Below are 57,671 nucleotides of genomic sequence, written 5' to 3' on the forward strand. Positions count from 1 at the left end.
CGCCCGCCGGCTCAAGACCCTGCGCGGCCTCACCCCCTACGAGTACATCTGCAAGATCTTTACAAGCGAGCCGCAACGCTTCAGGCTCGACCCGCTCCACCAAATGCCGGGACTAAACATCTAGCGCATCGTGCGGAAAAGCGGATTCGGTTTTCCGCACGATGCGCTCTTCAAAAAGTGGACCCACTCTTGGGCCCGATGCTCTAGAGATAAGCAATCGACAGGGCCGGGATCATGGCGATGACGAGAAGACCGATGAAAAGCGCTCCGATATAGGGCCAGATGGCGCCCATGGCCTCGTCCGGCGAGACATTGCCGATCTTACAGGCGATATAGAAGCCGATGCCGATGGGCGGCGCCATCAGGCCCACATTCATCGCGGTTACGACCACCATGGAATAATGGATGTCGTTGATGCCGAGATTCTTCGCGATCGGGAACATGATCGGCGCCATCAGCACGATGGCTGGGAGGCCTTCGAGCACGCAGCCGAGCACCATGAAGACGGCAATCGTCACCAGCATATAGGTGATCCAGCCGCCCGGCAGATCGGTGACCAACGCGGCCATCTTGAAGGCGAAGCCGGTCTGCGTCAGCGCCCAGGCCATGGCCGAGGCGGTGCCGAGGATGACCAGAATCGCACCCGAGAGGGCCGCCGTCTCGACCAGCATATCGTAGATCTTGCCGGGCCGGATGCCGCCATAGAGCACCATGCCGATGATCATGGCATAAAGCACAGCGATGGTGGACACCTCGGTTGCCGTCGCCACGCCGCCGCCGACCGCGCTGCGGATCAGGAAGGGCAGCACGAGAGCAGGAGCCGCAACCGCCAGCGCCTTGCCAACCGCGCTCAACGGAGCCCGCCGGATGCCGTCCATCACCTCGCCGCGGGCCTTCCAGCGCGCGAGGATGGCAAGGCCGACGAGCAACACCATGGCGATGACGAAGCCCGAGGTGAACAGGCCGGCAATGGAGACGCCGGCGACGGAGCCGAGCACGATCAGCACGATGGAGGGCGGCACCGTATCGGCCATGGCAGCACCGGTCGCAAGCAATGCGATCATCTCCTTCGGCTTATGGCCGCGCCGCTTCATTTCCGGGAAGAGGGCCGGAGCGACGGTGGCCATATCCGACACCTTCGAGCCGGAAATGCCGGAGACAAGGAAGAGCGAGCCGAGCAGCACATAGGACATGCCGGCCTTCACGTGCCCGAGCAGCGATGCAAGGAACTCGACGATCGCCCTGCCCATGCCGGTGGCATCGAGAATGCAGCCTAAGAGCACGAAGATCGGAACCGACAGGAGGATGAGGCTCGACATGCCCTCGTCGATGCGCCCGATCATCACCATGGTCGGCACGGAGCTGGTAAAGGTGAGGAAGGTGAGCGCGCCGAGCCCGAAGCAGAAGGTGATCGGCACGCCGATGGCGAGGAAGAAGGCAACGAAGCCGACGAGGAAGATGAGAATATTGATGTGGCCGAGGGAGGGCAAGGATGGGGAGACGAGCCACAGCAGCGCGCCCGCAACAGCAATCGTCGCCGCTGCCGCGATGATCTCGGACATCCTGGCGGCGCGCAAGGTTTCCCGGAGCGCCAGCAGCGCCATCAAGCCGATGCCGACCGGGAGAGCGGCGACGCGCCAGCTCATGGGAATGTTGAGGGCGGCCGACGTGATGAAGGATTCCTCGATCACGTAGTCGATGGCAGGCCACAGCATGCCGAGGAGAAAGACCGCAACGAGCAGCGGTCCCAATGCGCCGAAAAAGCCGCGCAGCTTCTCCGGAAACATATGCAGGAACAGGGTCAGGCGAAGGTGCTCGTTGCGGTCGATGGCGATGACGGCGCCGAGCATGGCAAGCCAGAGGAAGCAGAAGGCGGCCGCCTCATCGATCCACACGATAGGGAGCGAAAGCACATAGCGCGAGGTTACGCCCATCAGGAGCAGACCGATGATCGCCACAAGGATGGCAGAAGCGATCATCTCGATAGGCTTGAGGAGCGCTGAACCGCTTTTCAGGCCGGTCGGCATGTCCTCGATTTCGCCGATGGCGATGCTCTCTGTTGCCATGGTCATTGTCTCCTCCGTCGTCTTGGGCTGTGTCTGCTGCTTTTGTTCTTCGTTGGTGTAGATGGTCGCTGTCAGGGAAGATTTTCCCTGAAGACGACCTCGACCCTCATGGGATCGGGCGGGCTGAGTTTTTGCCCCTCCCGCAGGTCGCGGAACAGGGCGGCGCATTTTGCGATGGTGTCTTCGGCGCTCTGGGTGATGACGGCATCCATCGTGCCGTCGAGAAGGAACTCGCGGGTGTCGCTCGTCAGCCCGTGACCGACGAAGACCACGCTCTTCTCGCGCCGCGCATCCTTGAGCGCACGGCCGATGCCGGAAGCGCCACCGCCGATATTGTAGATGCCATCGAGATCGGGATGGTGGGAGAGGAGCGCCCGCATCTGACGGTAGTTGAGCGCCTCGTCGTCATGTCGCTCGCGCAGGCCGACGACCTCGATGTCGGGGTAGAGTTCCTGTAGGATGTCGAGGAAGCCCATCTCGCGCTCGCCATGGGCGCGGTAGCTCAGGCTTCCTGCGATCATGGCGACCTTGGCGGGACGCTTGCTGATGAAACGCGCCAGAAGATAGCCCGCCATGCGCCCGGCGGCCCGGTTGTCGAGGCCGAAATAGGCAGTGCGGGCTGGGCTCGCCACATCGGAGATCAGCGTCACCACCGGCGTGCCGGCGGCCGTGATGCGGTTGACGGCCTCGCGCACCATTGGATGCTCGATGGCCATGAAGGCGATGCCGTCGGCGTGCTTGGCATGACGATGCAGCGCCTTCGCGAGCAGGTCGGGATTGAAGCTGTCGATGTACTCGACCGTGGGCTTGAGCGAAAAGCGTTCGAACTGCGGCACCATCTCGTTGATCATGCGGCCGAGCATCGTGATGTAGCGGTTGGTACCCTGGGGCAGGATGAAGGAGATCTGAGCCAGCGGACGCACATCCCGGATCCGCTCGTCGCTCTCGTCCACGTAGCCGAGCTCCGCCGCGGCCTTCATGACCCGCTTGACCGTCGCCGCCTTCACGCCCTGCCGGCCGTTGAGAACCCGGTCGACGGTGGCCGTCGAGACATCGGCAAGCCGCGCGATGTCCACGATTGTGGCGCGTCGGGTGAGGGAAGAAGTATCGACCAGAATGCTCATGGAGTTACATCAAAATACATCAAAATTTTGATTTGACCGCATCATTAATATGACTGATTTTTCTTTTCGCAAAGAGCAAAACCATCTTTTCGGGAGGAATCTCGCCATGCCCATCAGCCGCAGGACGCTTCTCAAAGGCATTGGGGCAGCTCCGGCCACCGTCAGCCTGTTCTCGATCCCGCGCTACGCTCACGCCGCCGAGATTACGCTGCGCTACGGCAACAACCTGCCGCTCAGCCATCCGCTCAATATCCGCGCCAAGGAAGCCGCCGACCGGATTGCGAAAGAGACGAACGGTCGCGTCGAGATGCTGATCTTCCCGGCCAACCAGCTCGGCGGCGATACGGACATGCTCTCCCAGGTGCGCAACGGCGCTCTGACGTTCTTCACGCCTTCCGCGCTGGTGATCGCGACCCTCGTGCCGGTGGCTGCGATCAACGCCGTCGGTTTCGCGTTCAAGGATTACAATCAGGTTTGGGCCGCCATGGACGGTCCTGTCGGTGCCTTCGTCCGCAAGGCGATCGCCGATTCCCGGCTGCATGCGCTCGAGACCATGTGGGACAACGGCTTCCGCCAGATGACGACGAGCGGCGCACCGATCAAAAGCGCGGACTCGATGAAGGGCCTGAAGATCCGCGTTCCGGTGAGCCCGATCAGCATCTCCATGTTCTCCGGCCTCGGTGCTGCGCCGGCGAGCCTGCAGTTCAGCGAGGTCTACACCGCGCTGCAGACCAAGGTGGTCGACGCGCAGGAAAACCCGCTGCCGATCATCCAGGTGGCGAAGCTCTACGAGGTGCAGGCGTCCTGCGCGCTCACGAACCATATCTGGGACGGCTACTGGTTCATCGCCAACGGCCGCCAATGGTCCGGCATGCCGGCCGATGTGCAGGAGATCGTCTCGCGCGCCATCAACGAGGTGGGCCTGAAGCAGCGCCAGGATATCAAGACTCTCAACGAATCCGTGCAGGCCGATCTTCAGAGCAAGGGACTGGCCTTCAACCAATGCGACACGGACAGCTTCCGTGCGAAGCTGCGCGAGGCCGGCTTCTACAAGGAATGGAAGCAGAAGTTCGGTCCCGAGGCCTGGGGCCATCTCGAGAGCGTGGTCGGCACGCTCGCCTGACGGACGTCGCGGGATTCGATGCAAACCATTGGATCCCTTCTTTCCTCGGGCGCGGTTCAGGACGCCGCGCCTCCATCAAAACTGCAGGTAGGATATGAGCCGATTTCTCGGAGAGATCAGGCAGGCAGGCTACGTTGTCGACGACATCGAGGCCGCCATGGATTATTGGTCGCGCGTTCTCGGCGTCGGCCCGTTCTTCTACAAGGAGCAGGTGCCGATCGTGAACTACACCTATCGGGGTGAGAGCTACCGGCCGCACAATTCGGTGGCGCTCGCCAATTCCGGTCCGCTCCAGATCGAACTCATCCAGACCCGCAACGACGCGCCCTCCATGTATCGCGACTTCAAGCAGTCCGGCCATCGCGGCCTGCAGCATGTTGCCTACTGGACCGAGACCTACGATACCGATCTCGAGCGACTGATGAAGCAGGGCTTCGTTCCCGTGATGAGCGGTGAGGTCGGCGAGCGCGGGCGCTTCGTCTATTTCGACACCGAGTACCACCCGGGCACCGTGATCGAGCTGTCGGAAGTGGCGGGGCCGAAAGGCAAGATGTTCCAGCTGATCAGGGAGGCCTCGGAAGGCTGGGACGGGCGCAATCCCGTCCGGCCGTTCCCTGATCTCTCGCAGCTTTGAGACTCGCCATGTCGGACGAACATTACGAGGCGACCTATCTCGTCGAAACGCCGCTGCCGCTCGAGAGGGTGGCCGAGGTCATTGCTGGCGAGCAATCCTGCGGCACCTTCACCCGCGTCGAAGGTGAAACCGACGAGTTGCGCGAGCGGGCCCGCGCCAATGTCGTCGCGATCAGGGATCTGGGTGAGGTTGCGCAGCCCTCCGTCCACAGTGCCTGGCTCGACCACAAAGATGTGTCGGCGCCCTCCCGCCGCGGCGAGGTGGTCGTACGCTTCCCGGTTGCGAATGTCGGCGTCAACCTCTCGACGCTCGCCGCGACCGTGGCCGGCAATCTCTTCGATCTCGGCGAGGTGACCGGCCTGCGGCTCGAATCCCTCAAGCTGCCCGGCACCTACCGGAAGGCTTATGCGCTGCCCCGCCAGGGCATCGCAGGAACGCGCCGGCTGACCGGCGTCGCGCAGGGCGCGCTCATCGGCTCGATCATCAAGCCAAATGTCGGACTGCGGGCAGAAGAAATCGCGTCGCTGGTGGAACGCCTGTGCGCGGCCGGACTCGATTTCATCAAGGACGACGAGATCGCTGCCAACCCGATCCACGCGCCTCTGTCCGCCCGTATCCCGGCCGTCATGGCTGCCGTGCGCCGGCATCAGGACAGAACCGGCAAGCATGTCATGGTCGCCTTCAACATCACCGACGAGATGGACGCCATGCGCCGGCATGCGGATCTGGTGGCAAGCGAGGGCGGAACCTGCGTCATGGCGAGCCTGAATTGGTGCGGCTTCTCCAGCATCGAGACCCTGCGACGCAGCACGGATCTCGTGATCCACGGTCACCGTAACGGCTACGGCGCGTTCTCCCGTCATCCCGCGCTCGGCATCGGCTTCCAGGCCTATCAGACGCTCTGGCGCCTGTCCGGCGTCGATCACATGCACGTGCATGGCCTGGGCGGGAAATTCGCGCAGGCCGACGAAGAGGTGGTGGACAGCGCAAAGGACTGCCTGACACAGCTCTGCGACTCGGACGATCGGGTGATGCCCGCATTTTCCTCCGGGCAATGGGCCGGAACGGTGGAGCAGACCTATCGTGCCGTGAACACCTCCGACCTTCTCTTCATGGCAGGCGGTGGGATCATGGCTCATCCAGGCGGTCCGGCGGAGGGTGTCGCCAGCATCCGCGAAGCCTGGCGGCTCGTGGAATCCGGCGAGAGCGTGAGCAGCGCCCGCACGCAGTATCGTGCGCTCGCCGATGCATTCGGCTTCTTCGCGAAGCATTAAAGGGACGGAGGCTGCCGTGATGCCGTCCTATGGATGGTACGGAGATGATTTCACGGGCGCGACGGATACGCTCGCGACGCTGGCGCGGCGCGGCCGCCGCGCTTTTCTTTTCCTGCGCGTGCCGCAGGCACAGCAACTGGCGCAGGTCGGAGATCTCGACGCCGTCGGCATTGCGGGTGCGGCACGTGCGATGTCGCCGGAGGAGATGCGGAATGAGCTCGCGCCAGTAGGCGCGTTCTTCCGCGATCTCGGCATCCGCATCCTGCATTACAAATGCTGCTCGACCTTCGACAGCGCACCGGAGCTCGGAAACATCGCGGTGGCCGCTGCGATCCTACGTGAATATGTGACGCACGAAACTGTTGCCATCGTCGGCGGCCAACCGTCGCTCGGACGATACTGCGCCTTCTCCAACCTATTCGCGTCCTTCGGTGCCGACGGCGACGTCTTCCGCCTCGACCGTCATCCGACCATGAGCAGGCATCCGGCAACGCCGATGAAAGAGGCCGACCTGTGGCACCATCTCGCGGCTCTCGGTATGACAGATATCGGAGCCATTCACTGGCCTCTGCTGATCGGTGATCCAGACGCCCTTGCCATGGAATGGCAGCGTCTGTCCCGGACGGCCGCTACTGTGCTGCTCGATGCGCTCGACGGGCGGCATGTGGAAGCTATCGGCCGTTTGCTCCGAACCGAGAGCGGACAACGGTCACTGCTGGCTCTCGGACCCAGCAGTGTCGCGGAAGCCTTCTTCGAGACGAGAGAACCGACGGTGAGTCCGGTGCCAGTTTCCACGGATGGGCCTGTACTTGCCTTCGTGGGAAGCCTCTCGCCGACGACCAGGGCGCAGGTGGCGGCCGCACAATCTTACAGGCGCCTCGCCATCGATCCTGCCAGCATCCTGTCCAGCGCCGACGTGCGTGAGCGGATCGTTGCGAAGGCCGTGGCCATGCTAGCCCAGGGCGAGCATGTCATGCTCTCAACGGCTCCCGAGGCAGGCGATGCTCCTCACGCTGCGGCTGCCAGTCTCGCTGAAGTCAGCGCTTCACTCGTCGACGCGATCCTGCGGCGTCATCCCGTCCGTCGATTGGCGGTCGCCGGCGGCGACACGTCGAGCCGGATCGTCGGTCGTCTCGGCTATTGGGGGCTTGGCTATCACAGCCAGATCAGCAACGGCGTCGCCATCAGCCTGGCACGTAGCGACGATGCCTCGAGAGATGGCATGCTCGTGATGCTCAAAGGCGGCCAGATGGGCCACGACCGGTTGTTCGAGTCGTTCCTGGAGAGAAACTCGGGCCGGTGAGCAGAAACGCTCGCTTATGCTCCTCTGCATATCATTCGGAGCAAAGGTGCGGCAGGAATTCTCGACCAGTCCTGCAGTAAGTGCCGGCAGCCTTGTCCACGCAGTTAAATGGCATCAGGCGCTCTGGTATTGCCATCGAGACGCTCCTGCACCTGTTGCTGGATATTCTCGATCGCCTCTGTGCAACTTTCTGCGAAGGTGTTGAGGGAACGGGGGCTACTCGTGTTCTGGTTCTTATGCAGACGTACCGTATAGGGAATTGAGAACGACAGACGGCGCATCTCCACACCCTGATTGAGGCAATGCATTGCGCTGATCGGGTTGATGATCGACACCCCGACGCCTAACGACACCAGAGAACAGACCGATGCCGCCGTGGACACTTCCATTCTCAGCCGACGGGTCACGCCATGCTCGCGAAAGACATTGTCCAGCTTGCGCCGATACATATCCTCGGCCGAGAAGTAGATGAAATCGACGCCTTCGAAGTCGGCAGGAGCCAGAACCTCCTTTTGGGTGAGCGGGTGCCCTTTGGGCGCAATGCAAACCTGCTCACCGGCGACGACGCTGGTTGAGACCCATCCATCAAAGCCAAGATCAGCCTCGACGATGCAGAAGTCGTAATGCTGAGCGGAGATGCCGGTGGCCGGGACCGTGTTGCCAAGCGCATAGATGCTCAGGCGGATGGATTCGTTATCCTGGACGAAGTCCCGACATAGGGGAGGGAGGAGGGTTGTGCTGTAGGCGGGCATGCACACGATCTTGATATGGGAGGAGGCATTGGCACGAATGGCCTCGGCGGTCCGCCCGATCTCCTCTAGCCCGACAAAGGACCGGCGTACCTCGCGGTGCAGTGAAATCGCCGCCTCGGTCGGAACAAGAGATCTGCCTTTACGGACGAAGAGCTGAAAGCCAAGGGAATGCTCGAACTCTTTGAGCTCCCGGCTCACGGTCGGCTGTGAGGTGCGCAGAGTGATGGCGGCCTGCGTCACGCTTCCGGCCAGCATGACGGCATGGAAGATCTCTATGTGTCTAGGAGATATCGTCACACTTATTGTGCCTTATATCAAAAATGAATGAATTGAGCAGAAGTTGATATTTGAAGAAAATTTTCGCCTTTGTCACCATCTATCGAAATTGGTCGCGCTAAGCACCCGAGAGAGGTGGGCGATAATGGCCGGTGAGGGGCTAGGGCTATGGGGAGTGGAGCGATATGACTAACCGCGTTCTTGTGGCGGAGTTCATGCACGAGACGAACACGTTCAGTGTTCAAGTAACCGACGAGAACGCATTCAGAAACAGCTGCTACTATCTCGACAACGATATTCCTGGCGCGTTCGCAGGCACACGCACCTCGATGGGAGCCGCGTTCGAGGCGGCCGAGAGATACGGCTGGAGGGTAGTCCACCCCATAGTGACCTCGGCCAACCCGTCCGGCCGCGTGACGGATGCTTTCTTCGACGCCATATCGGAGCGGATTCTCAGCGCCTGCGACGGAGTAGACGGGGTTCTGCTGCATCTGCACGGCGCGATGTCGACGCAGTCGCACGATGACGGCGAAGGAGAACTGCTTGCCCGCATCCGCTCCCGGGTTGGCGCGGAAACGCCGATCATGGCTGTGCTGGACCTACACGCGACACTGACGCAGAAAATGGCTGACAATGCCAATGCGCTCATTTCCTATCGGACCTATCCGCATGTCGATCAGTACGAGCGGACTTGGCAGGCCGCAGAGCTTCTCGAAAAGGCTATGGCGGGAGAGGTGACGCCGAAGGTCGCAGTGTCTCGCCGGCCGATCCTGTATGCGCTGGACGGTGGGCGCACCACCTCGCCACCCATGGTGGAACTTCTGCGCCGCGGTGACCGGATCGAGGCTGCTGGACAAGCCCTCGCGGTGAGCATCCAAGCCGGCTTCTCGTCGGCCGACGTCCACGACATTGGCCCGTCGGTTGCGGTGACAGCTAATGATCTGGCAGCTGCGCAGTCCATCGCTGACGAGCTGATGGATTATGTGTGGGATCAGCGGGCGTTTTCGTCCATCCAGTTCACGCCGCTGGACGTTGCCATCGCGAAGGCCAAGGCCGGCGAGAAGGGCGCCGACAGACCTCTCATCATCGCTGATTACTCGGACAATCCCGGCTCCGGCGCCTATGGCGATGCGACCCACCTTCTCAAGGCTGTGCTCGACGCGGATCTGCAGAATGTCGGCTTCCATGCCATCTGCGATCCCGAAGCCGCCCTGCAGGCTCAGGCAGCGGGTGTCGGCAACAGCGTCACTCTCAAGCTCGGAGGCAAGGTCGATCCTTCCATGGGCGGTGGTCCCATTGAGATAACGGCCTACGTGGCGGCTCTGACAGACGGCAGCTTTATCGCCTATGGGCCGATGGGCGGCGGTGCACGACGCAACTACGGCCTGAGCGCCCTATTGCGCGTCGGTGGTGTCGAGATCATCGTGATCAGCTATAACGGGCAGGCAACGGACCTTGGGCAGTTCACGTCGCTCGGGGTCGATCCGACCCGCAAATCGACGGTCATCGTCAAATCGATGCAGCATTTCCGCGCCGCATTCGAACCGATCGCCCGGGAGGTGATCGAGGTCGATACCGGGGCATTGTCCACGCGAAACTTCATGGACCGGCCATACAAGAATATCCGCAGGCCCATCTGGCCTCTCGATGCACTATGACCGATCCGCTCTGCTCGTCCGGACGGAGCTCTGCTGCGGGCGGATGAGCACCCAGGAATGCACTTAAGGAGAAAGCCGCCGTGTCGCCAAAAGCAGATGTTGTTTTGCAGAACGGTCCGATCTGGTGCGGACGAGAGGAAGGAGTGGCCGAGGCCATCGCAATCTGGCAGGGGCGGGTCCTGGCTGTTGGACGGCAGAGCGAAATTGCGCCGCTTATCGGTCCGAAGACGCGTGTGATCGACCTGAATGGCCGCCTGGCCACGCCAGGACTCAACGATTCGCATCTGCATCTCGTTTCCCTTGGTTTCATGATGAGCTGGGTTGATGCGACGCCTGCGGCGGCACCGAGCCTGGATGCGCTTCTCTCCGGAATTCGGACGCGCGCTGCCAAGACCCGTCCAGGCGAATGGATCCTTGCTCGCGGCTACGATCAGACCAAGCTCGACGTGAAGCGTCATCCATACCGCACCGAGCTTGATGAGGCCGCACCTGACAATCCCGTCATGCTCGTGCGTGCATGCGGTCATATATCGATCTGCAATTCGCGTGCGCTGGAACTCGCAGGGATCAACGAGAATTCTTCTGCCCCGCCCGGAGGTCTGATCGAGCAGCGCAACGGCAGTCTCACCGGTCTCCTGGCCGAGAATGCCCGTGGGCCTGTCTGGGCCGTCATTCCGTCGCCGGCGGAAGACGACCTGGTTGCTGCCATTGAGCGCGGCGGCCGCTATCTCCTGTCCTACGGCATCACGAGTTGCATGGATGCCGCGGTCGGCCAGCGAGGGGGCTTTGCGGAAATCGCCGCCTATCACCGAGCCAAGCGGGAAGGCCGGCTGCCTGTCAGAACCTGGTTGACCCTGCTGGGAGATCCTGATCGTACCATCGTGCCTCAGTGCTACGAGGCAGGTCTGATTTCCGGCACAGGCGACGACATGCTGATGATCGGTGCCGTCAAGTATTTCCTCGATGGTTCTGCAGGTGGTCGTACGGCATGGATGTCGAAACCCTATCTCGGCGAGGATCAGACGACGGGCATCAAGATTCTGACGGATGATGAACTCAATGAGCTCGTCATGGATGCTCACGCCAAAGGATATCAGCTTGCATGCCATGCGATCGGCGATGCTGCAATCGAGCAGCTGATTACCGCCTATGAGCGCGCTCTTGCCGCGATCCCCGATCCGGATCGACGCCACCGCATCGAGCATTCCGGATTCTCAACGCCCGAGCAGCATCGGCGCATGCTCAAGGCCGGCATCTATCCCTGCCCGCAACAGGTCTTCATCTATGATTTCGGTGATGCTTATGTGTCGGTGCTCGGGGAGGAGAGGGGACTGAGCAGCTATCCCTTCAGGACTTGGTTTGATCTGGGCCTGAAACCCGCAACGGGAAGCGATGCGCCCGTGTGCGATCCCAATCCATTCCCCAACTTCTACAGCATGCTCACACGCAAGACCTGGAAGGGCACCGTCATGGATGCCCGCGAGCGTGTCACGATCGAGGAGGCTCTTCAAGCATTCACCGAATTTGGGGCATTCTCGCAAAAGCTGGAAAACACCAAGGGGCGTCTTGTCGAAGGGCAGCTCGCCGATGTCGCTGTATTCTCCCGCAATCTCTTGACTGCGACGCCCGAGGATATTCTTGACAATACGTACTGCGATCTTACGATCCGAGAAGGTGCGATTGTTTATGATCGTCTTGGCGTGACTTAGAAAACGAAGAGGGGCGCGCCCAGATAGTGGATTGCACTTGCAACGGAATACTCGAGACCGAGCGGTTCGGCAGCAGCCGGTTATGCCGCGAGGCTCGTCGTCATGAGGGAGGATCAACCGTGTTGAAGAAGTTCATCGCAACAACAGCGCTTGCCTTGGTTATCGGTGGCGTTGCCGAAGCGCAGACACCGCGTCAGGGCGGCACGATCCGCTTTACGGCACCGTATGGCTCAAGTTTCGCAAACCTCGACATCCATACATCGAACCGGGCCCAGGACGAGATCTGGGCGAAGGCGATCCACCGCGCGCTTTATAACTGGGATGCAAATGCCAACAAGCCGGTTCTCGAACTGGCCAAGGAGGTCACAGTCTCCGGCGACGGCCTCGTATATACGTTCAAATTGCGCGACGACGCGTTCTTCCACAATGGTCGCAAGATGGCGGCCGGCGACATTATCTGGACCTTCACGCGTCTGATGGATGGCGCGAAGGGCTATCCCGGTGCGCGCTATGTGCGTATCATCAAGGGGGCGATAGACGTAGAGAAAGGTCAGGCGAAGGAGATTTCCGGCCTGAAGAAGATCGACGATCAGACCCTTGAGATGACGCTGACCGAGAAAGTCGACCCAGGTTTCAACTTTTACCAGGCCATGACGTCGATCTATCCAGCGGATGAAGCATCGAAGGACAGTTTCGCGACAAAGCCGATTGGCCTCGGTCCCTACAAGTTCGTCGAATACGTCCCCGGCTCCCGTCTTGTCGCGGAGCGCTGGGAGAAGTTCTACAAGCCGGGCAAGCCCCATGCCGACCGGGTCGCGATCTCGATCATGGGCGAGGCCTCGGCTCGCGATGTCGCCTTCCGCAACAAGGAGATCGATGCCTCGATCCTGGGCCCGACGCAATACATCGCCTACAAGGCCGATCCGGAATTGTCGAAAGGGCTTCTCGAAGTCCCTGAGGTCTATACGCGTGTCATGGGCATGAATCCGAACTTCAAGCCCTTCTCGGACAAGCGCGTTCGCCAAGCCATCAACCATGCCATCGATGCCGATCTCATCATCAAGCGTCTTGTGAAGGACAAGGCCTACCGCGCAACCAGCTGGCTTCCGATATCCTCTCCCGCCTACGACAAGGATATGAAGCCCTACGCCTATGATCCTGAGAAGGCGAAGAAGCTTCTCGCCGAGGCGGGATATGCGGAAGGTTTCGAGTTCGAGTGGACTGCGACCTCCAATGAGAGCTGGGGTATTCCCATCGTCGAGGCGGTGATCCCGATGCTGGAAAAGGTGGGCATCAAGGTCAAGATCAAGCCTGTCGAGGGAACTGTTCTGTCTGAAGTCGCGCGCAGCGGCAACTATCAGGCCTTCATCTGGTCGAACACTTCCGGGCCGGATCCGCTGACCTCGCTCAAGTGCTTCCACTCGGCGACACCGCAGACGGCCTGCAACTACACGCAGTTCAAGAATGCCGAGTTCGACAAGTTACTCGATGAAGCTGCAGCGACGGACGATCAGGCCAAAAGGCTCGATAATCTGAAGAAGGCGAATGCGATCCTCCGCGAGGAAGTCCCGATGTGGTGGTTCAACTATAACAAGGCCGTCATGTCCTATCAGCCCTGGCTCAAGGGGCTGCAGCCGAACGCGACGGAGCTGGCGATCCAGAACTATGAGGACATGTGGGTCGACGCATCGTCGCCTGCCGCCAAGTAAGCTGCGTTTGAGCTGACGCTCACTTCTGAAATGCAGTTCCTGACGCTCCCGGGTTTCTCGTGGGGCGTCAGGTGGAGTTTTGAATGCTCTCCTTCATCGTGCGGCGTCTGCTGCAGACATTGCCCATCATTCTGGCCGTGGCGGCTCTCGTCTTCGTGATGTTCAGCGTCATTCCAGGAACCTTCGCGTCGAGCATGAGCGACGACGGCCGCAGTGTGCTGGATGCCGAGGTCATGGCGCGCATGAACAAGGAATTCGGACTTAACGATCCGGTCTATGTCCGGTTCGGCAAGTACGCTGCCCAGCTCGCAACCTTTGATCTCGGCACCTCCTTCCGCACTAGGCAGCCCGTCGCGAGCGTCATCGCCGAACGCTTGTGGCCGACGGCGCAACTCGCATTCGCCGCCATGCTGTTTGCTATGATCGTCGGCGTCCCCCTCGGCTTTATCGCGGCCTTGCGACCTGGGAGCTGGATCGACACCGTTTCCATGGTCGGCGCCGTGTCGGGCCTGTCTCTGCCAAAATTCTGGCTCGGCCTGATGCTGATGTACCTGTTCGCTCTGGTGCTGGGCTGGCTTCCGAGCTTCGGCTATGGCGGTGGCGACCTGCGCTATCTCATCCTGCCATCCATTGCCCTCGGCGTCGCGCCGCTGGCGTTGTTGGCCCGGACGACCCGGGCGGCCGTACTTGAGATCATGAATGCTGATTTCGTGCGCACGGCGCGCTCGAAAGGCATGAGCGAGAGTAAAGTCGTTCGCTGGCACCTGACACGCAACGCGCTGGTCATTATCCTCACGACCATCGGCCTCCAATTCGGTACGGTCATCGGGCAGGCCGTGGTCGTCGAGAAGCTGTTCTCCTGGCCCGGCCTCGGTTCACTGCTCGTCGACAGCGTCACCTTGCGTGACATTCCTGTTGTGCAGGGCTCGATTCTGGTGATCGTCCTGCTCTTTCTCCTTATCAATACGCTCGTCGATGTCCTCTGCGCTGTCATCGATCCGCGCATCAAGTATAGCTGAGGTGGCGACATGAAGATAAGAGCCAACCTCCTGATCGGCGGCATTCTTTTCTCGACGGTGGTGATCACGGGTCTTCTCGCTCCCTGGCTTGCCCATACCGATCCGGTGATGGATGCGAACCTGATGTATGCGGAGGAACCTCCGGGATCGGAATTCTGGTTCGGAACCGATGCGCAGGGTCGCGATATCTACAGCCGTGTTCTGTACGGCGCCCGTATCTCGCTCACCGTCGGCATCGTCTCTCAGCTTATCAATACCGTCATCGGCGTGTGCCTGGGGCTTTCCGCCGGCTATTGGGGCGGGTGGTGGGACGATTTCGTCAACGGCTTGACCAATATGATGCTGGCGATTCCATCGTTGGTTTTCGCCCTCTCCATCATGGCGATCCTCAATCCAGGCCTGACCAGCCTGCTGATCGCGCTGGGGCTTACGAACTGGTCGTTTACCTGCCGTCTCGCGCGGGCGTCGGCATTGTCCTTGAAGAGCCAGGGCTACGTGCAGGCGGCCAAGGTCCTGGGTTACAGCGACATCCGGATCATGTTGACTCAATTGCTGCCGAACATGCTCGGACCGATCATCGTCATCGGGACGCTCGGTATGGGCGGAGCGGTCCTGGCTGAAGCGGCATTGTCCTTCCTGGGCCTCGGAATCCGACCGCCGTTCCCAAGCTGGGGAAGCATGCTCTCCGATGCGCGCGACCAGATCACGACGGCTCCTTGGATCTCCATTTTCCCAGGGCTTGCGATCTTCGTCACGGTTTTGGGATTGAATCTGCTCGGCGACGGACTGCGGGACATCCTCGATCCTCAATCGCGGACACGACGCGCATGAGCGGGAAACCTCTTCTCGAAGTCGAGAACCTTCGGATCGACCTGACGGTTGGTGACACGAAATTTCCGGCTGTCCAGGATGTGTCCTTCGCCATCGGGCGTGGAGAAACCTTCGGCCTCGTCGGCGAATCCGGCTGTGGCAAGAGCATCACGTCGCTTGCCCTGATCGGTCTTCTGCGCCATCCGCTCGGCATCGGAGGCGGAACGATCCGCTTCGATGGCCGGGAGATCCAGAGCCTTTCGCCTGGGGAGATGCGCAAGCTGCGCGGCAACCGCATCTCGATGATCTTCCAGGAACCGATGACGGCGCTTAACCCACTCTCGCCGATCGGCAGGCAGATCGCGGAGATGTTCGTGCTGCACAAGGGAGCGACCTGGAAGGAGGCGGAGCGGCTGTCCGTCGAGGCTCTCGCGAGCGTTCGGGTGCCTGCTCCCGAGCGGCGGGTCAAGGATTACCCGCACCAATTGTCGGGAGGCATGCGCCAGCGGGTGATGATCGCCATTGCCTTGGCGTGCGAGCCCGATCTTCTGCTCGCCGACGAGCCCACCACAGCACTCGACGTCACGGTGCAGGCCGAGATCCTGGACTTGATACGCGAACTCTCTGCCGCTCGGGGCGCGGCCGTGCTCATGATCAGTCACGATCTCGGTTTGATTGCAAATATGTGCCGCCGGGTCGGGGTCATGTATGCCGGGCGTCTCGTGGAAGAGCGCTTTGCGGATGAGGTGTTTCAAAGTCCGAGCCATCCCTACACGAGTGGGCTCGTCGCGTCTCTTCCACTGCTCGGCGCACGCGCGAAATATGGACGGCAGCGACTCAAGGAGATTGCGGGCGTCGTCCCGCCCGTGGCGGCGTTTCCGGCTGGGTGCCGTTTCAACCCACGCTGCTATGCAGCCACCGATCTCTGCAGGGTTGCCGATCCCGATGTGACATGCCTGGCCAATGGCGGCCTCGTTCGGTGCCATCATCATGAGTAATCTTTCGGACGATACGATCCTGAGGGTCGAGAATCTCGCCGTCCACTTTCCTGTGGGGGGAGGCTTCCTGGGCAAGCCGCGACGTCATCTGCACGCGGTCGATGGCGTCGACCTTGAATTGCAGCGTGGCGAGTGCCTTGGTCTCGTAGGCGAGTCCGGCTGCGGAAAATCCACGCTTGCGCTTTCAATCCTCGGTCTGCAGCAACCGACCCGCGGGAGGGTCATCGTGGACGGTCACGAGGTTGGAGATGGCCTCGACCGTATGGCCCGGGCTCGGATCACCCAAATGGTATTCCAGGACCCTTACTCCTCCCTCAACCCGCGCCAGACGGTTCGGAAGACGCTTGAGATGCCTCTTCGCGTTCACGGCATCAAGTCCGCGAGCGAGATCGATGATCGTATCGGCGATATGCTGAAGCGGGTGGGGCTACGGCCGGAATCCGCGGAGCGCTACCCGCACGAGTTTTCCGGAGGGCAGCGGCAGCGCATCGGCATCGCCCGCGCTCTCATCCTCGAGCCAAAGATCGTGATCCTCGATGAGCCGGTCTCTGCGCTTGATGTCTCCATCCGGGCACAAATCATCAATCTGCTGCTCGAACTGAAGGAAACCCTGGGACTCTCCTATATCATGATCAGCCATGATCTCGGCGTCGTCGAGCACATGAGTGACCGGGTGGCGGTGATGTATCTCGGCCGCATCGTCGAGACCGGTTCCTGGGAAACGATCTTCAGCAATCCAGGGCATCCCTATACCCGTGCCCTGATCGCCGCGATCCCGGATCCTTTCAAGCGAGGAAGCGGCACGAAGATCACGGGAGAAATTCCGAACCCGCTCGACCCGCCGACAGGGTGCGGCTTCCATCCGCGTTGTCCGGACATGCGCGAAATCTGCCGCACACCGCCGACGCCGGAGTTGGACGAGGTCGCGCCGGGTCATTTCGTCCGCTGCCGAAGAGTGGGGGAACTCTTCACCCCCAAGCACATGCCAGAACACACCTATGGAATGCTTCCCGATGGCTCACATCCCGACAGTTTCCGTCCGCGTCTCCCGATCGGGTGAGAGCCCGTCGTCCGGCATTCTCAGCATCGGCGACTGGAGCATTCCGTGCACCGTCGGATCCGACGGGCTGGTCCAGGCAACGATCAAGCGGGAAGGGGACAGGCGGACGCCGATCGGTGTTTTCCCCTTGCGCTACGGCTTCTTCAACGCCGCTGCGCAGCCTGATTTCCCGCGCGACCTGGCCTTTCCCTTCGTTCCCCTGACATCCGAGATGATCTGGGAGGAGGGCGGTGGAAACTACAACCGCCTCGTCTTCGCAATTGGCGAAGAGCGTGTTGACGACAGGCTTTCCCGCTCGCGAGATGAGCGCTTGTTCGATGTCATCATTCCGATAGGCTTCAACGACGCAGCGCCAGAATTCGGACGCGGCAGCGCGCTGTTCATCCATGCGGCGCGAAGCGATATGAAAGGCACGGCCGGGTGTATCGGCATACCGCAGGAGAAGATGACGGAGTTCATCCGCCGCCTGACGCCTGGTATGGTCATCGATATCGGCTACACGGAAGAAGCGCACGACGAGGCGCGAGATCCAGATGATCCGTTGGAAACGGTACGTTTCATCGGGCTGCAGCCGGGGCCGAAACTGATCGTTATGGGCGCCGTGCATGGGAACGAACCCTGTGGACCTCAGGCTATACTGCGAGCCATCGCCGACTGTCGTGCCGGGCGCCTGAAGATCCACCGAGGTGAAGTGACTTTCGTTCCGGTTGCAAACCTAAAGGCCTATCGCCAGCGCACGCGCGAGGGAGACCGCAATCTCAACCGAGATCTGCGTGATAAGCCCGTGCCGGAGGACTACGAGGACAGGGTCGGCAATAGAATTTGCACTCTGCTCCGGGAGCACGACGTGCTACTGGATGTCCACTCTTTCCGTGGCGACGGCGAGCCCTTCGTCTTCGCAGGCCCCTCGGACAACTTCGGCATCATTGAACCGTTTCGGTATGCACAAGCTGAAGGCGAACTCGCGGTCCGTCTCGGTACTGAAACTGTTATCCATGGATGGCTCGAGGTCTATGATCGTTTTCTCAAAAAGCGAGCGAGCCTCGGCTACGTCAACCCGACTAACGCCGAAGGTGTCGGCTCTACGGAATACATGCGCTTCGCCGGTGGATATGGTGTCACCCTGGAATGCGGACCGCACGATGACCCTGCCTCCGCCGAGGTTGGGTACGAGGCCATCCTGAATGCGCTGGCTCACTTGCAGTTGATCGACGCACCCAAGCCATGTGTTTCCACGCGCAAAGCCATCCATATCATTGATGTCCTTGTTTGCGAGGTCGAGGGCGACCGGCTTGTGAGCCGGTGGAAGACTGGTGATACCGTCGGAGCGGGACAGGCCCTGATTATGCGGGCTAATGGGGAAATAGTCATCGCACCGCGTGCGGGCTTTATCATCTTTCCCAACGAGAACGCGAAACCCGGTGATGGGCTCTGTTATTTTGGTGTTGCGAGTGAACGTACCTTCTAGCGCATCGTGCGGAAAAGTGGATCCGGTTTTCCGCGCCGAACGATGCGCTACTTATAGGAGGGAGCATTGGAATTGATCCCAAAAGTGGATTCCACTTTTGGGTCCAATGCTCTAGGTTGGGGGCTCGTTTACTTTATGGACCCGCCGATAAGGCTCATGTGGCACCGGCCTCGACGAGGACCGCTTCGATCTCCCTGTAGCCGCGGCTGCGTGCGTGCTGCAGCGGCTTCACGCCATCCCGGTCTGCTAAGTTGACGTCGGCACCTGCCTTTACCAACAGGTTGACGATCTGCTGGTGGCGTTCGCCCCCATCGCCTAGGATGATGGCCTCTAGCAAAGCCGTCCAACCGAGATTGTTGACGTGATCGACATCGACGCCGGCCTCGATCAAGGTTCGGACAGTGTCGACATGTCCACGCTCCGCTGCCGGAATGAGAGCGGTGCCACCATAGCGATTGGTGCTCTTGAGATCGGCGCCGTGCGCGAGCGCCATCTTGAGGATCTCGAGATGGCCGCACGCTCCGGCATACAGATAGGGACTGTCGTTGATCCGATCCTTCGCGTTGACGTCGGCTCCAGCCTCGATCAACGCCCTTGCGATCTCGATCCTGTTACCGTGGGTCGCGATGAGCAGGGCGGTGCGCCCAGATTCATCCCGAGCATCGATGTCGATGCGGCGTGACAGGAGGCGTTGAACATGCGCGGCATCGACATCCTTGTTCATGACGGCGTTCAACAGATCCTTCCCGCCGGTCGATTGCCCAACAGCTGTCATCGAATGGCCCATCATACCGAGTGCAAAGAATAGCGAGATGGCGAGACGTTTATGCATGATCAGCCCTCTGCGGGAGAGATACGCTCTTCAAAGAGAGGCGCATCGGACCCACTTTGGGGTCCGATGCGCTAAGCGTCTCGGGCGAAAATCGAGGCCTCAGACATTTTCCACAGCGCCATAAACCAAGCGCCCCTTATGGAAAGTCGCGCGCCTCGGCGAGCGTCGCGCAACAGCCTCGGCCGAACAGTTCGCATCGACCAGAACGAATTCGGCCGCGTCGCCGGGCTTCGGCCATACCATCTCGCCAGCGTCGCTCAACGGCAGCACATCGCCGGTGGAAATCGCAAGAGAGCGCGAAAGGCGGAACTCGTCGCTGCCGCCATAAAGCTGCGCGCACAGATTGGCCTTTTCCAGCATGTCGCCGGTGCCGAACGGCGACCAGTGGTCGATCACGCTGTCGGTGCCGGTCATGATCTTGACCCCCTTTGCACGCAGTTGCGGCAGCGGCATCGTCCGCTGTCCGATCGGCACCGTCGACACCACGGTCACGCCCTGCGTGGCCATGCGCTCGGCCATTTCGTTCAGCTCCTCGGGGCGCAGGGTGGAAAGGGCGAAGGCGTGGCTGAGCGTCAGCCGGTTGCGCAAAGCCGGCGTCTTCTCCACGGTCTCGACCATATACTTGAGAGCGGCGACGCCGGCGGGGTTGGTTTCATGGATGTGGATATCGATGCCCTTGTCGTGGTCGAGCGCGATCTGGAACATCGCATCCAGCGATGCTTCCATCGCGCCGTCGACATTGGTGGGATCCAGACCACCGACATAATGAGCGCCCATCTTCATGGCCTCGCGCATCAGCCCATCGACCTTGGAATGCAGCAGGCCATGCTGCGGGAAGGCGACGATCTCGCATTCGAAGCTGTCGCGATAATTGGCCAATGCAAGCTGCAGGTGCTCCAGGCTTTTCAATCCGCTCACCGGATCGATGTTGCAGTGGCTGCGCGCCACCGTGCTGCCCTGTGAAAGGAGGAGGTCGATCAGCTTTTCCGCACGGGCCTGAGAGGTCGGCAGGAGCTTTGGAAGAAGCACCTCCTCCCGCGCGATCATGTCCATGATGGTCTTGCCCTGACGGGGCAGGGGAGCCTGCCACGGGCCGCCATAGAATGTCTTGTCGAGGTGGATATGCATGTCCCGGAACGCGGGCAGAAGCAGCTTCCCCTCCGCCTTGTAGCGCGGCAGTGCTGCATTCAATGCGGCATCCGCGCCGTGCACCGCCTTGATGCGACCGTTCTGAATTTCCAGGGTGTGGATTCCGGTCCGGGTGCCGACCACCACTTCGCCCTCACGCTCGAAGCCTTCTTCGAGGCGCACATCGGTCAAATAGTAATGGCTGTCGGTAAGGGTCATGATCTGCTGACGGGATTTATCTGTATTGGCCGTGGCCTCCGGGGCCCCAGCCTGCGCGCCGCTCAAGCCCAATATCGTGGACGCGGCTGCCAGCCCGCCGGAATGGCGAAGAAAGGCTCTGCGGCTCTGGTGGTTTGCACTTTGCACGGGGCGCTCCTCTCTGCTTGTCGTCGAGATGGTCGGCGGCATTTGAACCAGCGTCAGCAGCCCAGTCCCGGCTCGGCCGTTACAAGACTGCCGGTCGTCGCTCCTTCTCGAGGAGATCCGCTCGGGCCGCCAAAATTCCTTGCTGCAATGTCCGGAGGATAGTACCAGCCTGTCTTATCTGGAAATTAAATGTTTGGATTGTTGCTATTGATTTCTTGAATGGCAAATGCCGCGCCGCCGAGGGAGCCGATGCTCGACCCACGTCTATTGCGAGCCTTCATTGCAATCGTCGAAGCCGGGGGCTTCACCCGAGCGGCCGAGCGCCTGCACATGACCCAGTCGACCTTGAGCCAGCAGCTGGCCCGGCTCGAGGAAGCGGTCGGGCAGACCCTCGTGGATCGGGAGGCTCGCCCCATCAGGCCGTCGGCTGCTGGGGAGCGCCTCCTCGGATATGCCCGTCGGATCGTGACGCTTCAACAAGAGGCGACGGCGGCCTTGAGCAACCCGGCCGGCACGACGCCCATTCATATCGGGCTGCCGGAGGACGTCTTCAGCCGCCCCATGGCGCGGCTTTTCGGCGAGTTCTCCAAGCGCCACCAGGAGATCCGTCTGGATGTCAGCGCCGGGCTGAGCCGCGACCTGACCCGGCGCTACCGCGGCGGCGAGTTCGATATCGTCGTCGTCAAGGAGCCGGCACCCAGCAACGATTGCCGGGCGAGCTTCCCCGAGGCGACGGGCTGGTTCGAGAGCAGGGATGCTCCGGATGCCTGGCCGGACCCGGTCCCCCTTGTGACCTTCCCTCCCGGCGGCCTTTATCGCGAATCCATGTTCGAACGCATCGAGCGTGAGCGCCGCCATTGGTACATCGCCTTTTCAGGCAGCAGTCTCAACAATGTGCTCGTCGCCGTCGAAGGCGGTCTCGGCATAACGCTTCTCCCGGTCGCTACGACGCTCGGGCGTCACGTCAGGCCCTATGCACCATTCGGCGACGAAGCTCCGATCATGGTTTCCATCTATGCCTGGGAGAGCACGGGGCTCATCGCAGAACTGGTCGAACAGATCAGTGCCGCTCTTTCCGAACGGAGTGGTCATCCCGGCCGGCGGTGATTATTCCTTATTTGACGTTAGAATCTGCTTACAATTCGAGATTTTGTAGCAAGCCCTGGATTAATTCGGAAACATGCCTGGATTAATTCGGAAACATGCTGGTGAGTGTTGCTCGATATGTATGCCGTCATCCGCTTCATGTGAGGGATGACTTCCTGTGCACCTGACTTCTGATTCAAGCTTCAAGATAGCCACTGCGAAGTGAAAACGGTTTCATGCTTCTAGACACTTACGCGGCACCAAGATCGAGCAGCACGTTAACTGCACCAACAAGGTTGTCATTCGTATCATGCAAGGGGGTAGGGAACGGCTTGAAGTGAACTCGTGTACCGTCGGGTCGCTCTGCAATTGCTGTCACGCCCCGGACCCTCCTATCCTCACGGATCGCCACGGCCATCGGGCAACGATCATGCGGCAGTGGTGTGCCATTGAGTGAATAGATGTGCCATGATCCGCACCAGCGGTCCCGCCCCAGCACCGGACGCCGTCCCCACAACGCCACGGCAGCCTCGTTGTAGAAGGTGATGCGTCCTGTCACGTCTGTCGTGTAGACAGCAAAGGGGAGAGCCGCGAGGAGGTCGACATACTGCGTCTCGGCGGATTTCTGACCTGCCGTGGAACGACTGACGTACTCGATCACCTGATCGGGGCTGCTCTGCTTTGCCACGAGGCGCAGCAATGCCTTCTTAACATGCTGGCGAATGGGTAGGCCGATATTGGTCTCGCGGGAGGAATCCGTTCCGGACACAAAGCTCTGTCGTGCGATCTTTGCTATCCAATGCCCGGCCGTGACCTGGAACAGGTGAAAGCCATTGAACAGCACGCCCGTGGCGGCCGCTCGATTATCGAAGCCTGGCGGTCGAGCATCATCGGAGCGAAGAGAGCCTACATAAACCCACTGCTCGGAAGTGATAAAACTCGGAATCGGGTAGTCTTCGCGGACGGCACAGAGTATCTCAGGACGCTGGCTGTTACCGAACAGATTATAGGCACAATTGCTCGCCTCGGGTCTGAGAGACGCCAACTGATGACCGGACTTCACGATATATTCTCCCAGCCTGACGTTCTTTTCTACGTTTTTGATTCGCAACGCCTTTGCTAAACGCTACCGTTCCTGTGTGGTTTTTGTGTGCCCTTGGGAGTGCCGCCACAATCGACGGAGCACTACTAGGAAATTGATCTGTCCCTCGATAAGGAGTTGCACTCGGCCATGAGGAATGAACGCCCACCATCGCCCGAATGTATCTCAGGACTGCAATCTTAATGCCGGTCGATTGTCCGTTCAGGGAAACACCCATCGGCTTGATGCAGCGGTCATTGTGGATTTGTAAGACGGTTTGGGGCATCCATAGGCACGGCTCGATAGCCCTGAATCCAACTCATCAAGGAAGCTGGCCATTCCATAGAGCCTATGTCGGAAATTTGCGGACGATTGTCTCATCCGCGTGAAGTGGTCTCATTTGCCGGAAGCAGGCGCTTCATGACATATGGGTGGACCGGCCTGTCGAAGAGTGCTTCTGATCCGGATGGACAGAACTCTAAACTAACCGCATCCTGTTAGGATATCACTGACACGGGGCGTGGGGGTCGATTGAACTGACCAATCCTGTTCTGATGGAGCCTAGAGCATTTTTCGGCGAAGTGGATCCGGTTTGCCGTCAAAAGAATGCGGCAACCAAAGAAGAGAGCTGATTCCATGCAAATGGAAGCAGCTCAATCCTTTCAGATCACTCTGAGTTGCTCGCGTGTCGGCATACCGGCCTGAGCGCCATGGGCAAGGCAAGCCAGCGACGCGCCGTAGCAGGCTCGTTGAAGAGCCTTGGTGAAAGACAAAGCTTCGTCGAGCCCGCTGGCCAGGATTCCGACGAAGGTGTCACCGGCCCCAGTCGTGTCGACAGGCTGTATCGGCGGTGCTTCGACAACCTCGCTGCGCCCATCGGAGTGAAACGCAAAGGCGCCCCGGGCGCCCGCCGTGACGACGCAAGTGCAGCCGCTTCTCGACAGATAGGCTCCAGCATCCTCGAAGCGGTTGGTCTCGCAGCCGAGAAGCTTGGCTGCGGTGATGGCTTCGTGCTCGTTGACGACGAAGATGTCAGTCTCGTCGATGAGATCCGAGAGATCTCTCGTCGAGAATGCCGTCGGCGCCGGTGCGAAGTTCCAAATGACGCGCCCGCCTGCCGCCCGCACTTGCCGAGCAACGTTGAGAGACGCCGGAAAGGGGACTTCCGTTTGGAAGACTGCAACTGTCGCGGCATTCGTCTCGAAGCCGCGAAGCGTAGCCTCACTCAGTGAGGCATTGGCCCCGCTGGCGACGGTGATCGCATTCTCGCCGCGCTCATCGACGGTGATGAAAGCGCATCCAGTCGGCTCAGCGCTGTCGACGACGAGATCAGCCACGACATCGTTGCGAACGAGGTTGTCGCGTGCAGATTGGCCGAAAGCATCCTCCCCGACGCAGGCTGTCATTGCGACTCGGTGAGGCAAAGATGCCCGCGCAGCAGCGATCGCCTGGTTCGCGCCCTTGCCGCCGAACAAGGTTTCGTAGCCTGGAGAGAGGACAGTTTCGCCAGGACGCGGGATCGAGGATACGCGGGCAACAAGATCAATGTTGATCGAACCAAACACAATGATCATATTGCACGCGCTCCCTTTCTCAAATCGTTCAGTCTCAGCCCTCGGCATCCATAGCGTGGAGCTTTTCCACGCGACGCCGGCAGTCCTCATCGGTCGAGAATTCCGCCGACAGGTAGGACGAGACGAGATCCTGTGCGAGCCAGGACCCGACAATCTTGGCGCCGATGCACATCACGTTGACGTCGTCATGCTCGACAGACTGATGCGCGGAGTGGATGTCATGGCAAACAGCAGCGCGAATGCCCTTGATCTTGTTGGCAGCGATCGATGCACCGACGCCCGTGCCACACACCATGATGCCGCGCTCGGCCTCGCCAGATTTGACTTTCTGGGTCAATGCGCGGGCGATGTCTGGAAAGTCGACAGGTTTGTCATCGAAAGATCCTACATCGATGACCTCATGTCCGAGCGAGCGTACGTGCTCGACCACTGCATTCTTGAGGGGCCACCCAGCGTGATCAGACCCGACTACGACGCGCATTGAAAAACCTTTCTTTCGTGATTACAGATCGGGTGGTGCCGGAGCACCACCCGAATTCCTCCAGGCTCAGCTTCGCATTTCCTGCGGGAGCTCGCTGCCATGGAACTTCTTGTAGATCTCGTTCAGCTTGCCATTCTTCAGGTTGGTCGAGATCCATTCATTGAGCTTCTCGACCAGGCGCGGCTCACCCTTGCGCACGCCGATAGCGAGATCGAATGTGCGAATGAGAACCTTCGGTTCGAACGTGCGGGCCGGGTTCTTCACGCCGATCTGGTTCGCGATCGTTGCCGAAGTTGCGACGCAGTCTGCCTGTCCGGATACGGCGGCCGTCACCATCGTGGCATCGTCATCGAAGCGAGCAAGAGTGAGGTTCCGATCCTTCATGTTCGACAGCTCTGTATCCTGCGTCGTGCCGCGGGAGACGGCAATGGTCTTGCCTTTCAGGTCATCCCAGCTTTTCGCTTCAACGGTCTTCAGGCACGCGACAACGGATTGCAGCGCTGCATAGGCCTTGCTGAAGTCAATCACCTTGGCGCGCTCCGGTGTGACCGAGAGGGTCGAGATGATGATATCCGCCTTGTTGGTTTGGATATTCGGGATACGGGTCGCGCCCGTGGTCTGCACGAACTCGAGTTCAAGCCCAAGATCCTTCGCGAGAAGCTGAGCGGTCTCCACGTCCGACCCTGTCGGTTTGAGATTCGCATCCATCATGCCCGACGGTGGGATCGCCATGTCGGTCGCGATGCGGATCTTCTTCGCCTTCATGATATCGTCGAGAAGGTCGGCGTGAGCTGCAGTTGTGCCGAGTGCTACCATGCAGGTCATGGCAACTGCGGCAGCGGAAAGCGGGCGCTTCATCATCGTTGTTTGTCTCCCTAGATCTTGGTTGTCGTTTAGAGCCCTGTGCCAACGAACTGGGCGAGTTCCGGAGTTGCGGGCGAGGTCAGGATTGCAGCAGGTCCCGTCTCATGGACCTTGCCGCGGTGCATGAACACCACCCGATTGGCGATACCTCTGGCAAATCCCATCTCGTGCGTGACCATCACCATGGTCATGCCGTCCGCAGCGAGCGCTTCAATGACTTTCAGGACCTCGCCGGTCAGTTCCGGATCGAGGGCTGAGGTCACTTCGTCGAACAGCATGACCTTGGGCTGCATGGCAAGCGAGCGGGCAATCGCCGCGCGCTGCTGCTGTCCGCCGGAGAGCTGTTCGGGATATTGGTGGAGCTTGTCTTCCAGGCCGACCTGGGCAAGGACTTGTCGCGCCTGCTCTTTCGCCTGAGCCTTCGAGATTCCCTTCACGGAGCAGGGAGCGAGTGTGATGTTCTCTTCGATGGTCAGGTGCGGAAACAGATTGTAGCTCTGGAACACGATACCGACGTCCTGACGCAGAGCTCTCAAATCGAGCTTCGGGTCACTGACGCGGTGGCCACACACGACAATCTCGCCACTGTCGATCGTCTCGAAGCGATCAATGCACCGAAGAGCTGTGCTCTTGCCGGACCCGCTGCGGCCGATGATGACGAGAACTTCGCCACGGTCGACCTCGAAACTGACACCATCGAGCACCTTGAGTGAGCCGAAGCTCTTGTGCACGTGCTTAAGGGAAACGACCGGCAACTGGGTTGCTGCATTCAAAATTCTGTGCATGTCAGGCAGTCCCGAGTGAGAGGCGGGCAGGGCCGCTGCGCATCTCCAGGCGGCGGCTGATGCGCGATATCGGATAGCAGAGGGCGAAATAGATCGCCGCGATGATGGTGTAAATCAGAAATGGCTCAAAGAGGGAGTTGTTGATGATCTGCCCGGAGCGAGCGAGTTCCACGAAGCCGACTACTGATGCCAGCGAGGTGTTCTTGATGATCTGAACCATGAATCCGACAGTCGGAGGTGTCGCGATCCGGATCGCCTGCGGCAGGATCACCTTCATCATTCGCTGGGAGCGGCTTAGAGCAAGCCCTTCTGCGGCTTCCCATTGCGGTCGCGGAACGGATTGGATGCTGCCGCGCCAGATCTCGCCGAGATATGCGCCGACATAGATCGTGAGCGACGCACCGGCCGCTGTCAGCGGAGAGACAGTCACGCCGAGCGTCGGCAAGCCGAAATAGGTCAGGAACATGATGACGAGCAGCGGTGTGCCCTGGATGAGCTGCACATAGCCGGCGCTGAGAAGCCTTACGATCCTGTTCGGCGAGATGCGGCAGAGGGCAATAATGAAGCCCGCAATTCCACCCCCGACCAGCCCGATGAGCGACAGGCCGATGGTCCACAGAGCTCCATAGCCCAAGAACATCAGGTGATTGGCATTTAGGGAGCCGCCCATCTTTTCCTCCTCACAAGGGGGTGCCGAGGCGTCGACGACGCGGGAAGATGACAAGACCGAGCAGCCAGAACCCGGCGCGCATGATCAGCGACAGAACGATGTAAACCAGCGCGACGAGGATATAGGTCTCGAAGGCACGGTAGGTGTCTGACTGCACGTAGTTCGCAACCGCCGTCAGCTCTTCCGCCGAGATCTGCGATGTCACCGATGAGGCGAGCATCAGCAGCACGAACTGGCTCGTCAGAGACGGATAAACCTTCTCGATCGCGGGCCACATGACGACGTGCCAGTAGATATGGGCACGGGAGAGTGCGAGACCTTCGGCAGCCTCGATCTGTCCACGGGGAATGGAGTCGAAGCCTGCGCGGATGATCTCGGTCGTATAGGCGCCGACATTGATCGTCAGAGCTGCCGCCGCGACGACGAAAGCGGAGAACTTCAGTCCCAGGCTGGCAAGGCCGAAATAGACGAGGAAGATCTGGACCAGGAGCGGTGTGTTCCGGATCGCTTCGACATAGATGCCGCAAATCCGCGAAACGAACGGATGGCGGCTGCGTCGGCCTATGGCGCCGAGAACCCCGATGGCCGTGCCCAGCACGGTTGCGATGAAGGCGAGTTGAAGGGTGAGTATGGCCCCATCGAAGAAAGTCGGCCATCGTTCGAGGATGGCGGCGAAGTCCAGATTGAGGTTCATGCCTATCCGTCTCTCGTCATGCAGCCGTCTGGTTGGTCATCCGGTCATAGACGCGGAAAAGAGCCTGATTGCCGTTCGTGCCCTCGCCATGCGCGCGCGCCTCGACATACTGGCTCGTCACCAGCGCCGTTCCCGGCAACGGGACAGAAAGCGAAAGTGCCTGCTCCTGCACGAGACGCAGGTCCTTGAGCATCAGGTCGATGCGGAACCCGGCGGAAGCATCACCGGCGATCATGGCCGGACCCAGCTTGTCGAGCATCCATGATGCGGCCGAACCGCCGAGAAGCACATTGCGGAGCTGTTCAAGATCCACGCCGGAGGCGCGTCCAAGAGCAAGCGCTTCGCAGATTGCCTGGAGGTTGATGGCGCAAATAAGCTGGTTGCAGAGTTTGACCGTCTGCCCGGCTCCCGCCTCGCTCACATGGGTGATCGTTGTGCCCATGGCGCGGAAATACGGCTCAGCGGACAGGAAGGCATCTTTGTCGCCTCCGACCATGATCGAAAGGGAGGCGTTTTTCGCGCCGACGGGGCCGCCGGACACGGGCGCGTCGAGGAACGCCACGCCTGCGGCCTTGAGATCGGCGTGCATGCGCCGGACAGCGACCGGCGAGATCGTGCTCATGTCGACGACGAGCCGGCCCCGTGGCGGCGAGGTCAGAAGGCCGCCTTCGCCATAGACGATCTCTTCGACCTGCGGGGTGTCGGGAAGCATGGAAATGACGATATCCGCGTCGCGCACGGCATCGGTGAGGCTTTCGGCTCCCATAGCACCATGGGGAAGGAGCTCATCCACCGCTTCCTTACGGACGTCGTAGGCGCGTACGGCATAGCCCGCCTTGAGCAGATTGAGCGCCATTTCGCGCCCCATCGTCCCCAGGCCTGCAAAGCCGACTGTTCCCTTGTGGTCATTTCGCTCCATCATGGCATCTCGTTCTTGTTGTGTTGTCACGAGGCGCTCCGGGAACCGGGTGCACCGATTGCTGCACGACGGCGGAAATCGTCGCCGATCGCGAAATGCTCGCGCATGACCTTTTCCGCATGCTCTGGATCGCGCCCTACGATGGCGTCGAAGATGCGGCGATGATCCTCGATCAGGTAGGTTTTCATTGTATCGAAGACCTGAAGAAGTTCTCTCCGCCCCTGGTGGGAGCGCATCAGGATCCCGGACATGGAATCGTGTAGGACGATGAGTGTCTCGGATTTTCCCGCCAGCACGACTGCGCGATGAAATTCGAAATCGGCCACACCGCCGGCATCGGCATCGTCGATCGTCTCAGCGATGCGCGCGAGCGCTTGTTGCAGCCTCTCGAAATCGGACACTGTCGCTCGCTCGGCGGCAAGCCGGGCGGCTTGGCACTCGATCGCGATGCGTGCCTGCATCACGTCGTCGATGACCTCCGATTGCTGCGCGAAGGCGAATGTGAAGAAATCGTTGAGGACGGAGAGGTCGGGACGGCGAACGATTGTTCCGACGCGGTCGCGGATTTCTACGACTCCGAGGACCGTTAGCGCGCGCAGCGCCTCACGCAGGATCGGTCGGCTGACACCGAGCTGCGCAGCGAGATCGCGTTCAGGGATAAGCCGGTCGCCCGGTCGCAATGAGCCTGCAAGCAACCGCTCGCGCAAGAAGGCGAAGACCTTCTCAAACCCCTTGCCGCCACTCTCCCTAATCCGCGTGATTTCCAGATCAGCGGTCATTCATCTTACCTTGGTCAGACCAAAATACATACCACGGTCAGCCAGTCAAGAATGAAGCGCTTTCCCATTTGGGCGAACGGCAGCGTTGCCGTCCCGCTCGTCCGGACTGGAGAGGCGGTCCGGCTCACCTACTTTGGCCCGCAAGTCTCATGGCCAGCTGACACTCTATGAGAATTTTCTCATGCAGACGGTGGAAGCCGAGTCTGCCAGGATCATACCGGCGCTCGCCGCTCGCCTTGTAGAGGAGCACGGAGTGATTACTGCTCCGGCTACTTCTCATGCGTCTTACGCTGACGCGGCCTCACATACAAAAATCGCAGATGGTGAGGAGTACGCACGCGCGGACGTTCGGGGCGCCGGATTTGGAGAGGTCACAATGTCAGCCACGCACGTGAGCAGCCGTCCGCGCTCACCCAGGTGGCAACGGGCGGGGGCGGGATCCGCTGTCGATAGCGACGAAGGTGAAGATCGCCTCGGTCACCTTGATCTGCTCATCCCCGTCCCGTGAGCGGCGCCAGGCTTCCACCTGAAACTTCATGGAGGTTCGGCCCGTCGAGATTAGCTCGGCATAGACCGAGACCTCGTCGCCGACATGGACAGGAGAATGGAAGGCCATACCGTCCACCGCGACGGTGACGCAGCGACCCCGAGCGCGTCGGGCGGCGGCGTTCCCGGCCGCGAGATCCATCTGGGACATCAGCCAGCCGCCGAAAATGTCGCCTGCCGGATTCGTATCGGATGGCATGGCAATCGTCCGGATGACCGGCAGGCGTGCTTGCATCTCTTCCGACGTCATGCCTCGTTTCCCTCGATGATGCTTGCTCGTCCTACAATGCTTCATGGCAGCCAACGCCGCGGTCTCCCGGAGGATGCCGGAAGGAACCCGTACAGGCAATGGAGGGAAGCCGGGGCATGCCGATGGTGAGTACATTTCTACTCGCCTCGGCTCAGTCGCCCACGAATACCTCGTCGCATTCCTTGCGGATGGTGGGCAATAGGGCGATCACAGGCAGGATCGCAACGACGGCGAACTGGCCGATGAACATCACGTTAGTAGGCAGCGAGTTGATCGAGACGATGCCGCATAACATCAGGGTCGCCGGGAACATCAGGCGAAATGGCACCTGCAGAAGTCCACCCCGGTGGCTTCGATGGGGAAGCGACCGGGGTGGGATCTATGACACCGATGGATCAGTTCGTGGCGATGGAGGCCTTCCCGATGATGTCAGCCCAGCGCGCGGATTCCGACTTCATCATGGCGGCGAACGCCTCCGGGCTGTTGCCGATCGGCTCGGCACCCTCATTCTCCAGTCGCTCGCGCACGACGCCGTTCTTGATCGTCTCAATTGTTGCGGTTCGGATTTTGTCGGCGATGTCCTTCGGCGTCCCCTTAGGCACGGCGAAGCCATACCAAGCGGTAGCCTCGTAAGTCGGCCAACCGCTCTCCGCGACGGAGGGCACGTCCGGGAATTTCTTGGCCCGGGTCTTGGAGGTCACCGCTAGAACGCGGGCATCCGAACTCTCGATCAGTCCGAGGACGGACGGGACTGTCGTCACCATGAAATCCATGCGGCCGCCGAGGAAGTCGTTCAGCGCTGGGCCGGCCCCCTTGTAGGGGACGTGGACCGCCTCGAACTTCGCTTCCTGAGCAAGCAGGACCGTAGCCAGATGGCTTGCCGAGCCATTGCCGGCCGACCCATAGGTCAGCTTGCCAGGGTTCTTCTGGGCGTATTCGATCAACTCCTTGACCGTCTTGTAAGGCGAGTTCTTCGGCACGATCACAACGAGTGGAGCCGCCGTAATCAAGGTCAGCGGATCAAAGGCCGTCAGAGGATCGATCTTGACATTCTTGAACAGGTGCGGGTTGACCACCATCGGGCCCTGGTTCGCCATCAGGACGGTGTAACCATCCGGCGCGGCATTCGCTGCCTGCTGAGTGGCGATATTGCCGCCGGCCGACCCGTTGTTCTCAACGACCAAGCTCTGTCCAAGCTTTTCGCCGACACCTTGAGCGACAAGGCGAGCGATCGCATCCGTCCCGCCGCCAGCGGCATAGGGGACGACGAGTTTCATCGGGCGGGACGGGAATGCATCCTGCGCGAGGGCGCCGCTAAGAGGCGATGTGATCGCGGTCAACGTGGCCAGGGCGGCGCAGCAGAGCAGTCGGCGTGTGATGGTCATGAGCGTTTTCTCCTCTTTGTTGTATCCCTTCCAGCGGCGCAATGACAGCGCTTGCTGGGACGATGATCTTCCCCTCGAAGATTCTGCGGGCGGTGCGGACAAGACTTGCCCGCGCGATCTGGCCTGAAGCGTCGATGCTCAGGTCGATCTCGATCCGACCGCTCGGGTGTTCGAGATTCACCAATGACGAAAGTTCGGAAGCGGCTAGGTCATGTGCGACGCTTCCCGGCAACCGGCATGCCGCGGCGATGCACAATGCGCCTGTGACCGCGTGCCCCTTGTGGCAGCGCTTCGAATTCATGAAGTAGCGTGAAGTGATCGTGCCGCCGTGACGTGCGCTGGACAGGATCCCGACCTTGGGAACGACGCTGCCCGAGACGTCTCCGAGGCCCATGCGAAGGCCGGCCTCCAGGCGAATGGTTTCAAGACGAGCCAGGAGACTCTTGTTGGCTTCAAGCTCGTCGGGAGTTTCGTCTCCGGACATGCAGAGATCGCCTGCGCGCAGGAGCACCATCGGTATGGCGTAGTCGATGAGCGTCACAGGAGTGTTGTCGATGAATTCGCGGACGTGCCCGGTCGGCAGAAATGCTCCTGTCTTGGAGCCGACAGCATCCAGGAAGGTTAGCTTCACTGGTGCGGCGGTGCCGGGCACACCGTCAATCGCCGTTTCTCCCTCGTAGTCCACGACGCCCGCAGGGGTCTTGACCACGGCTTCGACAGTGGTTGCGGTATTGCGGTTGAAGATTCGGACGGTCGTCTCGCCGACCTGGGCCGGCACTAGTCCGGCCTCGATGGCGAAGGGACCCACGGCCGACAGCATGTTGCCGCAATTCGGGCTGAAATCCACAAAGGCCCGGTCGGTCGCGACCTGCGCGAACAGATAATCGACGTCCGCACCCGGCCGGGACGAGGGGGCAACGATCGCGACCTTGCTGGTCATCGGATTGCCGCCACCAATGCCGTTCACCTGGAGCACATGGGGCGAACCCATGGCGGCAAGCAGGAAGCGATCCCGCTCTTCCGGGTCAACGGGAAGATCCTCCTCGAGGAAGAACGGCCCCCGCGATGTCCCACCCCGCATGAGCACACATGGGATCTGGAAGGAACTCTTCTTCGATGTGGCGAGCGAGACTGACACAGCGGCAGGTCCGGGTGAAATTTCTTTGCCGCCGATCAATCTCAAATATTGAAAATGCTGTGAAATGCAAAGATCGGTGTTATTGATGCGTGATGAGCATCAATTTCGAAGCCCTTGACCTGCGCGCCTTCGTTGCCGTTGTGGACCTTGAGGGGTTCCACCGGGCGGCTGAGGCGCTGAACCTGTCTCAGCCGGCCCTGAGCCGCCGTATCCAGAGACTTGAGGCTGCTGTTGGGGCTGCGCTCCTGGAGCGTACGACCCGGCGCGTGGCCCTGACCACCGTCGGTCGGGAGTTCCTGCCGCTCGTGCGGCGGATGCTTGATGAATTCGATTCCTCCCTGTTCGCCATGAGGGAGCTTGGCCAGCAGCGGGGAGGGCAGATCACTCTCGCATGTGTCCCCACGGCCGCGTTCTACTTTCTCCCGTCAGTCATCGCTCGCTTCAAGGAGCAGTATCCGAACATTCGTTTCAGGATCCTGGACCTATCGGCGAATGAGGGATTGGAGAGCGTGGCCCGTGGAGAGGTCGAGTTCGGTATCAATCTCCTGGGCGGCTCCGATCCCGAACTGTCGTTCGAACCATTGCTGGAGGATCCGTTTGTACTTGCTTGCCGGCGCGATCACCCGTTGGCTGAGCGAGCGTCGCTGACATGGTCGGATCTTGAGGGGCAACCGCTTGTGGCCGTGAGCAGGACGAGTGGCAATCGCATCATGCTGGATGCAGCCCTTGTCCGCGCCGGAGTGCACCTGAGCTGGTCCTACGAGGTAACCCACCTCTCGACATCCCTGGGGCTGGTAGAGGCGGGTCTCGGGATCTCCGTCCTGCCGCGGCTCGCCACGCCGCAGGATGAACACCCGATCATTGTCACGCGTCCAATCGGAAACCCGGAGGTGTCTCGCACCATTGGCGTCGTCAGGCGGCGCGGCGGTCGCCTTGCTCCGGCTGCTGAAAGGTTCCTTGCGATGCTTCTCGGAACCTGGAAAAACGCGAGTTAGTCTTCATCCCAATTATCCGTGACGATATCGAGCATGGATCCCCTCGTCGGGTCAGGTACGTGGAGCGGTTCTGAGAGCCGTACAAGAGGGCTACCGGAGCAAGCAAAGGCGTGTTGCAGAACTGGACAAGATGAGGACAGACAATTCATCCCCGATGTTGAAATGAAACAGCCTTCCTCCAAGGTATCTGCGGAAGAGGGATAATCCCCTAGAGCAGCCATTCATTCACAATTCGGCCACGAATTCCCAGTCACATTCCGCCGCCGATTTTGGCTGGAGGAACACAGATGCGGTGCTACTTCCATCTATTAAACCACCATGAAGAATTGATCGATGATGAGGGAGTAGAAGTCCCTGACCTTGAGAGTGCAAAGCTCCAGGCATTAATAGCAGTGAGCGAGCTGCAACGAGAGTACGACGGGGTCATTGAGGATTGGCATGAATGGAGTCTCCACATCCATAGCTCTAAAGGTTCCCTTCTTCGCGCTTTCCCTCTCCTGAAACCATCGTCTTAAATGTTTCTCTGGTTCTTTCTCTAAAAGGCGCCATTCAAGTATTGTAACTCAGAAGTATTGGGATGTTTAATCCTGAGTAGGGTCAGCCAGACAGGTCTATGCTACGCTGCAATTTCGACCTTCTTATTGATCAGAATGCGATCAATCTCTGAGAGCAAAGATCTCAGCGACTTCGATCAGGCTCGGGAAGTAGCTAAGGCCATGTGCCCTGCCACAAGCGGCAAACGATGAGATTTTTTCCGTCATAACGCTGAACAATCCACCAAGCGCCCCGCTTAGATCGTTTGCGGCAGGTACCCGAACATCGATTTGGTTTCGAGAAACTCTTCGAAACCGAACCGTCCCCATTCGCGCCCATTGCCCGATTGTTTATAGCCGCCGAAAGCGGCCGCATTATCACCCCGGAAGCCGTTCAGATGGACCATGCCGGCTCGGATGCGACGCGCCACCCGGCGCGCTCGTTCAATATCGCCTGATGTCACGTAACTCGAGAGACCATAGACCGTGTCATTGGCGATCCGGATCGCATCTTCCTCATCCTTGTAAGGCATAATCGACAGGACAGGTCCGAAGATTTCCTCTCGCGCGATGCTCATGTCATTCCGCACATCCGCGAACACGGTCGGCCGCACGTAATAGCCGCGATCAAATCCGGCCGGGCGCCCGGGGCCACCTGCCACAAGGGTCGCTCCTTCCTTGATTCCTGCTTCGATCAGGCTCTGGATTCGTGCGAATTGGATTTGGCTCACCACGGGACCGATGGTAGTGGATGGGGAGCGTGGGTCGCCCACGATCGTCTCCTCGGCGATGCGTTTTGCGATCGCTGCGACTTCGTTCCGACGGTTGAACGGGACGAGGAGGCGCGTGGGCGCGTTGCAGGATTGCCCACTATTCGCAAAGCAGGCCCGAACACCATGCGTGACGGCTGCTTCAAAATCCGCGTTCTCGAGCAGAATATTCGGCGACTTACCACCGAGTTCCTGATGAACGCGTTTGACCGTATCGGCGGCCGCCTTCGCGACGAGGGTTCCGGCGCGGGTCGAGCCGGTGAAGGACACCATGTCCACATCTGAGTGGCTTGCAAGGGCCTGCCCTACATGAGGACCGTCGCCGTTGATCAAGTTGAACACTCCTGCCGGGACGCCTGCATCGTGCAAAATCTCCGCAAATATCGCTGCGGAGAACGGGGCAACTTCACTCGGCTTGAGTATCATGGTGCATCCGGCCGCAAGAGCTGGACCGACCTTGCAGGCGATCTGGTTCAAGGGCCAGTTCCAAGGCGTGATAAGACCGCAGACCCCGATCGGTTCCCGGGCGATCACGGTCGCATTGATCACCTCGTCGAACTCGTAGGTTTTCAGAACATCGATGGCACGCTGGAGATGACCAAGCCCGGCCGGTACGTGGCGCTCACGTGCGAAAGCGAGAGGCGCCCCCATTTCGGTCGAAATCGCCTCGGCCAGCTCTTCGCTGCGTTGGCGATAGAGGATAATGATCCGGGTGAGCAGATCCAGACGATCCTCGCGGCTGACATCGCTATAGGTTGCAAACGCCCGCCGTGCAGCAGCGACCGCCATGTCTACGTCGGCTGCGGTGCCGGCAGAAACCGTCCCGGCGATTTCCTCGGTGGCAGGATTGATTACGTCGATGAGTCCCTGTTCAGTGGGAGGAACCCATTGCCCGTCGATATAAAAGTGATGGCGATGCAGCACGATTGCCCTCCGTCTTTCTGATCCGCAGGTCTCAATTCATCTGCCTGACGGCAAGGCGGATGCTATCGATCGTCTGTTCAATCTGCTCTTCCTCGATGATGAGTGGTGGAGACAGGACAATCATGTCGCCCGAAGCTCTGACGAGAACGCCATTCTCGTAGCACATCTGCGCGCAAAGATTGCCACGTGCTCCCGGCTCGCCCGTCCGGGGTGCCAGTTCCACAACGCCGAGAAGCCCGATATTCCGGATATCCGCAACGTGGGTCTCGTCACGCAGGCTGTGCAGCGCTGCTTCCCAAATGGGAGCGATAGCAGCACTCCGCTCGAAAAGACCCAGATCTTGATACACGTCCAAGGCAGCAAGGCCGGCGGCGCATGCGAGAGGATGACCCGAATAGGTGTAGCCATGGAAGAGTTCAATGGCCTCTGGCGGCCCGGCCATGAAGGCGTCGAACACGAAGTCTCGGAGGATGACGCCACCCATCGGGACTGCCCCGTTGGTCATGCCCTTGGCACAGGTGATGATGTCCGGTCTCACACCGAGTGCCTGAGCGGCGAAGGGCTGCCCTAGGCGCCCGAATCCGGTAATGACCTCGTCGAAGATGAGCAATATCCCATGACGGCTGCAGATGGAGCGCAACCGCTCAAGATATTGCAGCGGCGGCGGATAGACGCCTCCCGAGCCGATGACAGGCTCAACGATCACCGCTGCGACGGTCGCGGGATCCTGGATCTGCAGAAGGCTTTCGAGTTCGTCCGCATAGTGGGCACCTGTTTCAGGATGGCCCCGCGAGAACCCCATGGTAGAGCGGTCATAGGGTAGAGACAGGTGGGCCACATCCGGGAGAAGGGGGCCGAAATCCCGTTTGTGGCGTCCGATGCCGCCGACGGAGAGACCGCCGAAACCCATGCCGTGATAGCCTTTGGCCCGCCCTATGAATTTGGTGCGCCCCGCATCCCCGCGGGCGCGATGATAACCGCGGGCGATCTTGAGCGCGCTGTCGACCGCCTCAGAGCCGGAATTGGTGAAGAACACGTGCTCGAAACCCTCGGGGGCCATGTCGGTAAGGCGACGGGCGAGCTCGAATGCACCCGGATGGCTCATCTTGAACGAGGAGACGAAGTCAAGACGGCCTGCAGCCTCGCGGATGGCCTCGACGATCCGCGGCTGGGCGTGACCCGCGTTGACGCACCACAGTCCGGCCATGGCATCGAGCACGCGGCGGCCATCCGCCGTAGTGTAGTGCATTCCCTCTGCGCCGACGAACATCATCGGGTTCGCCCGGAACTGCCGCATGGCCGTAAAGGGCAACCAATAGGTGTCGCCCACATCGTTGGCGAACGGATGGGCAGCAGTCTGTGGCGAGGCTGTCATTGGCGTGCTCCTGGGACAGGATTAGCTTTGTAGCGGATTATTGGACTTTATTCAGATGAAATACACTTGCGTTTAGCCCGGATCTGAGTTGTCGCGCGACCGGACCTGGCTCGCCCGCTCAAGGTGCCGTCGCAGCAGGACTGAAGCGACTTCGCGCTCGCCTTTGGCCAAGTAGTTGAGAATTTCTATATGCTCGCGGCAGTTGATCACGACGCGCTCGAACCCGAACTTCCAGTCGTATTGGGAAAAGCGCCTGAGCTGATTCTGGTGGCGGATGGCGGAGTGGATGAAGCGGTTTCCAGAGGCCGCGGCCAAGCCTTCGTGAAAGGCGGCGTTCATTTCAAAGAACGCGATACTGGAGGTTTCCTGCCACGGGCGTTCGAGCGTCTCTGCGTGGCTCCGACGCATGTCCTCGATCCATTGCGGTTCGAGCCGGAAAGCCGGTTCCAGAATTCCCATTGGCTCAACGAGCAGACGGAAGCGGTAGCTCTCGTCGCGGGCCGCAGGATCCCGGAACCCGGTTACAAATCGCCAGCCATAGCCCGGCTTGCGCTCGACCATCTCGAGATCCGACAGGCGAGACAGGACGCGCTGGACCGTCGGACGGTTCAGACTATAGCGCCGCATGATCTCGACTTCCGAGAAGTCCTGGGGGAGTTCGCCTTTCCGGCGATCGCGGGCGATCTGCACCAGCCACTCCTCGTCCATGTCGGAAGTGGCTATGGCAGGGGCCTGCTCCGGAAGGGCGACGAGTTCCATCCCCCGGTTCGGGCGGCGGGCCAGAATCCCCTGATTCTCCAGGTGCTGGAGGGCGCCTCGGACGGGGGTTCGTGACACCTCGAGGCGTTTCGCCAAACTGTTCTCGTTCAGCAATGCCCCGACCTGCAGTCCGTCCTCATTCACGAGGCGGACGATCCGGTCGGCCAGATCCTGCTGCAAACGGCTCGGCTGGTACACGCTGAAATTTCCTATTGATTGTATTCTCTCATGATGAAATACAATAAGTCCAGTCGAATTGCCAGAGTCAAAGAAGAGGCTTTCCAGATGGTCCTGCCCTGTCCGCTCATCGAGGTGTCCGGCTCCCCCCGTGAACGCGGGCGCCAATACGGGGAGCAGGCTGTCGCCAGGATTCGGCTCGGGATCGATCATTATTCCTCGCAGATCGCCAGTCACAAGCTCACCGGGGACGACATCAAGGCCCTTGTGGGCAAGTTCGAGCCCGCCATCGACCGGTTCGACCCGACTTATCTTGAGGAGATGCGTGGTATTGCCGAGGGTGCTGGGGTCGCGCTGGAATCCATCGTGCTTCTGAATGCCCGGACTGAAATCCTGAAACTGTCCCGGCGCCCTGCCGCCGAGTGGGATGCGCTCGATGACGAGCCGGATGGATGCACCGGCGTCGTCGTTCTGCCCGAGGTGACGACGGAGGGGCGTCTCATTCATGCGCAGAATTGGGACTGGAAGGCCGAATGCGCCGAGACCGCGGTGGTGCTCAAGATCAGGCGCGAGGATGGCCCCGATATTCTGACCTTCACGGAGGCGGGGGCGCTGGCGCGGTCCGGATTCAATGCAGCTGGGATCGCAATTACCGCAAACTATCTCGAAACTGATCGTGACTATCAGCGACTGGGAGTCCCCCTCGCGCTGATCCGCCGAAAGGTTCTGGAGCAGAAGCAAGTGGCGGCCTCGATGCACGCGGTCTACACGACGCGGAAATCGGCGGCGAACAACATGATCGTCAGCCAGGCCAACGGCATCGCGATCGATTTCGAGTGCGCGCCCGACGAGACGTTCCAGGTTCTGCCCGAGCGCGGCCTCATCGTGCACGCCAATCACTTCCAGAGCCCGGTGGCACTCACCAAGCTCAGGGACACCGGGATCGCCAACACGCCGGACAGCCTCTATCGCGATCTGCGCGTCCGGGCCCTGATCGAGCCGCATCTCGGTAGCGTGACGCGCAACGTCGTCAAGAATGCGCTGTTCGATGACTTCGAGTCGCCCTGGTCGGTCTGCCGGCCGCCGCGCAAGAATCTCGGCAGCAACCTGAGCGCGACAGTGGCGATGATCGTCATGGAGCCGATGCTCGGCCTCATGGAGGTCGCCATGCTGCCGGCACTGAATCAGACCTTCACCGAGTACAAACTCGACATGGAGATTCAGCGCCCGACCATAAAGGCGCACTTCGAGGCGGCCTCAGCCGCACCGTATGTGAAGGCGATTTAAGCAGCCGTCATGAGCTGCAACGACAAAGAAAACGAAATGGGAATCAGGATAAACGGAGGATCATGATGACAGTGAAGGCAACAACTCTTTTGGCAGGCTGCCTGACAGGAGCCTTGATGGCGGTGGCGCTTCCGGCGTTGGCCCAGCAGACCCCACTGCGGATTTCCCTCAACGCCGACATCCGCAGCACCAATCCCGGCGTCAACCGGGACGACAACACGGACGCAGTGGTTCTGCATGCTGTCGAGGGGCTGGTCGCCTACGGTGAAGATTCGAGCATCAAGCCCCTTCTGGCGCAGTCGGTGTCGGTTTCCGAGGATGGTCTCGCCTATACGTTCAAACTCCGCAACGGCGTCAAGTTCCACAATGGCGCTCCCTTGACCGCCGAGGATGTCGCCTGGAGCTGGAAGCGCTATACGGATCCCAAGACGGAATGGCGTTGTCTCTCCGAGTTCGACGGGCGCGGCCGGTCGAAGGTGCAGGCGGTCGAGACGCCCGATGCCCAGACGGTCGTGTTCCGTCTCGACAAGCCGGACGCTCTGTTCCTCGCGACGTTGGCGCGCACGGATTGCGGCATGACCGGGATCATCCATAAGGATTCCGTGAAGGCTGACGGATCGTGGGACAAGCCGATCGGAACCGGTCCGTTCAAGCTCGAGGAATGGCGCCGGGGCGAGTTCGTCAAGCTGTCCAAGTTCGATGGCTACGCGAACCCTGCCGAAGGCAAGATCGATGGCTATGCCGGCTCGAAGCGTCCACTCGTGAACGAGGTCCGTTTCGTTGTGGTCCCGGACAGCGCGGCTGCCAAAGCGGCGGTGCTGAGAGGCGACATCGATGTCGTGCCGGATATCGCCAATGCTGATGTGAAAGAGATCAAGGCCAACCCGTCGCTGGGCATCTCGATTGCCCAGAACATGGGTCTGAGCACGTTGTTGATCCAGACGCGGGATCCGCTTCTGTCGAATGTCAAGCTGCGGCAGGCCATTGCTGCGGCCCTCGACACACCCCAAATTGCCAACGCCGTCACCGAAGGTCTGGCAAAGCACAACAACTCGATCGTGCCCTTGAGTTCGTCTTATCACACCGCAGCTCATGACAAGGGCTACACATACGACCCCGAGGCTGCGCAACGGCTTCTGAAGGAGGCCGGCTACAAAGGTGAACCGATCGTCATCCTCACGAACAAGCGCTACCCTCAGACCTTTGCATCTTCGGTGCTCATTCAGGCCATGCTGCAGGCGATCGGGATCAATGCCACCCTCGAGGTTCTGGAATGGGGCACCCAGCTCGATCGGTACAACAAGGGCAATTATCAGGTTATGGCCTTCCCATACTCGGCTCGCCTCGACCCGTCTTTGAGCTATGACTCCGTCATGGGACCCAAGGACAAGCAGCCCCGTAAGGTCTGGGACAATCCCGAGGCGCAGGCTCTGCTCGAAAAGTCGATGACAGTCTCCGACAAGGCCGGGCGTCAGAAGATCTTCGACGAGCTGCATGCCCGCTTCGTGAAGGAGGTGCCCTTCGTGATGCTCTATAATGGCATCGAGGCCAGCGCGTATCGCAAGAATATCCAAGGCTACAGCGCCTCCGTCCTGTCCAAGCCACGGGCCTGGGAAGTGCGCATCGCCAACTGATCGGGTTGCGTTCTGATACTGATCGGCCGCCGTCGACAGGCGGCCGATCGACGACATCGATGCAGGCTCTCACGCGGGCGTCCTTCATGAACCAAGCTGTCACGCCGATGCCAACCGATCAGGTCCGTCCGGAGGATCTCGGGCGGCAGATCTATGATCGGGGTCGTACGACGGTATTCGCGAGCAGACGCGATCCGCGTTTTTCCTATTGTCTGTATGTGCCGCCGGATCTGGGCCGAGGCAGTGCTCCGGATCTCGTCATCGCGATGCACGGCACAGGTCGGGCATTCACGACCTATCGCGACGCCTTCGCCGAGTTCGGCCGCTGGAACAACTGCATCATTCTATGCCCGCTCTTTCCCGTGGGTGTACGAGGTGACGGCAATCGCGACGGTTTCAAGTACATGCAGGAGGCCGAGATCCGCTATGACGACGTCCTTCTGTCCATTGTGGAGGAGGTTGGCGATCGCTACGGCCTGGATGTCACGCGCTTCGCGCTGTTCGGGTTCTCCGGCGGCGGCCACTTCACCCATCGCTTTCTCATCCTACACCCCGATCGTCTTTGGGCAGCTTCGATAGGGGCTCCAGGTTCGGTGACGCTCCTCGATCCGACGCGTGACTGGTGGGTTGGTGTCCGCAATGTCCGGGAGCGGTTCGGCATCACGGTCGACGTGGCTGCCATGCAGCGCGTGCCTGTGCAGATGATCGTGGGTGCCGCCGACCTCGAGACATGGGAAATTACGCATCGAGAGGGCAGCCCGCACTGGATGCCGGGCGCAAACGATGCCGGATATACGCGCCCGGAGCGGCTCGACAGCCTGCGTCGCTCCTTCGAGGCATCCGGCATTCGCGTTCGCTTCGATCTCGTGCCGAACGTGCCGCATGACGGCAAACGGGTTGTGTCGCAGGTGCAGGACTTTTTCGCAGGCGTCCTGAAGGACAGGCGCTCGGCGAGGACGGAACCGGGTGTGATGCAGGCGCGATGACACCCTTAGCGACGGCTTGGAGAGGGAGAAAGGAAACGCGATGCTGCGCTTTATAGCCAGACGGATTCTCATGGCGGTTCCAACGCTCTTCATCATGGCGGTCTCGGTCTTCGCCCTCATCCGCTTCATCCCAGGCGATCCCGCGGCGCTCATGCTCGGCGACATGGCCGACCCGGCAAGCCTTGCAGATCTGCGGGAGAGGTTGGGACTTAATGAGAGTCTGCCGGTTCAGTTCGCGATCTGGTTCGGCAACATCTTCCAGGGTGATCTCGGCCTTTCGATCACATCGAGCCAGCCGGTCCTGCCCCTCATCCTCGACCGCTTCTGGATCAGCGCCAAGATCGTGCTCATTGCCGTCCTGTTCGCCACCCTGATCGCCGTGCCGGCTGGGATGATCGCGGCCTGGCGTCAGAACAGCCTGACCGACCTTATTCTGATTGGGACAGCGACGCTCCTGTTGTCGATTCCGACGTTCTGGCTGGGGCTTCTGTTGCTGATCCTGTTTGGACTGAAGCTCGAATGGCTGCCCATCGTCGGCTACGTGTCGTTTTCCGAGGATCCGACGGCAGCACTGCTCTACATCATCATGCCTGTCGCGACTCTGTTCCTGCACGAGATGGGCGTGCTGATCCGCATGTCCCGCGCGAGCACGCTCGAAGTCCTCCGGCTCGACTACATCACCCATGCTCGGGCCAAGGGCCTCTCCGAAGGCGCGGTGCTGATGCGTCATGCCTTCAAGAATGCCTTTGGTCCGACATGGACACTCATCGGGCTAGTCCTCGGAAATCTCCTCGGTGGGATTGCAGTCGTTGAGACCGTGTTCACGATTCCCGGTCTCGGCCGCCTTCTCGTCGACTCGATCTTCGCACGCGACTACCCGGTCATCCAAGGCTGCCTGCTTTTCATCGCCTTCGTCTATGTTGTCGTGAACATTATCGTCGACCTGCTTTATCCCGTATTCGATCCGAGAGTGACAGCCGAATGAGACTTGCTGCTCCCAATGCCATTCTTGGTGGTCTGATCATCGGCATTCTCGGCGTCTGCGCCCTGTTCGGGGCGCTCTGGACACCTTTCGATCCGTTGAAGATCAATTTCGCGGCCCGCCTCCAACCACCTGGGCCCGTGTACTGGCTCGGGACCGATGAGTTCGGCCGGGATGTCCTCAGCCGATTGATGGCGGCTGCCGCGACAAGCGTGTGGATCAGCCTTGTTACCGTGACGACGGCGATTGCGGTCGGGACGGTGATCGGCATGCTGACGGGTTATCTGCGCGGCTGGACCGACCGGATTCTTATGGCCTTCAACGATGCCCTGTTGGCCTTCCCGGGCATTCTGCTGGCTCTTGGTCTTCTCGCCGTCATAGGCGCCAACAAGTACGGCATCATCCTGGCACTGGGGCTTGCCTATGCGCCTTCAGTAGCCCGCGTCGTGAGGGGCACCGTCCTGTCTCTGCGGGAAAAAGAATATGTCGATGCATCGAGGGTGATGGGAAATTCCGAAACCTATACCATGGCGCGGCATATTCTACCCAATTGCATCGCTCCTCTAACGGTGCTCGCCACGTCCATGTTCGGCTGGGTACTCCTTGCGGAAAGTGCCCTGAGCTTCCTTGGTCTGGGCGTGCCGCCTCCGGCTCCGACTTGGGGCAACATGCTGGCCAGCAGCCGTTCCTTCATCGCCCAGGCTGTATGGCTCGGTATCTTCCCCGGCCTGTGTATCTCGTTGACACTACTCGGCATCAACCTGCTCGGCGATGCCGTGCGCGACAAACTCGATCCGAGAATGCGAGGAGTCTGATCATGACCAGGACCGAACTGCTCCAGGTCGAGGGACTGAACCTCGTTGTTGCGCAAGCAGGGCTCGAAGTTGTCAAGAACGTGAGCTTTTCCGTCGCGCCGGGCGAGATCGTCGGCATTGTCGGCGAGTCCGGAAGCGGAAAGACGCTCGCGGCCCGTGCCATCATGGCCCTTGAGCCGCCAGCGATCCAGAGGACTGCCGGGAGCATCCGCTTCGAAGGAAAAGACCTTGACCAACTCTCGCCGAAAGAATTGCGGCGCTTGAGGGGGGCACGCATCGGGATGGTGTTCCAGGAGCCCATGACCTCGCTCAACCCGTCGATGCTCATCGGCCGGCAACTGGACGAGGGTCTGGCGCTTCATCGCGATCTCGATGCCAACGAGCGCAGAGAGCTCATCCTCAGCATGCTCCGGAGGGTCGGAATCAAGGATCCCGAGGGAGCACTCGAAGCCTATCCGCACCAGTTCTCCGGCGGCATGCGTCAGCGGATCATGCTGGCTTCGGTCATGCTTCTTCAGCCGGCTCTTCTGATTGCCGACGAGCCAACGACAGCACTGGATGCTGTTGTTCAGCGTGACGTGCTTGAGCTCATGGTGGAGCTCACACGCGCCCGAGGGACGGCAGTGCTCATGATCAGCCATGATCTCTCGATGGTCGCTCGCTACACCGATCGCATTATCGTCATGTGCAAAGGCGAAATCGTCGAGCAGGGGGCCACGCAGGATCTGCTGCGCCATCCTCGGCATCCCTATACGCAGAAGCTGCTGGCTGCGATGCCGCGACGCCTGCCCAAGCGCGATCTCTCTGCTTCCGTCGAACCGGTTGTGGAAGTGCGCGATCTCGTGGTGGAGTATCGCGGACGACAGGGCTTCTTTCGCAAGGAGCCCGGTAAACGGGCGCTTCACGGCGTCAGCTTGGCAATCAGACCGAGGGAAGTCGTGGCGCTGGTGGGAGGATCCGGATCTGGCAAGACGACGCTGGGTCGCACGATTGCCGGCCTGCTCGATCCCACAAACGGCGACATTCGCTTTGCCGGGCGTCCCGTTCGCCGCGGTTCCGAGGGTTGGAGCAACTATCGCCTTAACTGCCAGATGGTGTTCCAAGACCCGTATTCCTCGCTTGATCCACGCATGACGATTGCAGACCTCGTCCGCGAAGCCCTGCGTCTGGTGCCGGAGATGGGGCATCGCGAGAAGATGGATCGGGTGCGCGAGATCCTGCATGACGTCGGTCTCGGCGATCAGTTCTCCGGGCGTTACCCCCACGAATTGTCGGGCGGGCAACGTCAGCGGGTCGCGATTGCGCGTGCTTTGGTGCGCAGGCCCGCATTTGTCATCGCCGATGAGCCTGTCTCTGCCCTCGACGTCACGGTGCGGGCCCAGGTCCTTGACCTGTTCGCTGACCTGCAACAGCGGCACGGCTTTTCCTGCCTCTTCATCAGCCACGACCTTGGGGTCGTTGAGCAGATCGCAGACAGGGTCATCGTCATGCAGGATGGCCGCATCGTGGAAGAGGGGGATCGCGATACGATCTTTGATCAACCGCAGGATCCTTACACTATCAAACTCCTTTCCGCGATCCCGGCGCTTGAGGCCACGGCAAACGGTGGCGTTCGACTGAGATGGCGTTTCGACGATGTGCCCAACGGTTTTGTGGCCACGGCATGAGCACTCAGGCCCGAGTTTCGAAGGGACCGGCTCACCCAGCTGAGGCTGAAAAGGCTGCCAAGGTAACAGACTGGCTATGGGCCTGCTGCCCCACGAGCCTGATCTGAGCCCCCAAATCAGTAATCGATGGCCATGCTGCCCCGTTGTGAGCGGTCAGTTAGGTCTTCCCAGACCCGCTAGCGCATTGGCGGTGTGAGGTGTGAGCAGACCTTGATTTAGGCGATTCTACTTCGCGGGCTGACGCGACTTAGGTCCTTCATCCCAACTAGGCTCAGTCGGTGGGCCTCGGCAGCTTCCTATCGGCGCTGATTTGTGCGTTAGACTTTTGGGTAACAGGAGAGCGATTATAGGTTTCGGTATCCATTTCTGGCCTACTTTATGCCAGTGCCGACAATAGTTGCAGATCCATGTGCCGTCTAATGCCTACCCGATGCTATTCTCCAGGAAGTATGCTGTGAAATTATTTTCCTGGTACAGGAGCGCGCTCGCCCGCAATCCCGTTTTGAACGTTCTGGTTCTGGCTGCGTTCTTCAATCTGTTTTGTGTCGCTCTCATTTTCGATGAACGGCAAAATGCCCTCATTCAGGCAAAGGGGTCATCAGGAAATATTGTTGCGGCTGTCGGAAGGGACATCTCCCGTAACATCGAGATCATCGATCTGACGATCCAGAAGATTATTGATCGGATCAAGCAGCCTGACTTTGCTCGACAGGGGTCTGATCTTCAACGGCAGCTGCTGTTCGATCAGGTTGCCACGGCACGGTACTTTGCAGCGATCGCTGTAGCGGATCAAACCGGAAAACTAACATATCACTCCCGTCTCACTGATCTGAATGTCATCAACGTGGCAACAAACCAATACTTTACGGCCCACCGTGATCATCCAGATACGGGACTCTACGTTTCGCTCCCCATCAAGAGTTCGGTGGATCTTGGGTGGGCCATCGTCTTTAGCCGGCAGCTATCCCACTTGGATGGTAGCTTTGCCGGGATCGTCTACGTGGCTCTGAGCCTCGACTACTTCACCGATCTGTTTCGCAGGATGGATCTCGGACCAAATGGCTCCATGGCCCTCATACGCCGAGATGGAAAACTGCTTGCGCGGGAGCCTTTCAATGAAAGGCAACTCGGTACGGATATCAGCACGACGGATATTTACCGTCAATTTTCTATGGAACGGTCAGGGTCGTTCGAATCCCACGCTTCACCGCTCGACGGCATTCCGCGTCTCTATACATTTGCCCAGATCGGGGATTTCCCGTTGACGATCAGCGTGGGGCGCACCCTTCGAGACGTCTATGCCGCCTGGTGGCGCCGCGCCTTCACGATTGGCATTATCGTCGTGGCTCTGGCTGGGGCCATGATCGCCTTGGCCTTCAATCTGCGGCGGGAGTTCCGACGCAGGCAGCTAGCCCATCAGGAATCCTTGCATAACGAAGCGCTCTTTCGTGGAGCGATGAGGGGAGCTGGCATCGGAACGGCTCTTCTGAATCTCGACGGGACCGTGTTCAAGGTCAACCCGGCCTTTTGCCGTCTCTTCGGTTTCGCGGCGGATGAAATGTTGTCGAAGACAGTGGCTGTCGTGCTCCACCCAGATGATGCACCTCCGGACGATGGTCCTCTCCTGAGGGGAGAGATTGACTTCGCCGAGAGCGAGCGTCGTTATCTCCGCAAAGATCGCACGGAGGTGTGGGTTCTGCGCTCATCTTCGCTGGTACGTGATGAGGCCGGGAGACCGGCTTATCTGATTGTGCAGTTTCAGGATATCACCGCACGACGAGAAGCTGAGGAGAAGCTCAGATACAGCGCAACCCATGACGAACTGACAGGGCTTCTGAATCGGGCAGCCTTCGAGCAAGAGCTTGAAGAGGCCGTCGTGGAGAGTCGTCGGAGTGGGATCAGCCATGCTCTTGCCTTCCTCGATCTCGATCGCCTGAAGATCATCAACGACACGGCAGGCCACGTTGCCGGCGATGCGCTGTTGCAGGGAGTGGCAGGAGCCTTGCCGACCTACCTTCGTAAGGGTGACATTATCGGTCGCCTCGGTGGAGACGAGTTCGGCATCATTCTTCTCGGATGCTCGCTCGACGATGCAACCGAGATCCTTGAGAGGCTCAACACGGCTGCCAGCGCCATCCAATTTCCATGGGATGATCGCAGCTATAAAGTTGGGGCAAGTATCGGGGTAACCGAGATTTCGTCCGCGTCGCGCTCGACGAGTGCTCTGCTGGCTCAGGCCGACATTGCTTGCCTGACGGCTAAAATGGCAGGACGGAACCGGGTCAGCCTCTATCGGCCGGAGCAGAGTGATGCTGTTGATCGCCATCGTGAAATCGCGGTCGCCGCAGGGATCAAGGAGGCCATAGAGGAGGATCGGTTACGCCTCTTCGCTCAACGGATCGTGGCCTGTGCAGATACGTCCCTCGAGCGGTATGAGATCGTGGTCCGGATGGCCGACAAGGGCGGGATCATCATTCCTCCATCCGTCTTCATTCCAGCTGCGGAACGATATGATCTCATCGGGGCGATCGACCGCTGGGTGGTGCGGAAAACTCTGAGCCTGGTTGGAAAAGCCCTGGCACCGGATCGGGAAATTTGCATTCATGTCAATCTGTCGGCGGCTTCGCTGGGGGATCCCTTTTTCTTGACCTACGCCCTTGAGGTTATTGAAGACAGTGGTGTCCCACCGGAGATCCTGGTCTTCGAGATCACGGAGACCGCCTTGGTCAGCAACATGGCCCTGGCCATATCGACCGTTGGCAAGCTTCGGGAGATAGGGTGCCAGATTGCTCTCGATGACTTCGGCGCAGGCCTGAGTTCATTCAGGTACCTGCGAGAGTTCCCGGTCGACATCGTTAAGATCGACGGGAGCTTTGTCCGCAACATGATCGCCAGCTCCGTCGATCATCACATCGTCAGATCGATTCATCAGGTCGCTCGTGAACTCGGTGCCCAGACAGTGGCTGAGTTCGTCGAGGATCAGGCGACCTTCAACATGGTCTGTACGATGGGGATCACATTTGCTCAGGGCTATGCGATCCACAAACCTCAACCGTTCGAAGCCGTAGTTGCAGCTGCCAAGATAAAAGACGAGGTTTAGCCGCCGGCATGACACCGCTGGGTTCTGTCGCGGCTGATTCTTCTCTTTGCCCGAAGCGAGTTTTCCATGCCGACAAAGGATACTGAAACATCGGACAGGTCGGAATCCTCCCTGTCTCCCTTCCGGCATCGGATCTTCCTGGCTGTCTGGCTTGCAAGCCTCGCCTCCAATTTCGGAGGGCTGATCCAATCGGTTGGTGCGGCATGGCTGATGACGTCCATCGGCGCATCGGCTGATCTGATCGCCCTGGTGCAAGCCTCCACGACTCTTCCAATTATGTTGTTCTCGCTCATGGCGGGCGCCATCGCAGACAACTTCGACCGGCGCAAGCTGATGCTTGCCTCGCAGATCTTCCTGTTGGCCGTGTCGGTGGCCCTGACGCTGTCCACTTACTTCGGCTTGATGACACCCTGGCTCCTGCTCACCTTCACCTTCCTGGTCGGCTGCGGCACGGCATTCAACGGGCCTGCCTGGCAGTCGCTGGTGGGCGAGATGGTGCCCCGCTCCAGCCTGCCCGCGGCGATAGCCCTGAACAGCATGGGCTTCAACATCGCACGCAGTGTCGGACCGGCCCTCGGGGGAATCATCGTCGCGGCAGCGGGCGCCTTCGCCGCCTTTGCTGTCAATGCACTGAGCTATCTCGGGTTGATTACCGTTCTGGCACGGTGGCAGCCTGCCAGCGTGCCCAGGACTTTGCCGCCCGAAACTCTTGGCAGCGCCATGGCAGCCGGGATCCGGTACGTCGCCATGTCCCCCAATCTCGGCGTGGTGCTGTTGCGGGGAGCGGTCTTCGGACTCGCCGCTATTGCAGTCCAGGCCCTGATGCCGCTGATTGCCCGCGACCTGATCCATGGAGGTCCGCTCACCTACGGTCTTCTGCTCGGCGCTTTCGGCGCCGGCGCTGTCGGCGGTGCGCTTATCAGTGCACGCCTTAGACGGGCCTTGTCGCTCGAAGCCCTTGTTCGCATCGCTTTCGTTGGTTACGCCATCTGTGCGGCTGCGGCAGGATTGAGCGCCCTTGCGCTTCTGAGCATGGTCGCGATGGCGTTGGGCGGGGCTAGCTGGGTGCTTGCGCTCTCCAGTTTCAATGCAACCGTGCAGCTGTCCTCGCCACGCTGGGTCGTCGGACGGGCCCTCGCGCTCTACCAGATGGCGACCTTCGGCGGGATGGCCTTCGGCAGTTGGATCTGGGGTGTGGCGGCCGAGCGCTTCGGGACGGCGAACGCTCTCCTCATTGCGGCAGGGGTGCTGCTGGTCGGTGCAGCGCTTGGGCTGCGGTTTACGCTGCCTGAGCTGAAAACGCTGAACCTCGATCCGCTCAACCGTTGGACAGAGCCCAATGTCGCCATCGACGTCCGCTCGCGCAGTGGCCCGATCGTAATCACCATCGAGTACGTAATCCGCGAGGCAGATGTAGCGACGTTCCACGCCGTCATGGCGGAGAGACGGCGAATCCGGCGACGGGACGGGGCGCGCCATTGGACGTTGTTACGAGACCTGGAAAACCCCGAAATCTGGATCGAACGCTATCACAGCCCGACATGGCTGGAATACGTGCGGCATAACCAGCGCATAACCCAGGCCGACGCCGCCGTCGGTGAGCGCCTCCGCGCCCTGCATCAGGGGCCTAACAGGCCCTCAGTCCGACGTATGATCGAGCGCCAGACAGGCTGGCTGGCACTCAGTCCTGGATCTCAGGCCCATGAGATTGCCGACCCGCTCACAGACCCGACACGTTCGTCCTGACCTCATGCCGCCGACCGCCGCTTGTTGACAGGTGAGGCGTCGGAGGATCACGATTCCCGCGTGGGAACTTGTTGACGGGAATGGCCACGGTGGACGGCTTCCATATGGTCGCCCGTGTTCCCGGCGGCACGCGGGTCTAGCGGAGGTCGAGCATCATGAAGGCGATGAACGAGAACCACTTAGCGATCCTGCGGCGGCATATGGTCGAGATGATCGCCATTCACACCGACTTAGCGAGCGATGAGATCGGCAAAGCTGTGTTGGATGAGCGTGTGATGGCCGCGATGCGGAAAGTGCCACGGCATCTCTTTGTCCCGCCCGCTCTTGCGCCTTTTGCCTACCAGGACACGCCTCTGCCCATCGGCTTCGACAAGACGATCTCGCAGCCATTCATTGTGGCGCTCATGACCGATCTACTGTCCCCACAACCAAACGACACGGTGCTCGAGGTCGGAACCGGGCTAGGATACCAAACGGCGATCCTGGCAGAACTTGCAGGTCAGGTCTGGACCATCGAGATTGTCGAAGAGTTTGCCAGCCTCGCGCGGGATCTCCTGCACCAACTCGGCTATGCTACGGTTGAGATCCGCGTGGGAGACGGATCCCGCGGCTGGCGCGAGCATGCCCCCTTCGACAAGATCTTGGTGACGGCTGCGGCTGAGAGAGCGCCTGATGGGCTACTTGCCCAACTCAAACCAGGCGGGCGCTTGGTGATGCCCCTGGGCCCGGAAGAGATGCAGCGACTCACGATCATCGACAAGGACGAAGACGGCCAGACACGAACCGAGGACCTTCTTCCGGTTCGCTTCAGCCTGCTAGAGACGGTTACCTGAGGCATGCCCGCCAAGTGGCTCCGCCCTTCCTCTGGCCCTGGTTCCCGGAGCCATGAAGCGTCGCGAATGCGCTCCCCAACCTGCAGAAAGAGAGTTCGCTCTAACAGAGTGAGATTAGTGACGGTGTCACTTAACTCCGTCCAAGGCGAAGTAGGTGCGGATCACCTGGCTGTCGTCCGCGTTGCCGTCACCGCGCCCGGAGGCTGCGAGGAACATCTGATGGGCCGCCGCGGCCAGGGGAAGCGCCGCCTTCGTGGCCCGGCCGGCATCAAGTACAATGCCGAGATCCTTGACGAAGATGTCGACCGCGCTGGTGACCTCAGGGTCTGATTGCAGCATCCGCGGTCCCCGGTCCTTGAGCATCCAGCTCGAGGCAGCGGAACCGCTCATGATCTCCAGCAGGATCTTGAGGTCGACTCCCACCTTTGAGGCCAGGGCAAAGGCCTCCGCGACAACGGCGATGTGTACACCGCAGAGGAGTTGATTGACGGTCTTCACCATGGCGCCTTGGCCAGGACGTTCACCGACATGAAAAACCTTGTCGCCCAGTGCGTCGAAGAGGGGCTTTACGACACCGAATGTGTCGCGAGACCCAGCGGCCATGATGGTCAGCGTCGCGGCCGTGGCTCCTGCGACGCCTCCCGATACAGGGGCGTCGATCAGCCGTCGTCCGGCCTTGCGCACCCGCTCCTCGATTGCTTCCACGGCTGCAGGAGGACAGGTCGCCATCAATGCGATTACGCCATCGGCTTGCAGGGCCTCCAAAGCCCCGCCTTCGAAGAGCACGGCTTCGGCCTGGGCCGCGTTCACCACCATCAAAATCAGGACATCTGCCCCGGTAGCCGCCTCCTCGGCAGTTCCCGCGCGCTTTCCTCCAGCATTCTCGAGCGCGTTGAGTGCATTGGCACTCAGGTCGAACCCCGTGACGGTGAGTCCTTTCTTGACAAGATTCGATGCCATCGGCAGCCCCATGGCGCCAAGGCCGACAAAAGCAACGCGGGTCATGTCGTTCGTTCCCTCATCGATGGTGACCCCTTCATCGGCTTGATAGCCGAAGGGATTGGGGTGTCCTATTTAGGACACCCCTTAGCTTAGTAAATCGTGAGCGCGGGAATGTAGCTCACGGCAAGAAGGACCAGCATGGCGACGCCGAAGAAGGGCCAGAGCTCGCGGGTGGTATCGGCCAGAGACGATCGTGCGATAGAAGAGGAGATGAACAGCGTGGTCCCGATCGGTGGCGTGTAAAGTCCGATGCCGAGATTCAGCACCATAATGAGGCCGAGTTGCACCGGATCCAGCCCGATCGTTGCCGCCAGTGGAACGAAGATCGGCCCGAGGAGCAGGATGGCAGGTGGAAGATCGAGCGGCATGCCGACGATGAGGAGCAGGATATTCATGGCCAGGATTACCAGCAGAGGATTGCTGATCGTGGCCGATACCCAATCGGCGAAGCGGGTCGGCACTTGGTCGAAGGTCAAGATCCAACCGACGATGGCGCTGCCCATGATGACGAGCATGACGACACCGGTTGCAATACCGGACTCGATAAGGCTGTGATGGAAGCGCTGCCATGTCAGATCGCGATAGAAGAGAGCGCTCAGAGCAAGCGCATAGACAACAGCCAGCACCGAGATCTCGGTTGGCGTGGCAATGCCGAAACGCAATCCGAGCAGGATCAGAATGGGCATAAGAAGGGCAGGGGCACTCAGAACGGCAAGCCTGAGAAGCTCCATTCTCCCGACGGTCGGATCTTCTGAGTGGATGCCGCGCCGCCTCGCAATCCAGCTGCAGGTCAGGATGAACCCGCCTGCCATAAGAATGCCCGGGAGGATTCCCGCCGTGAACAGATCGGCGATGCTGGTGCCGCTCACGAGGGAGTAAAGGATCAGCGGGATTGAAGGTGGAATGAGGATATCAATCACCGCGGATGTCGCGTTGTTGGCGGCGCAGAGCCCGGCGGGATAGCCCTGCCGCTTCTGCCAGGGAATAAGAACCGAGCCAAGGGCGCTGGCATTGGCGACTGCACTCCCGGACACGCCGCCGAAGACGACCGATGCCACAACGGTGGTCGAGAGCGGTCCTCCGCGCCAGCGCTGCATCGCCTTGGTGGCGAAGGACAGGAGTTCCTGTCCCAGCTTGCCGCCGAGCATCAGGCTGCCGGCCATCATGAAGAAGGGCAGGGCAAGCATCGGGAAGGACTGCGTCTGCTGATACATCTGCTGAGCGACGATCATCAGCGGAAGCTCTCCCTGCCAAGCCAGCGTCGCGCCGGCCGCGATGACCAGGGCGTGTCCAACCGGGATCGCCAGCAGCATCAGGATCGTGAAGACAACGACGAGAACGATGCTCATATGCCCGTCTCCTCTGGATCTGGGGTCGGCATAGCCTCCGGGCCGAGCATGGCAACCCGGAGCGCAAGCGCGAAGGTCGTGAGAATGACAGCAGCACAGCCGAGTGCGAGCGCATAATAGCTGTAGCTGCTGGACAGGCCGAGCACAGGACTCGTCTCGATTGACACGATATCGGCGACCCCAATCGCCTCCCAGCCGAGAACAGCGTATGAAGCGATAATGATCGCGTGGCCGAAGAGGAGCATGACGCGAGCTCCGTTTCGGCTCAGACGGGAGAGAACGGATTCCACCGCCATGTGGCCGCCCTTCTGAACGGCGAGCGCCACGCCTGCCATGATGAACCAGGGAAAGAGGCGTTCGGGGAGTTCCTGGGCAAAACGAAAGCCACCGCTCTCCAGAACATAGCGGGCGACGACGTTCGCTGTGAGGATCGCAAGCAGCGCGATCCCGGTCAGCAAAATGACCGCTCGGCACATGAGACCAACCGCACGGTCGATAACATTGGCCACGGCGAGCGCGCCGCCCCCCGTGGCCAACTCTTGCTCGTGGTGGGGAAGCGGCGCGACGCGCGTCATGACCTTAACTCCGGGCGGTTTTCGCGAGCCGGTCGACGAAGTCGCCGAAGGGCTTGGCGCGCCAGGTCTCGACCACCTTGGCGGAAGCTTCCCGGAAGGCTGGCCTGTCGACCTCGTTGACGGCAAGCTTCGGATTGGCCCGGAACTCGCTGTTGTACTTGGCCTCATTCTCGGCAAACAGCTTGCGCTGCAGGTCGCCGGCCTCCTTGGCAGCAGCCTTGATGATATCTCTGTCGGCGGCAGGCAGCCGGGTCCAGGTGATTTGCGACATCAGGAACGGAGAGCTCTCCCACTTATGGCCGGACAAGCTGATGAACTTGTTCACCTCGTAGAGCTTCGAGCTTGCAATATTGGTCAGCGGGTTCTCCTGGCCGTCGACGACACCCTGTTGCAGGGCGACATAGAGCTCGCCGAAGCTGATCTGCTCGGTTCCCGCACCAAGGGCTTGGAAGATATCGATCGTCATGGGATCCGGCGGGGTGCGGATCTTCAAGCCCTTCAGGTCCGCCGGCTTGACGACCGGCCGCTTGCTGTTGGTGATGTGGCGGATGCCGTTGTCCCACCAGCCGAGGGGCACCATCTGGACCTTGGAGAAGCGCTGCGCCAGTTCTTCGCCGATCGGGCCTTCCAGAACCTTGAAAGCGGCGGCGCTGTCTTCGAAGAGGAAAGGCAGGCCGAGAGCCGCGATCTCCGGCACAAGAGCCGAAGTCGAGCCCTGGCTGTTGACGGTCATGTCGACTGCGCCAGTTCGCAAACTGGTCAGCAGGGACTGCTCGTTGCCGAGCTGCTCGGATCCGGCCACGCGAACGCTGATACGCCCGCCAGATCTTTCCTTCACCAACTCGCCGAACTTCTCTGTAGCGATGCTCCGCGGGTTACCGGGGGCTGCGTTGTGGCCAAGGGTCAGATTGGTTGCTGCCGTTGCGCCGCGTGTGAACGTGAGAATGGCCGGTGCCGCGAAGGCACCGGCAATCAGGGTACGGCGTGAAATCGAGTTCCTCATGTGCGTTCTCCTTCTGGATCCTGCCCGTTGGCCGGGCTTTTTGATCGTTATGATAATGGACAGCGCCTCCTCGGATGCGCCTGAACCTCGGAGCGGCCAGCCGCTCCGAGGATCGTTGTTCTAAAGCCAGCCCTTGACGCTGCGGATGACGGAGCTCGTAGAAAGGCCGTAGCGGTCGTGAAGCGTCGGCAGGGCGCCGGCATCCAGGAATTCGTCGGGCAGGGCGATCTGGCGGAACGCCGGCGGTATGACGCCGGAGCGCATCAGGAGTCCGGCGACAGCCTCTCCCAGGCCACCGACGATGGTGTGATTTTCCGCAACGACCACCATGCGGCCGGTACGAGACGCCTCTTTGAGAATCGTCGCCTCGTCGAGCGGCTTGATGGTCGGCACATGCAGCACACCGACATCGATGCGATCGTCGGAAAGGGCTTCGGCCGCCTCGAGCGCCCGCATCGTCATCAGGCCGGATGAGATGATCAGCACATCATTGCCGTCCCGCAGCGTCTTGGCTTTCCCGAATTCGAACCTGTAATCGTACTCGTCGAGAACGAGCGGCACATTTCCGCGCAACAGGCGCATGTAGACTGGACCATTATGGGCTGCAATGGCCGGCACCGCCTGCTCGATCTCGTGAGCGTCGCACGGATCGACGATGGCGATATTCGGCATGCCCCGGAAGATCGCGATATCCTCTGTGGCCTGATGGCTCGGTCCGTAACCGGTCGTCAGGCCGGGCAGGGCGCACACGATCTTCACATTGAGGTTTTCCTCGGCGATCGCCATGCAGATGAAATCGTAGGCCCTCCGCGCCGCAAAGACCGCGTAGGTCGTTGCGAATGGCATAAAGCCTTCCCGCGCCATCCCGGCAGCCGCGCTGATCAGGAGCTGTTCGGCCATGCCCATCTGGTAGAAGCGGTCGGGATGCGCCTTGGCGAAGACGTGCAGATCCGTGTACTTCGCGAGGTCCGCCGTCAGCCCCACGATCTCCGGACGCGTCTCGGCCAGCGCAGCAAGCGCGTGGCCGAACGGGGCTGGTTTCGTGCGCTGGTCCGGGCCGGCGAGCGACGCAATCATCGCGGATGTCGTCAATCGCGGCTTGTCGGCCGTTCCTTGTCCCCCTTCGCCCTGCTCTCCGAGCCAGGCCGGTCGCGTGTATTTCGAGCGCCTCATGATGTCCTCCTGGCGTCAAGCAGTTCGATGGCCTTTTGCCATTCATGTGGCTCCACCCGCAGGAAGTGGTTGCGCTCTCGCTCCTCGAGGAACGAGACGCCCTTGGCCATCTTGGTATCGCAGATGATGATGCGGGGCTTCGGATCGGCGAGGTTTCGGGCTGTGTCGAACGCTGCCACGAGAGCATCGATGTCGTTGCCGTTCACGCGCTGCACATGCCAGCCGAACGACTCGAACCGCGCTTCCAGCGGCTCGAAGCCCGTGACCTGCGAGGCCGGCCCATCCGCCTGCTGGTTGTTGACATCGATGATGCCGATCAGGTTGTCGAGCTTCCAATGGCTGGCTGACCAGGCTCCTTCCCAGATGGAGCCCTCGCCGAGCTCTCCGTCGGAGAACAGGCAATAGACGAAGGAATTCGATTTCTT

50 protein-coding genes and 2 pseudogenes (1 of these 52 running past the window's edge) are annotated in these 57,671 nt (G+C 60.5%); 25 read left to right on the top strand and 27 right to left on the bottom strand.

Annotation, left to right across the window (positions count from 1 at the left end; translation table 11 throughout):
- A pseudogene (locus tag ACS5Q1_RS14510) lies at nt 1-124 on the top strand (IS481 family transposase); the annotation flags it as partial.
- Between the two features lie 79 nt (nt 125-203).
- Here ACS5Q1_RS14510 and ACS5Q1_RS14515 read toward each other — a convergent pair.
- Both ACS5Q1_RS14515 and ACS5Q1_RS14520 read right to left on the bottom strand, forming a co-directional pair.
- Complete coding sequence (locus tag ACS5Q1_RS14515; RefSeq protein ID WP_473098865.1) at nt 204-2,072, bottom strand: TRAP transporter large permease subunit; 1,869 nt, start codon at nt 2,070-2,072, stop codon at nt 204-206.
- A 65-nt stretch (nt 2,073-2,137) separates the two neighbouring features.
- Nucleotides 2,138-3,190 (bottom strand): LacI family DNA-binding transcriptional regulator, encoded by a 1,053-nt coding sequence (locus tag ACS5Q1_RS14520; protein ID WP_473098866.1) that lies wholly within the window; start codon nt 3,188-3,190, stop codon nt 2,138-2,140.
- Nucleotides 3,191-3,296: 106 nt separating this feature from the next.
- Between ACS5Q1_RS14520 and ACS5Q1_RS14525 the strand changes: the two genes are divergently transcribed.
- From ACS5Q1_RS14525 to ACS5Q1_RS14540, 4 genes are all read left to right on the top strand, one after another.
- Nucleotides 3,297-4,313, top strand: a complete 1,017-nt coding sequence (locus ACS5Q1_RS14525) for a TRAP transporter substrate-binding protein (protein WP_473098867.1) — start codon at nt 3,297-3,299, stop codon at nt 4,311-4,313.
- 94 nt (nt 4,314-4,407) lie between these two features.
- Nucleotides 4,408-4,947, top strand: a complete 540-nt coding sequence (locus tag ACS5Q1_RS14530; RefSeq protein WP_473098868.1) for a VOC family protein — start codon at nt 4,408-4,410, stop codon at nt 4,945-4,947.
- Between the two features lie 8 nt (nt 4,948-4,955).
- The gene (locus tag ACS5Q1_RS14535; protein ID WP_473098869.1) at nt 4,956-6,221 is read left to right on the top strand and encodes a ribulose-bisphosphate carboxylase large subunit family protein; all 1,266 of its coding nucleotides are present in this window, start codon (nt 4,956-4,958) and stop codon (nt 6,219-6,221) included.
- A gap of 19 nt (nt 6,222-6,240) precedes the next feature.
- The gene (locus tag ACS5Q1_RS14540; protein ID WP_473098924.1) at nt 6,241-7,524 is read left to right on the top strand and encodes a four-carbon acid sugar kinase family protein; all 1,284 of its coding nucleotides are present in this window, start codon (nt 6,241-6,243) and stop codon (nt 7,522-7,524) included.
- 104 nt (nt 7,525-7,628) lie between these two features.
- On the opposite strand, the gene ACS5Q1_RS14545 is transcribed toward ACS5Q1_RS14540, so the two are convergent.
- Nucleotides 7,629-8,573 (bottom strand): LysR family transcriptional regulator, encoded by a 945-nt coding sequence (locus tag ACS5Q1_RS14545; RefSeq protein WP_473098870.1) that lies wholly within the window; start codon nt 8,571-8,573, stop codon nt 7,629-7,631.
- Nucleotides 8,574-8,737: 164 nt separating this feature from the next.
- On the opposite strand from ACS5Q1_RS14545, the gene ACS5Q1_RS14550 reads away from it, so the two are divergent.
- From ACS5Q1_RS14550 to ACS5Q1_RS14585, 8 genes are all read left to right on the top strand, one after another.
- Nucleotides 8,738-10,210 carry a M81 family metallopeptidase gene (locus ACS5Q1_RS14550; RefSeq protein WP_473098871.1) on the top strand — a complete coding sequence of 491 codons (1,473 nt, stop codon included), beginning with the start codon at nt 8,738-8,740 and terminating at the stop codon, nt 10,208-10,210.
- Between the two features lie 80 nt (nt 10,211-10,290).
- Nucleotides 10,291-11,919, top strand: a complete 1,629-nt coding sequence (locus ACS5Q1_RS14555) for an amidohydrolase (protein ID WP_473098872.1) — start codon at nt 10,291-10,293, stop codon at nt 11,917-11,919.
- Nucleotides 11,920-12,041: 122 nt separating this feature from the next.
- The gene (locus ACS5Q1_RS14560) at nt 12,042-13,628 is read left to right on the top strand and encodes an ABC transporter substrate-binding protein (protein WP_473098925.1); all 1,587 of its coding nucleotides are present in this window, start codon (nt 12,042-12,044) and stop codon (nt 13,626-13,628) included.
- Nucleotides 13,629-13,711: 83 nt separating this feature from the next.
- Nucleotides 13,712-14,647 (top strand): ABC transporter permease, encoded by a 936-nt coding sequence (locus ACS5Q1_RS14565; protein ID WP_473098873.1) that lies wholly within the window; start codon nt 13,712-13,714, stop codon nt 14,645-14,647.
- Between the two features lie 9 nt (nt 14,648-14,656).
- Nucleotides 14,657-15,478 (top strand): ABC transporter permease, encoded by an 822-nt coding sequence (locus tag ACS5Q1_RS14570; protein ID WP_203442615.1) that lies wholly within the window; start codon nt 14,657-14,659, stop codon nt 15,476-15,478.
- On the top strand, nt 15,475-16,455 hold the full coding sequence (locus ACS5Q1_RS14575; protein WP_473098874.1) for an ABC transporter ATP-binding protein: 981 nt from the start codon (nt 15,475-15,477) through the stop codon (nt 16,453-16,455). The genes ACS5Q1_RS14570 and ACS5Q1_RS14575 overlap by 4 nt, the downstream gene beginning before the upstream one ends.
- Nucleotides 16,448-17,515, top strand: coding sequence for an ABC transporter ATP-binding protein (locus tag ACS5Q1_RS14580; RefSeq protein WP_473098875.1), 1,068 nt, complete (start codon nt 16,448-16,450; stop codon nt 17,513-17,515). The genes ACS5Q1_RS14575 and ACS5Q1_RS14580 overlap by 8 nt, the downstream gene beginning before the upstream one ends.
- A complete protein-coding gene (locus tag ACS5Q1_RS14585) occupies nt 17,469-18,983 on the top strand; it encodes a L,D-transpeptidase family protein (RefSeq protein WP_473098876.1) in 1,515 nt (504 codons plus the stop codon). The genes ACS5Q1_RS14580 and ACS5Q1_RS14585 overlap by 47 nt, the downstream gene beginning before the upstream one ends.
- A 154-nt stretch (nt 18,984-19,137) precedes the next feature.
- On the opposite strand, the gene ACS5Q1_RS14590 is transcribed toward ACS5Q1_RS14585, so the two are convergent.
- Nucleotides 19,138-19,815 (bottom strand): ankyrin repeat domain-containing protein, encoded by a 678-nt coding sequence (locus ACS5Q1_RS14590; protein WP_473098877.1) that lies wholly within the window; start codon nt 19,813-19,815, stop codon nt 19,138-19,140.
- A 99-nt stretch (nt 19,816-19,914) separates the two neighbouring features.
- Complete coding sequence (locus tag ACS5Q1_RS14595; RefSeq protein ID WP_473098878.1) at nt 19,915-21,228, bottom strand: amidohydrolase family protein; 1,314 nt, start codon at nt 21,226-21,228, stop codon at nt 19,915-19,917.
- A 330-nt stretch (nt 21,229-21,558) separates the two neighbouring features.
- Between ACS5Q1_RS14595 and ACS5Q1_RS14600 the strand changes: the two genes are divergently transcribed.
- The gene (locus ACS5Q1_RS14600) at nt 21,559-22,416 is read left to right on the top strand and encodes a LysR family transcriptional regulator (RefSeq protein ID WP_473098879.1); all 858 of its coding nucleotides are present in this window, start codon (nt 21,559-21,561) and stop codon (nt 22,414-22,416) included.
- Nucleotides 22,417-22,657: 241 nt separating this feature from the next.
- On the opposite strand, the pseudogene ACS5Q1_RS14605 reads toward ACS5Q1_RS14600, so the two are convergent.
- From ACS5Q1_RS14605 to ACS5Q1_RS14665, 13 genes and pseudogenes are all read right to left on the bottom strand, one after another.
- Nucleotides 22,658-23,002, bottom strand: a pseudogene (locus ACS5Q1_RS14605) (PAS domain-containing protein); the annotation flags it as partial.
- Nucleotides 23,003-24,138: 1,136 nt separating this feature from the next.
- Nucleotides 24,139-25,050, bottom strand: a complete 912-nt coding sequence (locus ACS5Q1_RS14610) for a ribokinase (RefSeq protein ID WP_473098880.1) — start codon at nt 25,048-25,050, stop codon at nt 24,139-24,141.
- A gap of 34 nt (nt 25,051-25,084) precedes the next feature.
- Nucleotides 25,085-25,531 (bottom strand): ribose 5-phosphate isomerase B, encoded by a 447-nt coding sequence (rpiB, locus tag ACS5Q1_RS14615; RefSeq protein WP_473098881.1) that lies wholly within the window; start codon nt 25,529-25,531, stop codon nt 25,085-25,087.
- Nucleotides 25,532-25,597: 66 nt separating this feature from the next.
- A complete protein-coding gene (locus tag ACS5Q1_RS14620; RefSeq protein ID WP_473098926.1) occupies nt 25,598-26,389 on the bottom strand; it encodes a transporter substrate-binding domain-containing protein in 792 nt (263 codons plus the stop codon).
- Nucleotides 26,390-26,424: 35 nt separating this feature from the next.
- Entirely contained in the window at nt 26,425-27,180 is a 756-nt protein-coding gene (locus tag ACS5Q1_RS14625) for an amino acid ABC transporter ATP-binding protein (protein WP_473098882.1), read from the bottom strand.
- 1 nt (nt 27,181) lies between these two features.
- A complete protein-coding gene (locus ACS5Q1_RS14630) occupies nt 27,182-27,850 on the bottom strand; it encodes an amino acid ABC transporter permease (RefSeq protein ID WP_473098883.1) in 669 nt (222 codons plus the stop codon).
- A gap of 10 nt (nt 27,851-27,860) precedes the next feature.
- Complete coding sequence (locus ACS5Q1_RS14635) at nt 27,861-28,544, bottom strand: amino acid ABC transporter permease (protein ID WP_473098884.1); 684 nt, start codon at nt 28,542-28,544, stop codon at nt 27,861-27,863.
- Nucleotides 28,545-28,560: 16 nt separating this feature from the next.
- The gene (locus ACS5Q1_RS14640) at nt 28,561-29,493 is read right to left on the bottom strand and encodes an NAD(P)-dependent oxidoreductase (protein ID WP_473098885.1); all 933 of its coding nucleotides are present in this window, start codon (nt 29,491-29,493) and stop codon (nt 28,561-28,563) included.
- Complete coding sequence (locus tag ACS5Q1_RS14645; protein ID WP_473098886.1) at nt 29,490-30,242, bottom strand: FadR/GntR family transcriptional regulator; 753 nt, start codon at nt 30,240-30,242, stop codon at nt 29,490-29,492. Before ACS5Q1_RS14645 ends, ACS5Q1_RS14640 begins: the two co-directional genes overlap by 4 nt.
- Before the next feature lie 409 nt (nt 30,243-30,651).
- Complete coding sequence (locus ACS5Q1_RS14650; RefSeq protein ID WP_203442630.1) at nt 30,652-31,038, bottom strand: acyl-CoA thioesterase; 387 nt, start codon at nt 31,036-31,038, stop codon at nt 30,652-30,654.
- A 151-nt stretch (nt 31,039-31,189) separates the two neighbouring features.
- The gene (locus ACS5Q1_RS14655; protein ID WP_473098887.1) at nt 31,190-31,366 is read right to left on the bottom strand and encodes a hypothetical protein; all 177 of its coding nucleotides are present in this window, start codon (nt 31,364-31,366) and stop codon (nt 31,190-31,192) included.
- 67 nt (nt 31,367-31,433) lie between these two features.
- A complete protein-coding gene (locus ACS5Q1_RS14660; protein ID WP_473098888.1) occupies nt 31,434-32,423 on the bottom strand; it encodes a Bug family tripartite tricarboxylate transporter substrate binding protein in 990 nt (329 codons plus the stop codon).
- On the bottom strand, nt 32,353-33,561 hold the full coding sequence (locus ACS5Q1_RS14665) for a 4-oxalomesaconate tautomerase (protein ID WP_473098889.1): 1,209 nt from the start codon (nt 33,559-33,561) through the stop codon (nt 32,353-32,355). The genes ACS5Q1_RS14660 and ACS5Q1_RS14665 overlap by 71 nt, the downstream gene beginning before the upstream one ends.
- A gap of 92 nt (nt 33,562-33,653) precedes the next feature.
- Between ACS5Q1_RS14665 and ACS5Q1_RS14670 the strand changes: the two genes are divergently transcribed.
- On the top strand, nt 33,654-34,556 hold the full coding sequence (locus ACS5Q1_RS14670; RefSeq protein ID WP_473098890.1) for a LysR substrate-binding domain-containing protein: 903 nt from the start codon (nt 33,654-33,656) through the stop codon (nt 34,554-34,556).
- A gap of 287 nt (nt 34,557-34,843) precedes the next feature.
- Nucleotides 34,844-35,071 (top strand): DUF6894 family protein, encoded by a 228-nt coding sequence (locus ACS5Q1_RS14675; RefSeq protein ID WP_473098891.1) that lies wholly within the window; start codon nt 34,844-34,846, stop codon nt 35,069-35,071.
- A 275-nt stretch (nt 35,072-35,346) separates the two neighbouring features.
- Here the strand turns inward: ACS5Q1_RS14675 and ACS5Q1_RS14680 are convergent, their stop codons facing one another.
- From ACS5Q1_RS14680 to ACS5Q1_RS14690, 3 genes are all read right to left on the bottom strand, one after another.
- Complete coding sequence (locus ACS5Q1_RS14680; protein WP_473098892.1) at nt 35,347-36,783, bottom strand: aldehyde dehydrogenase family protein; 1,437 nt, start codon at nt 36,781-36,783, stop codon at nt 35,347-35,349.
- Between the two features lie 31 nt (nt 36,784-36,814).
- The gene (aptA, locus tag ACS5Q1_RS14685; RefSeq protein WP_473098893.1) at nt 36,815-38,158 is read right to left on the bottom strand and encodes an omega-aminotransferase AptA; all 1,344 of its coding nucleotides are present in this window, start codon (nt 38,156-38,158) and stop codon (nt 36,815-36,817) included.
- Nucleotides 38,159-38,230: 72 nt separating this feature from the next.
- Nucleotides 38,231-39,115 carry a GntR family transcriptional regulator gene (locus ACS5Q1_RS14690; protein WP_473098894.1) on the bottom strand — a complete coding sequence of 295 codons (885 nt, stop codon included), beginning with the start codon at nt 39,113-39,115 and terminating at the stop codon, nt 38,231-38,233.
- Between the two features lie 87 nt (nt 39,116-39,202).
- Between ACS5Q1_RS14690 and ACS5Q1_RS14695 the strand changes: the two genes are divergently transcribed.
- From ACS5Q1_RS14695 to ACS5Q1_RS14735, 9 genes are all read left to right on the top strand, one after another.
- Nucleotides 39,203-40,381 (top strand): C45 family autoproteolytic acyltransferase/hydolase, encoded by a 1,179-nt coding sequence (locus tag ACS5Q1_RS14695; RefSeq protein ID WP_473098895.1) that lies wholly within the window; start codon nt 39,203-39,205, stop codon nt 40,379-40,381.
- A gap of 62 nt (nt 40,382-40,443) precedes the next feature.
- Entirely contained in the window at nt 40,444-42,015 is a 1,572-nt protein-coding gene (locus ACS5Q1_RS14700) for an ABC transporter substrate-binding protein (RefSeq protein WP_473098896.1), read from the top strand.
- Between the two features lie 107 nt (nt 42,016-42,122).
- Nucleotides 42,123-43,001, top strand: a complete 879-nt coding sequence (locus tag ACS5Q1_RS14705) for an alpha/beta hydrolase family protein (RefSeq protein ID WP_473098927.1) — start codon at nt 42,123-42,125, stop codon at nt 42,999-43,001.
- A gap of 40 nt (nt 43,002-43,041) precedes the next feature.
- Nucleotides 43,042-43,986 carry an ABC transporter permease gene (locus ACS5Q1_RS14710; protein WP_473098897.1) on the top strand — a complete coding sequence of 315 codons (945 nt, stop codon included), beginning with the start codon at nt 43,042-43,044 and terminating at the stop codon, nt 43,984-43,986.
- Nucleotides 43,983-44,798 (top strand): ABC transporter permease, encoded by an 816-nt coding sequence (locus ACS5Q1_RS14715; protein ID WP_473098898.1) that lies wholly within the window; start codon nt 43,983-43,985, stop codon nt 44,796-44,798. Before ACS5Q1_RS14710 ends, ACS5Q1_RS14715 begins: the two co-directional genes overlap by 4 nt.
- 2 nt (nt 44,799-44,800) lie before the next feature.
- On the top strand, nt 44,801-46,465 hold the full coding sequence (locus ACS5Q1_RS14720; protein WP_473098899.1) for an ABC transporter ATP-binding protein: 1,665 nt from the start codon (nt 44,801-44,803) through the stop codon (nt 46,463-46,465).
- Between the two features lie 454 nt (nt 46,466-46,919).
- The gene (locus tag ACS5Q1_RS14725; protein WP_473098900.1) at nt 46,920-49,565 is read left to right on the top strand and encodes an EAL domain-containing protein; all 2,646 of its coding nucleotides are present in this window, start codon (nt 46,920-46,922) and stop codon (nt 49,563-49,565) included.
- Nucleotides 49,566-49,631: 66 nt separating this feature from the next.
- Nucleotides 49,632-51,311 carry an MFS transporter gene (locus ACS5Q1_RS14730; protein WP_473098901.1) on the top strand — a complete coding sequence of 560 codons (1,680 nt, stop codon included), beginning with the start codon at nt 49,632-49,634 and terminating at the stop codon, nt 51,309-51,311.
- Between the two features lie 155 nt (nt 51,312-51,466).
- A complete protein-coding gene (locus ACS5Q1_RS14735; protein WP_473098902.1) occupies nt 51,467-52,144 on the top strand; it encodes a protein-L-isoaspartate(D-aspartate) O-methyltransferase in 678 nt (225 codons plus the stop codon).
- A 126-nt stretch (nt 52,145-52,270) separates the two neighbouring features.
- On the opposite strand, the gene ACS5Q1_RS14740 is transcribed toward ACS5Q1_RS14735, so the two are convergent.
- The 6 genes from ACS5Q1_RS14740 to ACS5Q1_RS14765 all read right to left on the bottom strand — a co-directional run.
- Complete coding sequence (locus ACS5Q1_RS14740) at nt 52,271-53,149, bottom strand: NAD(P)-dependent oxidoreductase (protein ID WP_473098903.1); 879 nt, start codon at nt 53,147-53,149, stop codon at nt 52,271-52,273.
- 86 nt (nt 53,150-53,235) lie between these two features.
- On the bottom strand, nt 53,236-54,495 hold the full coding sequence (locus ACS5Q1_RS14745) for a TRAP transporter large permease (protein WP_473098904.1): 1,260 nt from the start codon (nt 54,493-54,495) through the stop codon (nt 53,236-53,238).
- On the bottom strand, nt 54,492-55,070 hold the full coding sequence (locus ACS5Q1_RS14750; protein ID WP_473098905.1) for a TRAP transporter small permease: 579 nt from the start codon (nt 55,068-55,070) through the stop codon (nt 54,492-54,494). The genes ACS5Q1_RS14745 and ACS5Q1_RS14750 overlap by 4 nt, the downstream gene beginning before the upstream one ends.
- Nucleotides 55,071-55,074: 4 nt before the next feature.
- Nucleotides 55,075-56,073, bottom strand: coding sequence for a TRAP transporter substrate-binding protein (locus ACS5Q1_RS14755; RefSeq protein WP_203442646.1), 999 nt, complete (start codon nt 56,071-56,073; stop codon nt 55,075-55,077).
- A gap of 120 nt (nt 56,074-56,193) precedes the next feature.
- Nucleotides 56,194-57,246: a transketolase family protein gene (locus tag ACS5Q1_RS14760; RefSeq protein WP_473098906.1), complete on the bottom strand. Its 1,053-nt coding sequence runs from the start codon at nt 57,244-57,246 to the stop codon at nt 56,194-56,196.
- Nucleotides 57,243-57,671, bottom strand: partial view of a transketolase gene (locus ACS5Q1_RS14765; RefSeq protein ID WP_473098907.1) — the end only. Its footprint extends 438 nt past the window's final position; the window shows 429 of its 867 coding nt (coding positions 439-867); its start codon lies beyond the right edge, outside the window; its stop codon occupies nt 57,243-57,245. Before ACS5Q1_RS14765 ends, ACS5Q1_RS14760 begins: the two co-directional genes overlap by 4 nt.

Source organism: Microvirga sp. GN3 (assembly GCF_055792825.1).

Coding starts and splice junctions, on each gene's coding strand:
- ACS5Q1_RS14515 (WP_473098865.1), bottom strand. CDS start 2,072: ATGACCATGGCAACAGAGAGCATCGCCATCGGCGAAATCGAGGACATG.
- ACS5Q1_RS14520 (WP_473098866.1), bottom strand. CDS start 3,190: ATGAGCATTCTGGTCGATACTTCTTCCCTCACCCGACGCGCCACAATC.
- ACS5Q1_RS14525 (WP_473098867.1), top strand. CDS start 3,297: ATGCCCATCAGCCGCAGGACGCTTCTCAAAGGCATTGGGGCAGCTCCG.
- ACS5Q1_RS14530 (WP_473098868.1), top strand. CDS start 4,408: ATGAGCCGATTTCTCGGAGAGATCAGGCAGGCAGGCTACGTTGTCGAC.
- ACS5Q1_RS14535 (WP_473098869.1), top strand. CDS start 4,956: ATGTCGGACGAACATTACGAGGCGACCTATCTCGTCGAAACGCCGCTG.
- ACS5Q1_RS14540 (WP_473098924.1), top strand. CDS start 6,241: ATGCCGTCCTATGGATGGTACGGAGATGATTTCACGGGCGCGACGGAT.
- ACS5Q1_RS14550 (WP_473098871.1), top strand. CDS start 8,738: ATGACTAACCGCGTTCTTGTGGCGGAGTTCATGCACGAGACGAACACG.
- ACS5Q1_RS14565 (WP_473098873.1), top strand. CDS start 13,712: ATGCTCTCCTTCATCGTGCGGCGTCTGCTGCAGACATTGCCCATCATT.
- ACS5Q1_RS14570 (WP_203442615.1), top strand. CDS start 14,657: ATGAAGATAAGAGCCAACCTCCTGATCGGCGGCATTCTTTTCTCGACG.
- ACS5Q1_RS14575 (WP_473098874.1), top strand. CDS start 15,475: ATGAGCGGGAAACCTCTTCTCGAAGTCGAGAACCTTCGGATCGACCTG.
- ACS5Q1_RS14580 (WP_473098875.1), top strand. CDS start 16,448: ATGAGTAATCTTTCGGACGATACGATCCTGAGGGTCGAGAATCTCGCC.
- ACS5Q1_RS14585 (WP_473098876.1), top strand. CDS start 17,469: ATGGCTCACATCCCGACAGTTTCCGTCCGCGTCTCCCGATCGGGTGAG.
- ACS5Q1_RS14590 (WP_473098877.1), bottom strand. CDS start 19,815: ATGCATAAACGTCTCGCCATCTCGCTATTCTTTGCACTCGGTATGATG.
- ACS5Q1_RS14600 (WP_473098879.1), top strand. CDS start 21,559: ATGCTCGACCCACGTCTATTGCGAGCCTTCATTGCAATCGTCGAAGCC.
- ACS5Q1_RS14610 (WP_473098880.1), bottom strand. CDS start 25,050: ATGATCATTGTGTTTGGTTCGATCAACATTGATCTTGTTGCCCGCGTA.
- rpiB (WP_473098881.1), bottom strand. CDS start 25,531: ATGCGCGTCGTAGTCGGGTCTGATCACGCTGGGTGGCCCCTCAAGAAT.
- ACS5Q1_RS14620 (WP_473098926.1), bottom strand. CDS start 26,389: ATGAAGCGCCCGCTTTCCGCTGCCGCAGTTGCCATGACCTGCATGGTA.
- ACS5Q1_RS14625 (WP_473098882.1), bottom strand. CDS start 27,180: ATGCACAGAATTTTGAATGCAGCAACCCAGTTGCCGGTCGTTTCCCTT.
- ACS5Q1_RS14630 (WP_473098883.1), bottom strand. CDS start 27,850: ATGGGCGGCTCCCTAAATGCCAATCACCTGATGTTCTTGGGCTATGGA.
- ACS5Q1_RS14635 (WP_473098884.1), bottom strand. CDS start 28,544: ATGAACCTCAATCTGGACTTCGCCGCCATCCTCGAACGATGGCCGACT.
- ACS5Q1_RS14645 (WP_473098886.1), bottom strand. CDS start 30,242: ATGACCGCTGATCTGGAAATCACGCGGATTAGGGAGAGTGGCGGCAAG.
- ACS5Q1_RS14650 (WP_203442630.1), bottom strand. CDS start 31,038: ATGACGTCGGAAGAGATGCAAGCACGCCTGCCGGTCATCCGGACGATT.
- ACS5Q1_RS14660 (WP_473098888.1), bottom strand. CDS start 32,423: ATGACCATCACACGCCGACTGCTCTGCTGCGCCGCCCTGGCCACGTTG.
- ACS5Q1_RS14670 (WP_473098890.1), top strand. CDS start 33,654: ATGAGCATCAATTTCGAAGCCCTTGACCTGCGCGCCTTCGTTGCCGTT.
- ACS5Q1_RS14675 (WP_473098891.1), top strand. CDS start 34,844: ATGCGGTGCTACTTCCATCTATTAAACCACCATGAAGAATTGATCGAT.
- aptA (WP_473098893.1), bottom strand. CDS start 38,158: ATGACAGCCTCGCCACAGACTGCTGCCCATCCGTTCGCCAACGATGTG.
- ACS5Q1_RS14695 (WP_473098895.1), top strand. CDS start 39,203: ATGGTCCTGCCCTGTCCGCTCATCGAGGTGTCCGGCTCCCCCCGTGAA.
- ACS5Q1_RS14700 (WP_473098896.1), top strand. CDS start 40,444: ATGATGACAGTGAAGGCAACAACTCTTTTGGCAGGCTGCCTGACAGGA.
- ACS5Q1_RS14705 (WP_473098927.1), top strand. CDS start 42,123: ATGCCAACCGATCAGGTCCGTCCGGAGGATCTCGGGCGGCAGATCTAT.
- ACS5Q1_RS14710 (WP_473098897.1), top strand. CDS start 43,042: ATGCTGCGCTTTATAGCCAGACGGATTCTCATGGCGGTTCCAACGCTC.
- ACS5Q1_RS14715 (WP_473098898.1), top strand. CDS start 43,983: ATGAGACTTGCTGCTCCCAATGCCATTCTTGGTGGTCTGATCATCGGC.
- ACS5Q1_RS14720 (WP_473098899.1), top strand. CDS start 44,801: ATGACCAGGACCGAACTGCTCCAGGTCGAGGGACTGAACCTCGTTGTT.
- ACS5Q1_RS14730 (WP_473098901.1), top strand. CDS start 49,632: ATGCCGACAAAGGATACTGAAACATCGGACAGGTCGGAATCCTCCCTG.
- ACS5Q1_RS14735 (WP_473098902.1), top strand. CDS start 51,467: ATGAAGGCGATGAACGAGAACCACTTAGCGATCCTGCGGCGGCATATG.
- ACS5Q1_RS14740 (WP_473098903.1), bottom strand. CDS start 53,149: ATGACCCGCGTTGCTTTTGTCGGCCTTGGCGCCATGGGGCTGCCGATG.
- ACS5Q1_RS14745 (WP_473098904.1), bottom strand. CDS start 54,495: ATGAGCATCGTTCTCGTCGTTGTCTTCACGATCCTGATGCTGCTGGCG.
- ACS5Q1_RS14750 (WP_473098905.1), bottom strand. CDS start 55,070: ATGACGCGCGTCGCGCCGCTTCCCCACCACGAGCAAGAGTTGGCCACG.
- ACS5Q1_RS14755 (WP_203442646.1), bottom strand. CDS start 56,073: ATGAGGAACTCGATTTCACGCCGTACCCTGATTGCCGGTGCCTTCGCG.
- ACS5Q1_RS14760 (WP_473098906.1), bottom strand. CDS start 57,246: ATGAGGCGCTCGAAATACACGCGACCGGCCTGGCTCGGAGAGCAGGGC.